This is a genomic window from Psychrobacter sp. Ps1, from assembly GCF_022129425.1.
GTDB lineage: Bacteria > Pseudomonadota > Gammaproteobacteria > Pseudomonadales > Moraxellaceae > Psychrobacter.
Map to the genome: position 1 here is coordinate 1 of NZ_JADQAN010000020.1, position 57,671 is coordinate 57,671.

The window sequence follows — 57,671 nt, forward strand, 5'->3', positions numbered from 1 at the left end:
CACATGGAAGCCGGTATGTTCCGAGAAGTTGCCGTCGTTTAACAAACCTTCAAATATGAGGCTTATTATGAAAATATTTAAGAAAAATCTGCCATTCATTGGTTTGTCATCGCTAGTCTTGCTCACATCACCTTTTGCAATAGCTGCTGAGATGTCGAGTATGGACCACAGCGGCATGGATATGTCAGGCGATATGTCTGATATGGACCACAGCGGCATGGATATGTCAGGTGGTATGTCTGATATGGATCACAGTGGCATGGATATGTCAGGTGGTATGTCTGATATGGATCACAGTGGCATGGATATGTCGGGTGATATGTCTGGTATGGATCACAGTGGCATGGATATGTCAGGGATGCAAGGTGGGCAGCCACCAGCCGATGCTCGCAGTCCAGACTATTCAAATGGGGTTCCATACGGGCAGTATGGTAAGCCCATGATGATGGGCAGCATGCCATTATGGGGAGTCTCAGTAGACGACTTGGGCTATCAGTTTGACGAAGATCAAATCAACTTCGAGGCGACGGGTTGGTACGGTACTGATAGCAATCGTATAAGACTACGCACGGAAGGTAGTGCTCATACTAAAGATGATAGAGAAATCGATAGCTTAAGCTCCCTTGCTTATTGGAAACCACTGAGCATTTTCTGGAATGGTGAAGCTGGTGTCGCTTACGATACTGAAAACGATAACGCTGCCATAATGGCAGGTATTGTCGGTACCGCGCCTTATTTTATCGAAACGGATGCGAGAGCCTACTTATATACCGATGGTCAGCTTCGTCTTGATTTGGGCGCAGAGTACGAATGGCGTTTGGATCAACATTGGGTTGTCATACCGGAGGTTGGACTGACAGCCTTTAGTAAAGATGACCATGATAATGGTATTACCAAGGGCTTTAATGAGATGGAAACTGAGGTCAGGCTGACTTACGAAACGTTCAATCGCCAGCTAGCCCCTTATGTGGGTGTTAGTTATGAGACAGCGCTTGGCAAGGCTCGTGGCCAACGACGTCAAGAAAATGAATCAGTTGATAGCAATAGTTTGACTGCGGGGGTTAAATTCTGGTTTTAACTGTCTACCCATTTTAATTTAACAAAACAATGGAGGTCATATCATGGAAGCTGCTAAGCAAAAAAATATGAACCCTTATGTAAAATTTACCTTAATGATTCTGACATCGACTGTCATCATGTATATCATGATGTACTTCAATACCTACCAGTGGGATCACATTTACTTTAGTGAAACCCGAGCTTATATGGCGCTATACATGGGTGCCGTTATGGCAGTGGTCATGTTGGCATTTATGACCAATATGTATAAGAAGACCAAGGTCAATTTGATGATCTATGGTCTAAGTGTATTGATGTTTGCAGTTGGTATCTGGGGCGTTAGATCTCAAGCGACTGTCGATCAAGTCGATTGGATGCAGGCGATGATACCGCATCACTCGATTGCCATTCTCACCAGTAGCCGCGCTGATATTGAAGATCCGCGTGTGCAACAGCTTGCTGATGATATTATAAAAGCACAAAAACGTGAAATCGCTGAGATGAAGCAGTTGATTGATGAGCTTGAATAAGAGAATGGTGTACCAGTGAACGCTGCGAAAAGCGATTACTTTTTTCTGTTCAGACGCTCAATGACCCAGCCTGCTAGTGGGAAAGACACCAACTGTGTCAGTGGAACAAGTATTATCGTTTCAATTAATACCACCACTGGCAGGCTTAATCCTTGGGTCACAGGCTTCAATAACGTCAATACGATTAGGAGCGTTGGATAAAGTCCGACATATCCTATCAATATGCGTATAAGTCTGTCTTTGGAATTCTGATTCATTGCCTACTACCTATTGATAAAACGATAAAAGAAAAACCTTTAAGCGACAAAAACAATAATTGTCGCTTAAAGATTGACTGTCTGTGAATATCCAACAAGTCACAAATTTATAAATGAAAATAAGGCCATTAGTATTAATGGCCTTATCTCAGTCACTGTTTATATACTTTGCTATTCTTGATAGTAAGGATAATCACTGTAGCCCACATCAGTACCACCATACATCGTGGTAGGATCTACTTCATTCAATGGCCAGTTATTGGCAATACGCTCTGGCAGATCAGGATTGGCGATAAAAGGACGACCAAACGCGAATAAATTACCGTAGCCTTTTTCTAAAATGTTCACAGCTTTTTGTACCGTGTATTTGCCAGCATAAATAATACGGCCTGAAAATTCTTCTCTGACTGCTTGATAAAAAGTGTCTGGTAAATCAGGCGCATTATCCCAATCAGCTTCTGCAATGGACAAATAAGCAATACCCGCTTGCTCAAGGACTTTAATCGCCTCAATATACGTATGATGGGGATCTGACTCTACCAAGCCTAAATACACACGCGTCTCATCCGTACTCGCAAATAATGGCGCAAAGCGTACGCCTAAACGATCAGCACCCACCACATCACTGACAGCAGCCACGATTTCTTTTAAGAAACGCAGACGATTGGTTAACGACCCACCATATTGGTCATCACGTGTGTTGCTATGTTCAGAGATAAACTGATTGACCAAATAACCGTTAGCACAATGCAGCTCTACCCCATCAAAACCCGCCTCCAATGCATTGCGCGCAGCGGCCGCATACATACTTACCAGTTCACCAACTTCATCGGTACTGAGTGCACGCGGCGCGCTTGGATCGGCCAATGCACCTTCACCCGGACCTGTTTCAATAAATACTTTGACATTATCAGCAGTAATATCAGACGGCCCTACCGGCTGAGCACCATTAGGCTGCAAGCTGGTGTGCGACACACGGCCTACGTGCCAAAGCTGAGCAAAAATAATACCGCCTTTGTCATGTACTGCTTGCGTGACTTTTTTCCAACCTTCAACTTGGGCTGGTGAATGAATACCTGGCGTCCAAGCATAACCTTGACCTCTTGGCTCAATCTGCGTACCTTCCGTCACCATAAAGCCTGCTGTCGCACGCTGTGCATAATAGCTGGCCATTAAGTCATTAGGGATATTGTCAGGTTGCGTGCTACGAGAGCGTGTCAATGGCGGCATGACAATACGGTTGTTGAGCGTATAAGGCCCAAGTGCTACAGAGGAAAATAATGTCTTTGTATCTGGAATAGTTTGTGTCATAAGTGTCTCTTTTAAAGCAGCTGATGGCTTATTATTGAATGTATTGAGCCTGTTTTAATGCTTAATAGCTCATTTAGTGGCTACTTAAGCAATGTTGGTCAGCATAGCGTTTTGCAGGTACAATTAGAAACAACCAGTTATTGTTTAAGATACAATTATTAATGGTATGAAATTATGAATGGTATGAATCGGCTCGATATCAAGCAACTTAGAGTATTGCAGGCGCTACTTGATCTAAAAAACTTGTCGCAAGTCGCACGCAAAATGGGGCTGACCCAACAAGCCATCAGTGAGCAGTTACGCAAGTTACGTGAGGTGTTTGATGATCGTTTGTTTATTCGTCAAGGCAATAGCATGGTGGCAACACCAAAAGCGCTATCGATGCAGCAACCTATTGACCATATATTAAAGCAGTTGGAAGATTTGTTAGAGCCAGAGATTTTTATGCCGCACACATACAAAGGCATATTTACGATTAGTGCGACTGACTATGCGACGCAGGCATTATTACCGCAATTGTTTAATATTACGCGACGCAACGCACCAGATTTGAAGTTAATCGTACGTGATTTTGCCTCAGACAATATCAATCAGCTGATTGCAGCAGGCGAGCTTGATTTGTTGATTACCTTCCCTGAATTTATCCCTGATAACTTATCATATGTGACTTTATTTGAAGAGCAACATTTATGCGTGACGGGTTGTGAAAACACCTTTGCCACAGAGCCATTGACGCTGTCGCAAGTGGCTGCACACGCGCAGCTAGTCGTGTCACCCTCGCGTGCTAATTTACGCGGCTCTCATGATCAATGGTTTGCAGAAAAAGGTCTAAAACGAAATATTGTGATGTCGGTTCCTAGCTTTTCGGCTGTACCAGATATTTTGCACACGACTGACATGATTGCGTTTTATCCTTCGCGATTATTGCCGAGCAGTAAGGTCAAAGAGCTTAAAGTTGAAGCATTGCCGCCTACTTTTAAGGTCATCGCAGCATGGCATCCACGTACTGCTGACAGTGGCATACATCGTTGGTTAATCGAGCAATTACGAAATCTATAATAATTGACTTAGCTATAGCCAACTTTGAAACGACATCGAACATTCTTAAACTTGAGCTTGACGGAAATAATGTAGTGGCAAAATATATCAAATAAGAGATAACATCTCTTATTTGATATATTGTTAATAACTGCTCTATCAACCTAAAACAACCTTTGATTCTGAGATTCAAAGGTTGTTTTATTTTTGACAATTACGCTGAAACACTGTGATCTATGCTTTTTAGAATACTTACCCAAACTGAAAAGCTGACAATTGCGTTTTTAGCACTTGCTGGGAGTAAGTCTTGTGGCCTTTATCACGTCCTGCTGCACCCACCGCTATCATAAGCGGTAACAAATGCTCTTCTGCCCCTAACGGATGTGAGTCAAGCGCATGAGGAGCATTTTTCCAATTAGCCAAGGCCGTGAGTCGTTTATTCGAATCTGCTGATTCTACAGTATTCGTTAGCCATTCATCAAAACGCTCTGACGGTTCAGTAAAACTGGTATCGCCATAACCGCGCATATTATGAAAGCTCATGCCGCTACCGATGATTAGCACACCCTCTGTACGCAATGACGCCAATGCCTGACCAGCAGCCAAATGCGCTTGTGGGTCTAAATCATGACGCAGGGATAGTTGGACCACTGGAATATCTGCCTCAGGGAACATTAGCTTGAGCGGTATAAATACCCCGTGATCAAACCCACGCTCCGCATCTTGTTTATTGCTTACCCCTGCCTCTGTCAGTAGACTACTGACTTTCTCCGCCAATGCTGGCGCGCCTGAGGCTGGATAAGTCAAACTATAAGTATGTTCAGGAAAGCCATAATAATCATAAATGAGATCAGGTTGCTTGCCAGCGGTGATACTAAATTCAGCTGTCTGCCAATGCGCACTAATGATTAAGATAGCCTTTGGTCGCTCAGGCAAACGAGCAGAAATGCTCTTTAAAAACGTTGCCATCTCATACCACGTATCCGCTGGTTGCCAATCCATGAAAAAGCACGGCCCTGCACCATGCGGTATAAACAGTACAGGCTGGCTAACTGACTCATTAGATAAAAGTGTTGTCATGGCTTTCTCCTTGTTGCTTGTCTTAAATGGCTATTTTCAAACAGCTTTATTCACGAAAATTGAATAAAGCTATTTACAACTATAAAACCTATCCTAATTTTTCTGATAATACTTTATCCATACTGAGGGAGCCGCCACCTTGAATAGCTAGGGCAAGCGTAGCTACCATCAATGTTAGCGCGTATTCATAACCGCCATTATCAGCAAATAGCCCATTACTGATATGGACAGAAAAAATAGCCACTAACATGGTAAAGGCTGCGGCTAAAGCAGCTGGTCTGGTTAACAAACCTAATACCAGAGCCAGACCACCGAAGAACTCAGCACCACCTGCTAGTATCGCCATTAAGTAACCCGGCTCCATACCCATACTGCTTAACCATTGAGCCGTACCTGCCAATCCATTGCCACCAAACCAGCCAAACAACTTTTGGGCGCCATGAGCAGCTAAAATTAAGCCAACGGGTACCCGAAGCACTAAGGCCGCCACTCCAGCTTTTGATGTCAAAATAGTATCTAATAGTGATGATTTCATTGATGCTTACTCCATAACGTATGATTAGAATAAATAGTGTCGAAAATGATATAGGCACACTTTACTATCAACGCTATAAAAGAGTAAGATCAGTTATATTGAATAATTATCAACATAATATTTATAATAGATTTGATATCGAGAGAATTATAGGGACAGATATGGATAGAATCGATGCCATGCGTGCTTTTGTCGCGGTAGTGACAGAAGGCAGCTTTAGTAAAGCGGCTATTACGATGCAGCTCTCGCCGCAGCTAGTAAGCAAATATGTGGCAAAGCTAGAGGAGGAACTACATACTCGCCTGCTCAACCGTACTACACGCAAAGTCAGCCTGACAGAAGCTGGCAGTCAATACTTTACGCACGCGCAGCAGATTTTATTGAGTATTGATGAGATGGCATCGCAGTTAGGCGGCTTACAGCAGCATCCCAAAGGCGTCCTGCGCATCAGTGCGCCCGTCTCCTTTGCCTTAAAACATATGGCAAAACTCATCACTGATTTTCAGGAGCGCTATCCGTCAGTTACCGTTGATCTGCAGTTGAGTGATCGAAAAGTAGATATCGTTGAAGAAGGGTTTGATATTGCCCTGCGTATCGGACAGCTCCAAAGCTCATCGCTTATCGCCAAGCAGATTGCTCCGATTCGCGTGGTATTATGCGCCTCGCCCGAGTACCTCAAAAATCATGGCACCCCTAAGCAACTTGAGGATCTAGAGTCGCATCGCTATTTGCATTATAGCTATATGAATGTAGAAACTAAGGGTCAAATCTACAAATACCTAAAGACCAAACAATTCAAAGAACGTAGCGTTTTCCATAGTAATAATGGCGATGTACTCGTTGAAGCAGCTATTGCAGGCGGAGGATTGATATTACAGCCGACTTTCATTGCTAGCGAAGCATTAAGTACTGGTAAGTTGGTTGTAGTGTTGCCAGAATATGAACCTAGCCCTTTGGGGTTGTATGCAGTCTATGCCCATAGAAAACTACTACCTCACAAAGTCAGATGCTTTATCGACTTTATGAACAACTACTATGGCACGCCGCCGTACTGGGATGAGAATATATAGCTCTAAACATAGAGACATAAAAAAACTACGATACATCATGTATCGTAGCTTTCGGTTCAAGCAAACTTAAGCAAGCGCTGATTTAATAATCAGATCCAACCTTCTTCTAACAGGTGCTCAGTATTGCTGATTTTAAAATTATTGCATAAGTCATAGAATGCCATTGGGTCTTCAACATTATCGAGCAATTCTCTTTTATGCAGTGCCACAAATAACGCTAACGCATACGCTGCACTATGGATAGATTTTTTAGGATTAAAGGTAATATCAGTGAAGCCCTGATATTGAATCACTTCTTCATGCAGCTGAGGGTTTTGCTTGAGCGCATTCACATACAACCAATCATAAAATGTTGTTAACGGCTCTACGCCCCATTCCATACCAAAGTAATTGTAGCCAATGAGCTCGCCCGAGGTCATCAATCGCTCATCCTTTCTGGCTTGTCTTGGTGGCGCGGTAAGCAAATCCGTATAAGGACCACCATCTTCAAAAACCATACTGGCTTGAAAAGCATTTTCGACACTATATGGACTGCTATCATGCTCATCAGTAATTTTTAAACTAAACGGACTTAGCGGAAAACTCAGTTTATTACCAGATTTACTAGACAGCTCTAGCACGTGCTTAAATCCATACTTTTTACGAATGACTTGTTGTAAGTCATTGATGGATTTTTTCTTTTGTTTGGTCGCAAATCCCACATGTCGCTCAAACATAACCATATCCGTTTTTACCAAATTGTCACTGTTGACTTTGGGCATGAATACGGGTCTTTGTTCTATCGTATTTGGTACTTCTTCCATAGTGATGTGCCTTAATATCAATGGTTTTGTATAAATATTTTGTGTTAACGGTGCTGATACCACCTGCTGTTGACGGTGTACTCTGTCATTGCTAGCAGCATTTCTTATTATTGTTGTTTTATTCGCTAGCAGCCAAATACAGTGAATTGATCGAAAGCTATCGAGAGTTATCGAACCCTATCAGCGCTCGCTGGGCAGTTTATCTTATTATCAGTCATTTATCCTGCCCTATTTTAGAATTAATGCCGCCACACCTTCAACAATAAACCATAATCGAGCTATTTTAAGCTTAACAACGAATATAGAACGCTACTATAAACGGGTTTAAAAGTATTTAAAGAAATACGCTTGACCTTACCATGATGTCAACCTATATGCTGTCGCTATAGATTTGAAAATAAGATTAAAAATATAGTTAAAAACGACAGAGGTTGTTATGAAAACAAAAAACATTAAAACTCCTACTTATCATGAAGTGCTGAGCATTGAAGGCATGAGTTGCGCCTCTTGTGTTGGACGTATCGAAAAACAATTAAAAAATATTGAGCACGTTGAAAACGCCGAGGTAAATCTTGCGACTGAAAAGGCGACTGTTTATTCATCGCAGCCTGTAGATGTAGCCCAGTTAAACAAAGCGGTAGAGCGTGCAGGCTATAAAGTGACTGAAACCAAGCCTATCGAGCTATCCATAGAAGGCATGAGCTGTGCCTCTTGCGTTGGACGAGTAGAAAAATCCTTAGCCAAAGTCGCTGGCGTGCAACAAGCCACGGTAAACCTTGCGACTGAACGCGCTTGGATTAAAGACGATGCACAAATACAAACAAGTGACTTAATTGAGGCCGTTAAAAAAGCGGGCTACGAGGCCAAACTGGTAGAACAAGATCAAAGTGATCGACAAGATAAAAAAGCCTCAGAGCAAAATCGGCTTAAACGAGATTTAGGGCTTTCTGCGCTGTTGTCATTTCCCGTATTCATTTTAGCAATGGGCTCGCATATGATTCCCGCCTTTCATATGTGGGTGGTGAATAACCTCGGCACTCAGCAAAGTTGGCTGATACAGTTTGTTTTGACCACATTGGTACTACTCTTTCCAGGCCGACGCTTTTATCAAAAAGGCGTGCCAGCCTTATTGCGTTTTGCGCCAGATATGAATTCGCTAGTGGCGATTGGTACTATCGCAGCATATGGCTTTTCTCTCATAGCGACCTTTATCCCGCAAGCGCTACCTGAAGACACGGTGCACGTCTATTACGAAGCCGCTGCCATGATTGTGAGCTTGATATTATTAGGTCGTTATTTTGAAGCAAAGGCCAAAGGACGTACTTCTGGGGCCATTCAGCATTTAGTGGGCATGCAGGCAAAAACCGCCCGTGTACAGCAAGATGGCAAGGTCATTGAAGTCCCTGTAGAAAATGTCACTGCAAAAATGATCGTTGAGATTCGTCCAGGCGAGCGTGTGCCCATCGATGGCGAAGTCGTTGACGGTCACAGTTATATTGACGAATCGATGATTACTGGTGAACCTGTCCCTATGAAAAAACAAGCCGGCGATCAAGTGGTCGGCGGTACTATCAATCAAAACGGTACCGTGAATATTCGAGCAACGGCCATTGGTGAAGATTCTGTATTAGCGCAAATCATTCGTATGGTAGAACAAGCCCAAGGCTCTAAATTACCGATTCAAGCATTGGTGGATAAAGTCACCATGTGGTTTGTACCAGCAGTGATGTTTTTATCAGCATTGACTTTTATCGTTTGGTTGATTTTTGGTCCTGACCCTGCCTTAACCTTTGGCTTAATCAATGCGGTTGCCGTGCTCATTGTGGCCTGCCCTTGTGCAATGGGATTGGCCACTCCCACCTCTATTATGGTCGGTACGGGACGTGGTGCAGAATTAGGTGTGCTATTCCGTAAAGGTGAAGCGCTACAAATGCTTCAGGATGTGAGCGTAGTGGCCGTTGATAAAACAGGCACATTGACTGAAGGCAAACCTACGTTGACAGATTTTCAAGTCCAACAAGGGTTTGAGAAAGAACAGGTCTTACGTGTGATGGCATCGGTTGAAGCAAAGTCTGAGCATCCCATTGCCTTAGCCATTGTACAAGCCGCAGAACAACAGAATATTCAACTGCTACCTATCACTGACTTTGAGGCGATGACAGGTTTGGGTATTCAAGCAAACGTGGCGGGCCAAGTGATTGACATTGGCGCAGATCGTTATATGCAGCAATTAGGGCTTGATGTTGCGCCTTTTGAACAAGATGCGCTACGTTTGGGGCAAGAAGGTAAAACCCCACTCTATGTCTCTATTGACCAGCAATTAGCTGCTATCATCGCCGTTGCAGATCCTATTAAAGAGACGACTCATGCCGCCATCGCCGCACTACATCAGTTAGGCTTAAAGGTAGCCATGATTACAGGTGATAATCGCCATACCGCCCAAGCGATTGCCGCAACATTAAATATCGATCAGGTAGTGGCAGAAGTATTACCTGAAGGAAAAGTGGATGCAGTACGCCAGTTGCAAGAACAATATGGCCGAGTGGCATTTGTTGGTGACGGTATCAATGATGCCCCTGCATTGGCTCAATCCGATGTTGGATTGGCCATAGGTACAGGCACAGATGTGGCGATTGAGGCGGCTGAAGTGGTGCTAATGTCAGGTAGTCTGCAAGGCGTGCCTACCGCGATTGCCTTGAGTAAAGCCACCATCAGTAATATCAGACAAAATCTGGCTTGGGCATTTATTTACAATGTTGCCTTGATTCCGATTGCCGCAGGTGTCTTGTATCCCGCCTTTGGTATCCTGCTCTCACCCATTTTTGCGGCAGGCGCAATGGCGCTATCTTCTGTTTTTGTCTTAGGTAATGCGTTACGTCTCAAGTATTTCAAAGCAACTGTCATTACAGAGTGAATATAGAATCGTAAAGGATATCCATATAGGGTTTAAACATTAATGCTTAAGCCCTTTCTAGGTTAGGAGGAAAAATATGAATATTGGTCAAGCATCAAAGCAATCAGGTATCTCTACCAAAATGATTCGTTACTATGAGCAGATTGGCTTGCTAGAAACCGTAAATCGCTCAAATTCAGGTTATCGCTTGTATTCTAAAGACGATATCGACGACTTATGCTTTTTAAGACATTCTCGTGACTTAGGATTCTCATCTAAGCAAATGAAAGAGTTACTGTATTTGCGCAAAAATGCCAACCGTCAGAGTGCAGATGTTAAGCAACTGACACAAGAGCATATCGAAACGTTAAACCAAAAAATTGCCCAATTGCAAGAGATGGTCAATTCGCTACAGAACTCTTTTGATCATTGTGCAGGCGATGATAATGCAGACTGCGCTATTCTGGATGATCTTGGGCAAGCTAAATAGAGCTCTTAACGAGCATCTCCTAATGTAGAAGGCGTTAAAATGTCAGGTCATGCTGTTTTGCACAACTAAAATAAAAGTAAATATTCATACTGTTCAAGTATTGACGGTCAGCTTAGTGCCCATAGTAGTCGGTGGTAACACAGTCATAAGTTGTGAGTATTATCTGGCTCAAATGTGTAGTGAAGCAGAACCGAGAAAACTGTTAGCAGTTCCGCTTCAAATGCTTGTTATATCCCGTCTTTAATAGACTCTACTTGTGTGTTTAATATATTCCGCATCATTATAAGCGAGAACTTTACGCCATCTTTTTCGGAAAGAATCTCGCTTAAATATATTTTTTTATCATCATATTGTTCTGGAAAATTGATACTTATATATGTCATTTTTTTCTTCTCAGCTTCCCAAAATCTATACTTTATTTCGGTATGACCAGCGTACTTTTGGAGAAAGCGATCAATGGTTAACCCTTCTTTTTGCCAATTTACTAAGCCTTTTGTTAACCAAACCTCATTCCAACTCTCAAACAAGGGAAAGTGAGCAAAAGTATTTCTAATAAATTTAAACAATGGGCCACCAATTTCAGATTCCATTGGAGGTCTTTGTTTCTTAATTGCCTCAAGAACATACTTAAAGGGCTCATAAGCTAGTAACTCTGCATAAACTGAAAATAGGTTAATCACTTTGCTAAAACGATACCAGTCTTCTTGTTCCCAAAATGAGTCTTCAATTATTTCATCGGCAAGATCATAAAACCTATTGTAAGCAAGGCTTAAAAAAACTTCTTCTTGTGATGTAGGTCGCAAATTCATGAAAGAGAACTCCTAGAAACATAACGCCGGGTTAAACTGCAAAAAACGTGTGTTAGCATTTTGAGCGAAGCCGAACCAACTTTTTTATTTCCGTTTAAACTGCTTGTTATATAAATGTATTAATCATCGATCTTCAGGTTTTGTGTGTTTAACTTTTGCTGAGAACTCTTTAAGTTCTTCAATGCTATATTTGGTATGTACTCTTTCAATTGAAGGAGGCTGATGGTTGATACTTAAACCTATACGTCTAGCCATTTTAGGTCGAATAGTTCGAGGAACAAAACCACCGCCACAATTTGGGCATACATTTTCTAGTATTTCATTTACACATGTGACGCAAAAAGTGCATTCGTATGTGCAAATCATTGCTTCGGTAGAATCTGGTACTAAGTCTTTATCACAACATTCACAATTAGGTCTAATTTCCAGCATATATCAACTCCATTTTAATTCACCTAGGGCTTAATTCTTGGGTTGCAGAGCGCAATTCGTGTTGCAGCCCATAGCAGTTACTTGTCATATTTTGATGCCTACCAATTAATGATTAATGGCAAAACTGGTCGTAAGTCTTCAGATAATCCACTACGCTTATTATCAGGAGATCTCAACTTTCTTGCTAGCCCATTATTCGATTCTTTACTATCACGTACGTATAGTATTTCGAGAATTTTAGCCCGCGCCTATGCGGATTAGACTAGCAGAAAATCTAACTAGTATGAATTGATTATAAAATGTCTGCTTAGGCTATTATTTTATACTTCCTACTTTTATCCTCTCAACCAAGAAATCGACGGCGGCTTTTACTTTTGGTACTAGATAGCGCTGCTTTTGATACAGCAAATATACAGCCATATCAGCATGCTGCGTGATTGCTAATGGATGCTCAAATTTAATCTCTTTTAATGCGCTTGACTCAAGATATGAGGATAGTGCCCATCGAGTGGACATCAAAACCCCTTCACCATCACAAGCCTTTTTGGCAAGCCATGGTCCATTGTTTGAAATTGCCACTGCAGGTCCTGAGACATCATGCCACTGATCGTCGACATAGCAGAGCCAAGGCGTTGGCCCGTTTGGGGCTTTAAAATACAGGCCTTTATGTTCCTTTAATTCCATCACATGACTAGGTGCGCCATGCATCTCTAAATAACTGGGCGACGCAACCGGTATAAACCCATTGTCCATTAGCCTAATGGCAAGCACGCGCTCATTTGGCACATAACCACCGCGAATCGCAATGTCGACATCGTCACGTCCTAATGCTGATAGCTCATCACTGAGACTGACATCTAGCACAATCTCTGGATACAACTCACCAAATTCATCCAACAGTGGTAGCAGTATTTTTTCACCAAAACCCACCATAGAGCTGATGCGTAAACGCCCCATTGGCGTCGTTTGATAACTGCGTACTGTTTCTTTGCTTTGCTCGAGCTGATCCAATACTTGCTGCATATCGTCGTAATAGACCTGTCCTACTTCGGTCAATTTAACGATTCGGGTCGAACGCTTTAATAATGTCGCGCCCAAGCTCTTTTCTAAATCAGATACTCGTCTTGACAGTGAGGATGGCGGCACTTTGAATGCACTTGCGGCTTTAGTAAAACTGCCCGTTTCTACGACTTTGCTGAAATACTTGATGGCACGTAATTGATCCAACTGACCTCTCCATTTAAATGAATATTTGAGCATTTTCGCTTTATTATTGTCTTAAAAGCAATAGTGATTCACGTTATTCCTTATATATAACCACATTAAAACCAGTAATAATGTGTTTAACTTAGGGCGTGCTTGATATTCGACCATGGCACTGACAGAGACTATTTTTTAGACAGTTCGACGTTAAAAATAGTAAGTTTAGTCATTCTAAGCGTCTATGTTTTAACAATGAAGTGGCAAAAAATAGTCCTGTCTCCTTCTGTTTATATTGGAGCTGATGCTAAAACTGCCCCATACTGTGTTGTAAATCTAGTTAAGGCACGAGCATTACCGTCGTTTTACGCCTTGTCTGGAACCGTTTTAGCAATCAGCAGTGCCTATTTGTGAATATCAAACACGCCCTAAACGTTGCAATGAAAACACGATTAAAAATAACTTTTACGTCAACAATGGAAGAATGACTTATGATTACTTTGCACGGCTTTGCTGCAAGCAACTATTACAACATCGTAAAACACGCTCTTTTATATAAGGGTATCCCGTTCCAAGAGGACCTTTTGTACGCTGGTAGTGATGATCTGCTGACCGTCAGTCCAGTGGGTAAAGTACCTGCAATCACCATGCCTGAGGGTTTTAATCTGTCAGAATCTAACGTGATTTGTGACTTTTTGGAAGAAACATATCCTGAAAAGCCGCTATATCCTACCGATGCAGCAGAACGCGCGACTGTACGTCAGATTATGAAAATAGCAGAGCTGTATTTTGAGCTACCAAGTCGTCGTCTGATTCCATATGTATTTTCTGGTACTCAAGCACCTAACGCAATCAAAGAGGAAGTTCGTCAAGTATTGGGCCGCGGTATTATTGCTATGAATCGCTTATGTAAATTTTCACCTTGGATTGCAGGCGAGCAATTTACCATGGCTGACATCTATGTGCATTACGTCAACACTATTGTCAACGCTTTTGGAGCGACTCAGCTTGAGTGGGATGTACTGGCAGAAGTGGACGGTATGAAAGAATGGAGCAAAGCCATGAGTGAAACCGACATTGCAAAAAGCGTTCAGGCAGACAGTCAAGCAAACATGCCTGAATTTATGCAACACGTTAAAGCTCAAATCCAAGCCGCAAACGCTAAATAACATATGACAATGTGAGCAATAAAAATTAGCCACATTAAGAAAATTCAATACCCTAAAGAACGGCCAATACCGTAAAGGGATTGGTCTAAAAATCCAACTATTTGCAGGAGCAAACCTTATGACTGACAAAAATATCCAACTGACCTCAACCATCAGCGAAGACAATAAACTAACCTTGGCTCTACAAGAAATTGATATGCCGCAGCCAGGTATCGACGAAGTTGTCGTTCGCATGGAAGCTATGCCATTGAACCCATCTGATTTAGCCGTTCTATTCAGCGTCGCTGATATGTCAACTGCTGCGCAATCAGGCACAGACGAGAACCCAGTTATCACCGCTGACGTGCCAGCTAAGTTCATGCCATCTGTCAAAACTCGCGTTGGCAAAGACACGCCTGTCGGCAATGAAGGTGCTGGTACAGTCGTCGCAGCAGGCTCATCAGAAGCCGCACAAGCACTCATGGGCAAAATGGTTGCAGTGATTGGTGGCGGTACATATCGTCAATACCACTGTGTCAATGTAAGAAGTTGCATAGAAATGCAAGACGGCACGACTGCTACCGAGACCGCATCATCTTTTGTAAACCCGCTCACCTCACTGGCAATGGTCGAAACCATGCGCGCTGAAGGCCACAAAGCCATCGTACATGCAGCAGCCGCTTCTAGCCTTGGTCAAATGCTAAACCGTATCTGTATGGCAGACGGTGTTGATTTGGTGAATATCGTCCGTAAAGACTCGCAAGAAAAGCTATTGCGCGATATGGGCGCAAAATATGTGGTGAACTCAAGCAGCGAGACATTCCTTGCTGATTTGACCGCCGCGATTACTGAAACAGGCGCTACGATTTCGTTTGACCCTATCGGTGGCGGTAAGCTCACCAGCGATATTCTAAACTGTATGGAAGCAGCTATTACTCGTGACGTAGAAGAATACAGCGTCTATGGCTCAAATACCTTTAAACAAGCTTATATTTATGGCGCCTTAGACCGTGGTCCGATCACCTTAAACCGTAACTTTGGTTTTGCGTGGGGTGTGAATGGTTTCTTATTATTCAATGCGCTGGGCAAACTTGGTAGTGAAACGGTTCAGTCCATGCGCAAACGCGTGGCAGAAGAAATCACCACCACCTTTGCGAGCAGCTATACGCATGAAGTGACCCTAGAAGAAGCACTACAGTTAAAATCAATCGCCGCTTATGGCAAACAGGCGACTGGTGAGAAATACTTGATCAAGCCTCAAGTCTAATTGCAAGTTAAAGAACAGTTAAAAAAAGCAGATATCTATGATGTCTGCTTTTTTATGTCTGACTAAAAGTCATCGCCACTTCGTATTTACTCACAATTTGCATAAACTTCATCAGAAAAACCATGCAATATCTATACTCAAACAAGGCAACCAGATGCCAAAAGTAATCAATTAACATTATTACTAAACTTTTGGTTGCATCTACTCCTTATTACGCCTAGTATTTCGTCCCTTTAAATAACTCTATTTCTCAAAATATAGCTGATTCAGTTTGAAAGAGAGACAAGGCAACCAAGCGCAGATGTAACTGTGATATTTCAAGTGAGGTTAACGCTGTCACTCTTTTATAGAGAATTGACTATAGAGTCTTAGTAGATGTACCTATTCACTATAAAGAGGGACTTATTATGTCAATTGACGCAATCACAATTATTGACGGCGGTTTGGGTCGAGAGCTAGCCAAACGTGGCGCACCATTTCGTCAGCCTGAGTGGTCGGCGCTGGCAATGATAGAAGCGCCTGAGATCGTCCGTGACGTGCATCGCGCCTTTATCCAAAGCGGCGCAGCGGTCATCACCACCAACAGCTATGCGCTCGTACCCTTTCATATTGGCGAAGAGCGTTTTGCCAATCAAGCGCAAGCGTTGGCTACCTCAGCAGGCGAGATGGCGCGCGCTGCAGTCGAGATGGAAGGCCGCGACACTAAGATTGCAGGTTCCATCCCGCCACTATTTGGCTCATATCGTGCCGATTTGTTTGACGCGGATCACGTGGAAGATATCGCCACGCCACTTATCAAAGGTTTGAGCGAATATGTGGATTTTTGGCTGGCAGAAACCCAAAGCCTAATCGCTGAATCTGTCGCTGTTCGCGAGCTACTGGACACGCTCGATGCTGACAATAAGCCGTTATGGGTTTCATTCACCCTAGAAGACAGCGAGCATCTCGATGTACCGCGTTTGCGCTCAGGTGAGACGGTAAAAGAAGCCGTTACCAAAATGGCAGATATCAATGTAGAAGCAATCTTATTTAACTGCTGTCAGCCAGAAGTGATTGATCAAGCGCTTGATGTAGCGCAAAGCGTGTTGCAAGACAAGAATGCCACGCACATCAAACTTGGCGCGTATGCCAACGCTTTTCCACCACAGCCAAAAGACGCCACCGCTAATGATGGCCTCGATGAAGTGCGCGATGACCTAACCCCGCCTGCATACTTGGTTTGGGCAAAAAAATGGCAAACCCAAGGCGCATCACTGATTGGCGGTTGCTGCGGTATTGGCCCAGAGCATATTCAGGCATTGAGCCAGCATTTCACAAGCACTTTGACAACAGGTACTTTAACAACAGATACTTTGACGACAGGCACCTCAACAAAATAGAGATCGCACGATGCAAAATGGACAAAAAATTGGGCTAACCATGCTCACTGCCATCGTGTTTAGCTCGATGGTCGGTGCGGGTATTTTTAGCCTACCGCAAAACATGGCCGAAGTGGCAGGCGTGAACGCCATCATTACCGCATGGATCATCACCGGCGTGGGTATTTTGTTCCTCGCAGGCTGCTTTTTGCATTTATCACGCCTCAAGCCTGAGCTGGATGGCGGCATTTATACCTATGCCAAAACAGGGTTTGGCGATTTGGCAGGCTTCTTTTCAGCATGGGGTTACTGGCTATGTGCGACGATTGGTGTGGTTGGCTACTTGGTCGTGGCGTTTGCCGCGCTGGGTAGCTTTATTGATACACCAACAAGTATTGTTTTTGGTGAAGGCAACACGCTGTGGGCGCTAGTCGGTGAGTCTATCATTTTATGGCTGGTGCATTATTTGGTACTGCGCGGCGTTAAGCAAGCGGCCTTTATCAACTTGCTGGCGACCTTGGCAAAAAGTTTACCGCTCATTGCTTTTATTGTGTTTGCCTATTATGCCTTTGATATGCAGACCTTTAATGCTGACCGCGCGGGAACGACGTTGGACGTGCCCTTTATGGAGCAGGTCAAAGGAACGATGCTGATCACCCTATGGGTATTTACGGGTATCGAGGGCGCGATTGTCTTATCGCAACGTGCGAAGAGGCGCGCTGATATCGGCCGAGCCACTTACATCGGTGTATTGTTTGCGTTGGTACTATATGTTGCCATTACCCTGCTCTCTCTCGGGGTCATGAGCCGTGTGGATGTGGCAGCGCTTAGCAACCCATCAATGGCTGGCATTATGGCGCAAATGACGGGCGATGTGGGTAAATGGGTTATCAGTATTGGTCTTATCATCTCGGTATTAGCATCTTACCTGAGCTGGATTCTCTACTCGGCTGAAGTGCCGTTTACCGCGGCGAAGTACAATGCGTTTCCACGTATATTTACCAAGCAAAACGCACAAGGCACGCCAACGGCATCATTACTACTAACCAGTTTGACCGTGCAGCTGTGCTTACTGATGATCTTTTTGACCGGTAAAGGCTATAACACCTTGGTGATTATCTCCACCTCGATGATTTTGATTCCTTACTTTTTGGTCGGGGCGTATTTGGTCAAAGTATCATTTGCACAATCAGAACGCTGGAGCATCAAAGCCATCGGTCTGGGCGCGAGTGTCTATGGTATCTGGCTAATTTATGCTGCTGGCGTGGATAACTTGCTGTTGTCCTTGCTGCTGTATATACCTGGTTTAGCGATTTTTTATTACAGCCGCTATCAGTCAAGAGCACTGCCGAAACAGACATATTAATTATTGTTTTTACGTTGAGCAAAGGAGCGGATATAGTTTTTAGTATATTTTTAAAATAACTGTGATACATAAAAACAAGTCCAAAAAACAACGGCTTTTTGGACTTGTTTATTCAGTTGTAAGGCATATCAGGAGTTATCATTCAGGTAGTTGCATAAATCTCAAGCACTGAGTATTGAGTAGGGAAAGCCACTACATAGTCGTCTTTATGCCATAGCTAAAACTTAGTCAATAACGCTTCAAAATCCTATAAAAAGATATATCTTATTGCCGAGACTCTAATTCGATCATCTCAGGGTAATCATTGGCGTACTGGTAACCATCTAATCTATTGCAGACTTTGACTTTGACCGAATAGATAAAGTTGATTTATTATGCGAGTCAACGCTAACAGTCGATCCAGATTATTATCTCGTTCGCAAAAAGAGTTCGTCATCAACACCAACTGTCGACGCTGTCTGGAACTGGTGTATCACTCATTTAGCACTGGCTTAGCACTGACTTGATTTAGTCAGGGCTAGCTAAGCATTAAGTTAAACGTCAATATAAATAATCTAGTCTCAAACTTATTAACGTAGTTAGCTTCTGAAACTAACTACGATTTCAGTCGTGTTTTTCTATCCTACTACAGTCGTACTTCAGCATAATGATGCAGACCTTCCTACTTTTTTATCCTCGTCTTCTTTCCTCGTTTTATCCTTTTACTAACTACCTAAATTCAAAAGTAAAATACAGTTACCTACCCCCTTCTCAATCAAAAAACGCCCTATTTTTACGCGATTAAAATACTAAGTTTTTATGTCACATTACGTACAACTTACACAGTTAATTTATCACAAACAATTATCGGCTAAATCATTACTTAATTCTGTATTAGTATGCATTGGTATTCATTAAATGACTGAAGATACAAGTACTTACATTACCCATAAGCATACTATTCTTTATATAAATTTTAACTTGTTGTATATGCCTAAGGACCAGACATGACTGCTAACATACAAGAAGCTTTAACTAGCGCAGCACTCAGTTTTCAATTGATGACGCGAGCTGAGCCTCCAGAGTTGGTTATTGCCACAATAAAGTCGTTATTAGCAGTAAAAGAAGCTCACGATGAGATATTGATTATCGATAATAATAATAAAGAGATGTCGTTGTATGAGCCGTTAACAGCATTTTGCCAAAGCTTAGACGCTGATTTAAATGTCCATTTTTATCACATTGATCGTGTCGAAGGTTTCAAAGCGGGCGCTTTAAACTTGGCACTTGGGTTAATGAGTCCAGACTGTAGTCACATTGTGGTTGTCGATAGTGATTACCAAGCATTACCACATGCTAGAGCCTCTATTACACAGGCTATCGCCCAGTATCCTGAGCATACCCTACTGCAGTTTTCGCAGTTTTATCGTAATGAAGGACAGCTCGATGCGCATAGCGAGTTGAATCACTATTTTAACCATCATCTGTACCGCTCTTTTAATCGCAATCGCGCCTTATCAACGGGTACTTATGCAGTCATTCGACGCTCGGATCTTTTGAGCATAGGAGGTTGGTCAGGCGCTTCTATCACTGAAGATGCTCAGATGGGCCTGCTTATGCATCGACAAGGTTTTCGCAGTCAATTTGTGCCAGAAGTCATTGCCACGGGTTTACTGCCCAACACGCTAGATGACCTAATATGTCAACGCCGACGCTGGATCTACGGCAATATGCAAGTGCTCACGGATTACTTGTCAGTCCCCTACAACGCTCCAAGTCAATATGTTTCACAGTCCAAAAGTATGAGTGAACGTCTAGCATATATACGTGCCCATCTGTCTCAATTAAGTGCTTGGGTAAACTTTACAGGGTTCTTTATCCTTTTGCATATCTGCTCATTATTGGTAATGGTTGATATGCTTTTAATAAATAACGCTGACGTGTCAATGCTTGCACCTTTATATCTGGTTTATGCAGGCTACATATTTTTTATCCTTAGACGGTTGTGGGCTTACTGCCGTGATCAATCGCCTCTCAATCAACAAGTAGATGACAGCCATCAGCCACGTTTTAGCAGAAAAATACGTGCATGGTTGATGCATTTAAACTTTTGGGAAATTGGTGCCTTGTCATGGCTTCCGGTGCTGTGGGGACGAGAAAAACCTTTTGTCTGTACGCCAAAACAAAACTATATCCAAAATCGTCATTCCTTATTCCTTAAGAATATAGCGGCGTTACCAAAACTGCTGTTGGTGCTAAATATCATTACAGCCATAGTTGTAGCGCCATTTTCACCGCTCTATTCGCCAGTACTATTTATATGTGCAGCGGCAGTTTGTATTCTTAAACTAAGCGCCGCCAAGGTCGCAATGGATAATTTCTCTGATGCTCGAGCAGATATATTAAGTATGAGTAAGGTTCTGAGACAGACTCTAAAAGTAGCCCATGAAAAGAAGACGACTATCACGACATCTTATGCAACGTCTTTATTTAAAGACAAAAAAAACCATTGATTCGTAAAAACTTGCGATTTATATAAGCCAATTTTGAACCAAGGTCATTCTATTGTCTTTTATCGTTTTTATACTAGGTTCCCTATACACCACTCTACTAACCAAAACGCTTATAGCCATAACGCTTATAACTATAAAGGTCTTAAAAACATGATTAGGTCTTCGAATTCACCGCTACGTATTGCCATTATTGCGCATTCACTGTATCCCATTGCCCAGCCATATGCAGGTGGTCTAGAAATGATTACCCAATTGATTTGTGATGAGCTAGTGGCGCAAGGTCATGAGGTATTGCTTTACGCTCATAAAGATAGCGATACAAAAGCAACGTTGGTGCCGTTATTAACTCGTCATGAGTTTAACAAGATGGTCTATGATAATGAGCATGAAACGGTCGCCATGGGCCGTGAAGAAATGTACCAATATCTCACTTATCAGATAGCCTTACGAGATATTATCGAACGTGATGATCGTGGTGAAATTGATATCGTACATAACCACAGTCTGCATCACATTCCGATGATGACAGGCCAAGCATTTGGCGAAAGGTTTTTTACCACTTTTCATACGCCGATTTTTCCACAGTTACGTTTGGCACTTTTGACGCTACGCTCTGGTACAACCACTCAGTTTACAGCGATTAGTAAGCACCAACAGCAGTTATTCGCTGAGTTTGTTCCCTCACAAGTGGTGTATAACGGTATCGATGTCGAATCCTTTACTGCCAATACAGAATCGCTTGGCAATACTAATGGTAGCGATGACGAGGTATATTTCTGGTATGGACGCATCTGCCCTGAGAAAGGCACTCATTTAGCCATGCGGTACTGTATGGAAGCTGGGAAGAAACTTATCATAGCAGGACCTAAAAGCAACGAAGACTACTTCAATCAAAAAGTAGCTCCTTTGTTATTTAAAGACAGTAAGAGTGGCGATGACAAACTATTCAGTTATGTAGGTCATGTCACCAAGGACGAGATTAACAATTACTTGTGCCAAGCAACTGCCATGCTATTTACCAGCACTTGGGACGAGCCATACGGACTGACCTTAGCTGAGAGTCTGGCATGTGGCACACCAGTCATTGGTTTCGATGCTGGAGCCAGTGCCGAAATTATTACACCAGAGACAGGAGTCATCGTACCTAAGAAAGACAAAGCCGCCTTTATCAATGGCTTTGCTACGATTAAAAACATATCACGTCAAGCTTGCCGTGACCGTGCTTTACAGTTTTGTTCAGTGTCAGCCATGGTAGACGGCTATCTGGCATTGTATAGAGCAGCGTTAAAAAATAGAACTGCGTTGATAAAAGATAATTCAGAAAGTTATATCAACAGTATCAACAGCTATGAGCTGTCTGATTTAACAAAAGACTCCCTGCAATTTTTTAATCAAGCCATTCAAGCGCCAGTTGAAACTGATAATGATCTTGTTAGCTTTTCTGAGGGGTCGTAATGATGCGTATCGGATATTATGCGCATCATCACGGCTCAGGACATTGCCGACAGGCAGACAAACTGGCTGCATTGCTACCTAATGATGCAAGAGCGCAATTAACGGTATTTACGAGCTTAGATATAAATAGCTATCGTTTTACCGCTATTGATGAACAACAAATTGTACGTTTGAATGCAGAAAATGAACGACCCGACGACATATTAGCAGGTCGTGCAGGACAGTACTGGCAACCAGCCAGCCTACACTACTCGCCCGTAGGCAATAGTGACATTCAAAAACGCAGTCATCAAATACTAGACACTACTTTTCAACGTAAGATCGATCTAATGATCATCGATGTCAGCGTCGAGGTGGCCATGCTCTGCCGTGCGGCAAGTATTCCTTACCTTTACGTTAGGCTTCCTGGTATTCGCGATGATGCGCCACATATAGGTGCTTTTGCTGGCGCGCTTGCCTTACTAGCACCTTATCCTAAAGCGTTAGAATCTGCACATACATCTGAGTGGGTCTGTGATAAGACGCTCTATCTTGACTTTATCTACTCTCAAAAATCTGAGTCATACACTTATAAAAACTTTATAGATATCTTGGCAAAATTAAGCGTGGATAATGAAACTTCTGATCTTAAATCTACAAACCTACCAGCTATCGAAACTCAATTAACAGACAAGTCCGGAGCTACAATACCTATTATTACCGTTATCAAAGGCTATGGTGGACACAAAGCGATTGACGAAAAACTACCGGAGTTGCGCTCACTGCTACCCGATGCATTAATTGTCTCTCTCGGGCCTATAGACGATGACAAACGATGTTATGTCGATATCTCAGCTGAGGTAGATGACGTTACACCATTCATTTGTCATAGCGATTATCTGATGATGGCCTGTGGCCTAAATGCTGTCGCGCAAGCGTATCATTACGATACGCCGCTCATAGTGGTGCCTGATGACAGGCCACATAATGAACAGGCCGTCATGGCTGAAGCGTTAGTCGCTCAAAACAAAGCGCTAAATTGGCAGCAGTTTAAAACCTTAATGAGCGTCGATGATGGTCAACATGAATCTATTGCCCAAACAATTCATGGTCGAAGCAAACCACACCCTACTACCTCGGTTGATAGCATTGAAAAAAATAACATTGAGGAAGATAGCGGTGAGGAAACCAATGCAGTTACGCCAACAGCTGCTCAAGCGTTTATGCATAGCACCACTGATTATCCTACTACTAAGCTTTGGTTTGAAAACTGGTTACTCCCTCGACTCAACTTAACACCTGAATCAACAATTAAAGACTGACTAATTAAATACTGATTTATTAAAAGTAACAGGCAACCTGATAGCGAGGTAAAGATAAACGATGACCATTCAGCCAACAAGTAACGCTAGTACGACTTCTGATTCTGTACCGATGACCGTCATTACGACTTGCTATGGTCGTAATCGTCATCTCTACAACCTACTGAGCAGTCTAGAAAATAGTAGTGTAAAGCCAGCCGAAGTCATTATCGTCAACGACGACGCTGACTGTAATCGGTTAGCTGAATTTTCATTAAACATTGTGAAATTACCAACTACGGTTAAATCAGCTGTGAATGACGGTGACGATACTACAACTACAGAGTTTGATATCGGACATAATCGCAATCTTGGAGCGTTGCAGGCAACTCACGATATGCTGATTTTTTTGGATGTTGATTGTATCGTAGCGCCTACGTTTATTGAGCAAATGTATAAGAAGCTTCTGCAATATCCTAATGCGCTTTTGATGGGTCAACCACGCTATCTAACGCGACCTTTATCAGTAGAAGAAAATGCACAATTAAAAATCAATCAGCTGCCTTTCTCTGTTTTAGACGAGCTGTCTGTCTATAACCCTTATCGTTATAATTTTGATGAATCTGACTCATATCCTACTGAAACAGAGCAAACCGCTATCAAACAAACTGATGATTACGGTGCATTTTGGAGCCTATGCTTCGCTATCAAGCGACAGACTTTTGATGAAATTGGCGGTTTCGACACCCAATATACAGGTTATGGTGCAGAGGATACCGATTTTGCTTTTACAGCACGCCGATTAGATATCGATTTTTACCTTACTGCTGATATCGCTTATCATCAGCAGCACAGTGTCTACCGGCCACCTCTTAATCATTTGGACAGTATCATTGTCAATGCCAATCGCTTCTATAAAAAATGGCACTGTTGGCCCATGGCAGGATGGTTGTCCCAATTTTCCGATATGGAACTGATTGATTGGACAGAGGAACAGTCGTTACCGATAGCCATACAACGAGAGCCTAATGACAAAGAGGTGGAGCTTTCTCATTGTCCAGACGCTCCTTATGTTTAACTACTTTTAGCTAAACATAACTTAGTTAATCAATATTCTAGTATCGATGAATAGTCACTCCTGTAGGTGGTCGACTCATTTCCTGACGTTCAAAATCCCAATTATGACCATGCCAAAAGTGAGCAGTTTTGTCATTGTCATTGAAGCCGATCATTACTATCTCTAACGGTAGTTTTGTCTTTTGAATATGGTGTAAGTATGCTCGAGCTGCCAGCATCAGCCGATACAATAGAAAACCTGATGAGGGTGCTGACGAATGAATATCGGTAAAGCATGGATAATCAGCAACAACTTTATGATGCTCTGATAGCACACTGTGATAGGTAGGGCTTGATAACAGTTTTTGCATGTTCGAAGGAATATCTAAGATGCGCTGAGCAGTAATAGGATCGTCATTAGGGCTTGGGTCATCAGCTAATGTTGGAAACTGATAAGGCTGGTTGCTCGTCAATATCCCTAATGACGTGGTCTCTGCCATTTGCTCCACCACTGATATATGATTGTTTCTAGGAGGTAGGCCAAAATGTAGCTTACTATCACCAATCTGCCGAAAAAATAGCAATTTAGGTAGTGAACTAGCTAACTGATGGCTGGCAAAAAAATCAGCGTGAATAAAGTGATTAAATAACACCAAGACATCATCGGGCTGTAATAGCATCTCAAGCTGAGCCGTGGTGACAGCAGGATTATTTGCAACTAAAACAACTCGTTTAGCTTGCTCTAGTGCAGTCTGTATAACAACTGGTAGTGTTAAGAAAGCAGACTGCGCTGTGCTTATATTATCAAATGTATATTTGCTATTCTCTGATAGCGAGATACTCTGTTTAAGTATTGGTTTTTCTGTATTAGACTCTGTATTAGACATAGCAACCTTAGTTAATGTAAACTTTTGATTGCTACTTTAGCATTATTAGCGATTGTTATAGAAAAATTGACGATGTTAGTATGCCTATTGCTTTTGCCTTAAATAAGTAAAGCCCTTAAAACTTATACTTGATCAAATTTTTTCACGCTTATATATGAAGCCTTCTTCGTCATAAATTTGATAAGTAACATCTAATAACGTTTCCAGTAATCCAGACTTATCAAAATGTCTAACACTCATCACGATTGGCGAAGTTAATATCCCCTCTTCAAATGGGATATAGGTTATCTCTTGATGACGTAAATGCTCAAGTGTCTTTGGTACGATAGTCAACCCTTCTCCTGCTGCTACTAACCCTAGGGCAATATGCAATTCACGTACTTCCATGAAATAATTCGCCTTCAAATTACGATTTTCAAATAGTTCTAATACGTAATCAATGAAACTGGGCCTCGGTGCTGTTGGATAAAGTAAGAGGTTTTCATTTGTTAAATCGATCAAGCTTAAACTGTCGCGTTTTTCTTTTGATAATAGGTGTTCGATAGGAACAGCAACTACTAAATCTTCCTCTCTAAGCACCATTCGCCTAATAGAAGCATCTTCAAATAATAACCTGCCAAAACCTACATCTATCTTACCTTCTGTCAATGCTTGCATTTGTTGCCAAGAGTTTAGCTCATACAATTTAACTTCGATATTCGGATGAACTTCTCTGAAACGGGATATTACTCTCGGCAATATGCCATACAATATAGATGATACAAAGCCTATTGAGAGCGAATTATCAAAATTTCCCTTACGAATAGTCATAGTACGCAGATCGTCTGATTTTTTTAAAATTTGAATAGCATGATCATAAAAAAATTCGCCAGCCTCAGTGAGTTTCAAGGGACGATTCTCCCTATCGATAAGCGTAACGCCAATCTCTTCTTCCAACTGTTTTATCTGCCGGCTAAGTGGTGGCTGCGAGATGTATAAACGAGCAGCTGCTTTATTGAAGCTTTTTTCTTCTGCCACGGCTATGAAATAGCGTAAATGCCTGAGTTCCATTATTCTTCCTTGATTGACTTCCTATTGTTTCTATCCTAAGTCGTTCTAATTTCTTCCCTTTTATCCATCACCTACTTCATATACAAAACATCCATATCTAAAGAACATAACATACCACCTACCTTTCGACAAAATACCTAAAAAGTATTAAAAAAAGACTAAATAGGTCTTAGACATGTCGTTATCTAATAACTATAGTTCTTATTAAGCATATGGAAGCATCATTTATTTAATAGGGACTGTCATGATTCGTTCAATTAATACTTTATTGGTACCGATACCGACTATTCGAGAGCACAAGCTCGCTTGTACAGTCATGAGAGAGCAAGTACTAGTCTTAGTGCACATTCAAACAAAAGACGGCTATGAAGGTTGGGGCGAAGCAACGACGATTGGCGGCTTAAGTTATGCTGAAGAAAGTCCTCATAGTATCAAAACTAATATCGATACTTACTTTACCCCTCTCTTGATGAAAGAAAAGCCTACAAGCACAGCAAAAGCAATGCAGCTATTGAATACCCACATCAGCGGCAATCGTTTTGCAAAATGCGCGATTGAAACTGCTCTACTCGACATCGAAGGCAAAAGACTCAATCTACCTATCAGCGAGCTCATCGGTGGTCGCGTCCGTGATCGTATCGAAGTGGCATGGACGCTTGCTAGCGGAAATACTGATACCGATATCGCTGAAGCTCATCAGATGATTGAACAGAGAAAGCATCGGATTTTTAAATTAAAAATAGGTAGCAACCCTATCCTTGATGATGTCGCCCATGTGTTAGCTATTAAACAAGCTTTACCTGATTGCCGCATCACCGTTGATGTTAATCAAGCATGGACAGAACTTAATGCAATGCAAGGTATTAGTCTATTGCAAGCTGGCGGCGTTGACTTAATAGAACAACCTATCTCAATGCGCAATAAAGCCGCACTAAAACGCCTAACAGAGCATTTTGATGTGGCCATTATGGCGGATGAAATTGTCCAAGACCCACAAAACGCCTTTCATTTAGCAACGGATCATTGTGCCGATGTCTTTGCTGTAAAAATCAATCAAGCTGGTGGATTAAAAGCGGCTTGTCTCATCGGACAAATGGCACATCTAGCAGGTATCGAGCTTTATGGCGGGACGATGCTTGAAGGACCTATCGGTACGGCAGCATCCGCCCATGTGTTCTCGACATATCCAAGTCTCAACTTCGACACTGAACTCTTTGGTCCTTTGTTATTAACTGACGACGTTTTAGCACAGCCTCTTGATTATCGAGATTTTGGCTTAAATGTCCCGACTGGTGCAGGTCTTGGTATCGAAGTAGATAGCGATAAGGTTTATCACTACGCCAAACAAGCACTCACAGCATCACCTAAATCCTCATTTGTTAATGAGGTTCAAACTGAATCGCTTTAAGGTTAAGCCAAATGACTCGTTATTAGTCATAAGAAATATTCAGTCATCAAAAATATAAGGAAATGATTATGTTATATCACGTCAGAATGGATGTCTTAATACCAACAGATATGGATGCCGACAAGGTCAATGAGCTTAAAGCTACCGAAAAGGCGCTATCTCAAAAACTGCAAGAGCAAGGCAAATGGCGTCATATTTGGCGTTTGGCTGGCGAGTACTCTAACTTCAGTATTTTTGATGTTGAGAGTAATGAAGAGCTGCACGACATCATGATGTCACTCCCGCTTTATCCATATATGAAAGTTCAAGTAACGCCACTATTGCGCCATCCATCATCCGTACACAGTGATGATAGTTAAAACAGCTCTATAAGACAATAAACCAAAACCAATCTTTAAATTTAAAACACTGAGTAAGGTTACTCGATTCAAAATCCTAAATTTTTAAACAGTCCTCAACAAGGAGAGAGACATGGAACGCAGCCAAATTGAAGCTTTAGCCACGCAGTTCATCAAAGGTAAAATCGATTACCCAGAGCAAGTTAATCCACGTGTGCAAGAAATCACCCTGCGCATTGTGACCGATTTGATGAAAACGATTAATGATCTAAATATCACTGCTGATGAATACTGGACTGGTGTGTCTTACATTGGCGATTTAGGCAAAGAAGCCGGCCTCTTATCACCAGGTTTAGGTTTTGATCATTTCATGGATTTAATGATTGAAGAACATATGAAAGCGGCTGGATTAGAAGGTGGCACAATACGTACCATTGAAGGGCCACTATATGTATCAGGTGCTCCTGAAGAAAAAGGCTTTGCGAGGCTTGATGATGGTAGCGAAGATGAAGAAGGCACAGTGCTATTTATGCAAGGATATGTTTATGACGAAGATGGCAATCCTATCCCTAATGCTAAAGTAGAGGCATGGCATGCCAACACTTTAGGTAACTACTCTTTCTTCGATGAATCGCAACCTGACTTTAATCTACGTCGTACTATCATTACTGATGGTGACGGCAAGTATGCTTTTCGTAGTATTGTGCCACTGGGTTACTCAGTACCACCAGGTGGTATGACGGATCAAGTATTAAGTGCTTTAGGACGTCATGGTAATCGCCCTGCTCACATTCACTTCTTCGTTAGTGCTGAAGGTATGCGCAAAATAACCACGCAGATCAATATTGATGGTGATGAATACCTTTGGGATGACTTTGCTTTTGCCAGTCGTGAAGGCTTAGTACCGGAAGTCACCATGGTTGACAACGCTGATAAGCTCAAAGAAAAAGGTCTTGATAAGCCTTATGCTTCAATCGATTTCGACTTCCATCTGTTAAAAAATAGTAAAGCTGATGTACATGGTAGTGAGGTAGCACGTCGCCGTGCACAAGGTTAATGAGCACTCATATTAAATAGCATTAATTAATTGATCACTACTAGCGACTTACGTTTGATATGCCCTCAGTTGCCGTATCAAACGTAAAATTCTAATCTCATTTAACACCGTTATTATACAAGGAAGGCAGCCATGAGCCAGCGTATCAATCTAGTACCTGAAGGATCAGACATCAGTATTGATGATTTTTTAGAAGAAAACAGCGAAAAAGGGATTTATCGTCTGCATCGTAGCGCCTTCACCAACGAAGAGCTATTTGAGCTTGAAATGAAATACATCTTTGAGAATAACTGGGTCTATTTGGCGCATGAGAATCAAGTGCCTAATAACAATGACTATTATACGTCATACATAGGCCGCCAGCCGGTGATTCTAGCTCGCAATAAAGAGGGTGAGCTGCATTGTATGATTAACTCTTGCTCCCACCGCGGTGCGCAATTATGCCGCCATAAAAAAGGCAGTAAAGCCACTTACACCTGTCCATTCCACGGTTGGACTTTTAACAACTCAGGTAAGCTGCTTAAAGTTAAAGACCCAAGACACGCCGGCTACCCAGAATGTTTCAATAAAGAAGGTTCACACGACCTAAAACAAGTAAAACTGGCCAATTATAAAGGCTTTATATTTGCCAGCCTAAATGATGATGTTCAGCCAATCGAAGACTGGCTTGGTGGCTCAACCAAAATCCTTGACATGATTGTCAACCAATCCCCAGAAGGCTTAGAAATTCTACGTGGCACTTCTACTTATACTTTTGATGGCAACTGGAAACTACAAGCCGAAAACGGCGCTGATGGCTATCACGTTTCAGCCGTCCATTGGAACTACGCTGCCACTACCGCACGTCGTAAAGAAGAAGCGGCTAAAGAAGACAATATCAAAGCCATGAACGCGGGTAAATGGGGTCGTCAAGGCGGTGGTTTTTACTCTTTTGAAAACGGTCATATGATGCTCTGGACCCAGTGGGAAAATCCACAAGATCGTCCAAACTATGCCTATCGCGACGAATATATCGCAAATTACGGTGAAGCCATGGCAGACTGGATGATCGGACGCTCACGTAATTTATGCTTATATCCAAACGTCTACATCATGGATCAGTTCGGCTCGCAGATTCGTATGCTGCGCCCTATTGCGGTTGATAAAACCGAAGTCAGTATTTGGTGTATTGCACCCAAAGGCGAAAGCGATGAGGCACGTGCGCGCCGTATCCGTCAGTACGAAGACTTTTTCAACGTCACTGGCATGGCCACACCTGATGATCTAGAAGAGTTCCGCTCATGCCAAGAAGGCTATAACGGCATCAAAATGGAATGGAATGATATGTGCCGAGGTTCTGAACACTGGATACAAGGGGCAGATGAAGGGGCAGCGGCTATCGACCTCAAACCTTTAATGAGTGGCATGAAAACTGAAGATGAAGGTCTCTATACCGTTCAGCATCACTACTGGCATGAAGAGATGAAAAAAGCTTTAGCACAAGAGCAGCAGCTACATGGCGGATGCTAATAGCTATCGATATATTTATACCGTTGACCTGCCAGTTATTATGGAACTGACAAAATATAAGGATATTAATAATGAAAAATGCAACCGTTCATATTGAAGACATTCGACAGTTTTTATACCGTGAAGCACGACTCCTTGATGAAAAAAAATGGGAAGAATGGCTCACCTATTATGATGAAGACTGCCCCTTTTGGATGCCAAGTTGGGATGACGATGGTCAGCTCATCAGCGACCCACAACGAGAAATTTCGCTGATTTATTATCCGGACCGCCGTGGTCTTGAAGATCGCATCTTCCGTATTGAGACTGAGCGCTCATCAGCGACCATTCCTGATACGCGTACCACGCACAATTTATCGAATATTGAACTGCTAGAAGACAATGACGGTATCGTGACAGTGCGCTTTAACTGGATCAACAAATCCTTTCGCTATCACGAAACCAATACTTATTGGGGCTACTCTCAGTACAAAATAGACATGACGCAAGACAGTCCAAAGATTCTAGATAAGTATGTGGTCTTAAAAGACGATTATGTCCATCAGATTATGGATGTTTATCACGTTTAATCCTTATTTATTCGTTATTTAGTCACTCATTATTTAGTAAATTGATCACTCAGTTATTGAGTTACCACGTGTTGAAAAGGGATATTTCTCATGGAATATAACATTGCTCTACAGTTCGAAGATGGCGTCACGGGCTTCATCAAATGTGAAGCCGACGAAACAGTTGCCGAAGCAGCGTATCGTCAAAAATTTAATATCCCTGTGGACTGCCTAGATGGTGCTTGCGGTACTTGCCGTTGCCATTGTGAATCTGGCAGCTATGACATGCACCCTGATATGTATATCGAAGATGCACTCACAGAAGCTGAAGCTGAAGAAGGTTATGTACTCACCTGTCAGATGATTCCTGAAAGCGACTGCGTGATCAAAGTACCAACCTCCTCTGAAGCTTGCAAAGTTGGCAAGTCTGTATTCAAAGGCAAACTACAGCAGCTGAATGTACTGTCTGAGTCTACCATTCACTTTGGTGTCGAAGTCGATAATCCAGATGCGCTAGTATTTTTGCCAGGCCAGTATGTCAATGTCAGTATTCCTGATTCTAACGAGACACGCTCCTATTCATTTAGCTCTATACCTAGTGTCAATCAGGCTGAATTTGTCGTCCGCAATATTCCTAACGGCAAAATGAGCACCTTTTTATCTGATACTGCAACTATAGGCCAAGAGATTAATTTTGAGGGTCCATTTGGTAGCTTTTACCTGCGCCCTCTAATCCGCCCGACCCTATTTCTAGCAGGCGGTACCGGTATCGCGCCTTTTTTATCGATGCTAAAAAGTTTAGAAGTGTCTGGTGCTCATCATCCTGTCAGGATGGTCTACGGCGTCACCAACGATTTTGATCTTATAGAAGTTGAGAAACTAGAAGAAGTAAAACAAAACCACCCTTGGTTTGACTACCGCACCTGTGTCGCCACAGAAGACAGTAGTCATGAGCGTAAAGGTTATGTTACCGGTCATGTTGATAATGAGTGGCTGAACGATGGTGACGTCGATGTGTACTTGTGTGGTCCGTTAGGGATGGTGGATGCGGTGAGTAACTGGTTAGATAGCAGCAATCTAAAACCGAGTAATTTTTACTATGAAAAATTCACGCCTAGTGAAAAGTAGGTTTATACCATAAATGTAATGATTACAGACTATAAGAAAGGTTTAAGAATTTACATAGGAATCACGTCATAAAGGACAACGTGAAGATGGAAAACATTGATAGTTATACAGGCCTAGACAGGCTTTTGCTCAAGCTTCTAAAAATACCAGGTGCATTAATGATTGTGCCTCTATTTCTTGGAGTAATGTTCAATACTTTTGCACCGCAAATATTAGATATTGGTAGTTTCACTACAGCTCTTTTTAAAAACGGGCTTGCAGTCTTAATCGGACTATTTTTCCTAGCTGTGGGCTCTCAAATTAGTTTTAAAACTGCCTTACCATCTGTAGAGAAAGGCCTTGTATTGCTAATCTCAAAATTTGGTATTGCTGTCATTTTTGGGCTTTCTGTTGCCTTTTTCACTCCAGAAGGTGTGCTTTTTGGACTGTTACCTATAGCTATTATTGCTGCAATGTCTAACTCAAACGGATCGCTTTATGTAGCTCTCACAAGTCAGTTTGGAAACCAAACAGACAAGGGTGCAATTTCAATACTTTCTATTAATGACGGACCTTTTCTTACTTTAGTTGCACTTGGTGTAGCAGGACTTGCAGCATTTCCTTTACTAGCTCTTTTTGCTGCAATTTTCCCAATGATATTCGGATTTATTCTTGGAAATAGCAGCACTATTGCTAGAAAATTTTTAGAGCCAGGTGAAAAATTAATCATTCCTTTCGCCGCATTTGCTATTGGAGCCGGAATTAATCTAGAAGTATTACTAGGACAAGGCTCCATTGGCATTCTATTAGGAGCTGCAACTGCCATACTTTCTGGGGGCACTGCACTGATTGCTCTGTATTTTTGGCACAGGGCTCGACGACATCCTAGATCATGTAGAAACCTAGTTGCTGCAGCTTCTGAAGCCAGTGTAGCAGGGAATGCTATTGCAACCCCTGCTATGGTTGCTGCCCTAGATCCAAGCTATCTTGCTGTACAGGGGGCCGCAACTGCACAAATTGCGGCTGCAGTAGTTACTACTGCCTTTATTTTGCCTTTCTTCGTTGCTTGGTTAGCCGCTTGGCAAAAACGACATGGCATTTCACCTGAAAACGAAGAAATGTTCTACGAAGGAAAGAATATAAAGCGTGAACATATTTTAACAAAAGAAGTAGATATAAAAATTTAAAGCTGACAGCCATTCAAGGTGACTTTGATGCATGATCTTATAAACTGATTTTAGTTCTTTAGGAGGTAGCAATGAGTAAAAGATTTGATAATAAAGTATGTATCGTCACCGGTGCCGCTCAAGGCATCGGACGCGGAGTCGCATTACGCTTAGCAAGTGAGGGCGGAAAAATCGTCATGGCAGACTTTTCTCCATTAGTAGAAGAGGTGCTGGCTGAAATCATTGCTGATGGCGGAGAAGCCGTTACCATTCAAGCTGACCTTGAAACCCATCAAGGTGCTAAAGAGGCTATTGATAAGGCACTTGATAGCTATGGGCGTATCGATATATTGGTCAACAATGTCGGCGGCGCAATATGGATGAAACCTTTTACCAGCTTCTCTGAAGCAGAAATCCAAAAGGAAATCAGTCGCTCATTATTTCCAACATTATGGTGTTGTCATGCGGTATTACCAACCATGGTCAAACAGCAGTCAGGCACTATTGTTAATGTGTCCTCTATCGCTACTCGTGGTATCAACCGCATACCCTACTCGACAGCGAAAGGCGGCGTGAACGCCATGACCGCATCGCTCGCTTTTGAGTATGCAAACGATGGCATCCGTGTGAATGCCGTGGCAACTGGCGGTACTGAAGCGCCGCCCAGAAAGATTCCACGTAACGCCAAACCATTAACTGATGATGAAAAATCATGGATGAATGCGGTGGTTGATCAGACCATTGATCGCACCTTTATGAAACGCTACGGCACGATTGATGAGCAAGTCAATGCCATCTTGTTTTTAGCATCCGATGAGTCTTCTTATATTACTGGTAGTACCATTCCTGTGGGCGGTGGCGACGAAGGCTAATAATAAATCTGTCAATCAGTAGCATGCATCTTAATTTGCAACCCCGTAACGAATGCTAATTTGCAAGGAAGCAATATGGCCTCTGTAATCCAAACCTTAAAAAACGACTGGTCGCTCTCTGCATCGGTTGCAGGGTTCTTAGCGGTTCTTATTTCCTATGCAGGTCCTTTGATTATTTTTTTTCAGGCCGCACAAGCCGCACAAGTATCGGATGCCATGATGGCGTCTTGGATTTGGGGTGTCTCCATTGGTGCTGCCATTCCTGGTATTTATTTATCTATTAAATATAAAACACCGGTTATTACAGCATGGTCCGCACCTGGTACCGCTTTACTGGTTACCCTATTTCCACAGATGAGTATTAATGAAGCTGTTGCCGGTTATATCATCTCAGCGATTGTCATATTTATTATTGGAGCGACAGGTTACTTCGACAAAATATTAAAATGGATTCCTAACGGTATTGCCGCTGGCATGATGGCAGGCATCCTATTTCAGTTCGGCTTAGAATTATTTAAAGCCACTGATAGCATGCCATTTATCGTCTTTAGCATGCTCGGTTGCTATTTATTAGCCAAACGCTTTTCGCCGCGCTATACGATGATTTGGGTACTGCTATGCGGTGTTATCTTAAGCGTCTTACTTGGCAAAATGAACCCTGTCGATATAGATTTGGCCATTACCATACCTACTGTGATATGGCCTGAGTGGACGTGGAATGCCGTATTCAACCTTGCGATTCCACTCATTCTTGTCAGCTTAACTGGACAGTTTTTACCTGGCATGGCGATTCTTAATCTGAATGGTTACGACACACCAGCCAAGCCTATCCTCAGTATTACAAGCCTCGCTTCGTTAGCAGTCGCCTGTGTAGGGGGTATTACGATTGTCCTAGCAGCAATCACTGCAGCACTTTGCACTGGCAAAGATGCTCATGAATTAAAAGAGAAACGCTACATAGCAGGTGTGGCAAACGGTATTTTTTATCTATTAGGGGGCCTACTTGCCGGTAGCATCGTGATGGTATTTAGCTTGCTGCCCAAAGAGCTAGTCGCAGCGTTAGCAGGTCTTGCACTTATCGGTGCTATTTCTACCAACATTACTATAGCAATGAAAGATGACTCTCAAAGAGACGCAGCGCTTATCACTTTTTTGGCAACAGCATCTGGTATGAGTTTTCTGGGACTAAGCTCTGTTTTTTGGGGCATTCTTATCGGCATGGTCGCTTACTATGTTTTAAGCAAAAAACGATTATTACCTTTGTTTTCATAAGCAAAAACATACGTCATTTTTATCAATAGAACAGCCCAAATGACAAGACAGTCTCGAAGATGCATAAAACTTAAGTCTCGCAATACCTAATATTCTTTTTGTATAGGACATAAGCATGATTAATAAAGCTGAAAAAAATATCACGGATGTACTTAATCAAATTAAAGATGGCGCCACTATTATGATTGGTGGTTTTGGAACCGCAGGGCAGCCAGCTGAACTCATTGATGGCCTTATCAATTTAGGTGTTAAAGACCTTGTCATTATTAATAATAATGCTGGAAACGGTGATCATGGTCTTGCCAGATTATTAAAAACGGGCGCGGTACGCAAAATTATTTGCTCTTTTCCTCGTCAGTCAGACTCATGGGTATTCGATGAGCTTTATCATGCTGGCAAGATTGAACTGGAGCTCGTACCACAAGGTAATTTGGCTTGTCGTATTCAAGCAGCAGGTATGGGACTCGGCGCAGTATATACGCCAACAGGCTTTGGCACTTTACTCGCAGAAGGTAAAGAGACTCGTCATATCGATGGTAAAGACTATGTTCTTGAATATCCGATAAAGGCTGATTTTGCCTTAATTAAAGCCAATAAAGGCGATCGCTGGGGCAACTTGGTGTACCGCAAGTCTGCACGCAACTTTGGTCCAATCATGGCAATGGCAGCTGAAGTAACTATCGCCCAAGTCTCTGAAACGGTGGATCTTGGTGAACTTGATCCTGAGTATGTTATTACATCGGGTATCTTTGTGCAGCATGTGGTGCAAATCCAGCCTACTAGTACTGAACCTGCTAGTGATGAATATGCTAGCACAGCAACGACAGCCACCGCTTAATACTGCCAATTATAAGGATCGTCATCATGAGCCATACTTCCTACACCGTTTTGACCCGCGATCAAATTGCCGAGCGCGCTGCACAAGATATTCCAGATGGTGCTTATGTCAATTTAGGCATCGGACTACCGACCAAAATTGCCCAATACCTACCGGATGATAAAGATGTATTTTTACATTCAGAAAATGGCTTACTAGCTTTTGGACCACCACCTGCTAAAGGTGAAGAGGATCCCGAGCTGATTAATGCCGGCAAAGAATACGTCACCATGCTCGATGGCGGTAGCTTCTTCCATCATGGCGACTCTTTTGCGATGATGCGTGGTGGTCATATCGACATTTGCGTATTGGGCGCGTTTCAAGTGGCAGCCAATGGCGACTTAGCCAACTGGAGTACCGGTGCAGAGGATGCAATACCTGCCGTTGGCGGCGCAATGGACTTAGCCGTCGGTGCCAAAAAAGTCTTTGTCATGACCAATCATACCACCAAGACGGGCGACCCTAAAATCGTCAGCGAGCTTACTTATCCTGTGACTGGCAAAAACTGCGTTGATCGCATTTATACTGATTTATGTGTCATTAATGTCACCGATAAAGGCTTAGTAGTCACCGAAATGGTCGATGGCATTAGCTTCGAAGACTTACAGGCCTTGACGGGTGCCACACTGACTGACGCTACTACAGTAAAATAATAAAAAGGATAATATCTACAATGGATAACTTAACAAACGCTTATATCATTGACGCCATTCGCACCCCTTTTGGACGCTACGGCGGCGGTCTAGCACCCGTACGTGCGGATGATTTAGGTGCTATCCCTATCAAGGCGCTAATCGAACGTAATACTAATGTCGATTGGGTACAAGTAGATGACGTCATCTACGGCTGTGCTAATCAAAGCGGTGAAGACAACCGTAACGTCGGACGTATGTCGTCATTGCTAGCTGGCCTACCTTATCAAGTGCCTGCGACAACTGTTAACCGCTTGTGCGGCTCGTCGATGGATGCGTTAGCGATAGCGGCGCGTGCGATTAAAGCTGGTGAAGCCAATTTAATTATCGCAGGTGGTGTTGAGAGTATGAGCCGTGCGCCATTTGTGATGGGCAAATCAGGTCAGGCATTTGGTCGTAGTCAAAAGCTGGAAGATACTACTATGGGCTGGCGCTTTATCAATCCAAAGCTTGATGAGCTATATGGCACAGAGACTATGCCGCAAACCGCTGAAAATGTCGCAGAGCAATTCAATGTCAATCGAGCTGACCAAGATGCATTTGCGCTACGTAGCCAACAACGTACCGCAGCGGCGCAAAAGTCAGGATTTTTTAAAGATGAGATGACCCCTGTCGTCATTCCGCAGCGTAAAGGCGAGCCTGTCACCGTCGATACTGATGAGCATCCTCGTGCTGACACCACCCTTGAGAAGTTGACTAAACTGCGTCCTATCGTCACCGCAGATGGTACGGTGACTGCTGGTAATGCCTCTGGAATTAATGATGGTGCAGCAGCCTTCCTAGTAGCGTCAGAGCAAGCGGTTAGAGAATTTAATCTAAAGCCACGGGCACGTATTGTGGCCTCAACTACGGTAGGCATTGAGCCACGTATTATGGGTTTCGCCCCAGCACCCGCAATGAAAAAGCTGCTTAAGCAAACCGGACTGTCTCTCGATGAGATGGATGTCATTGAATTAAACGAAGCCTTTGCTGCACAAGCTCTAGCTTGCACACGTGACTTAGGGTTAGCTGATGATAGCGAGCGCGTCAATCCTAACGGCGGTGCGATTGCCCTTGGTCATCCACTCGGCGCCTCAGGTGCACGTTTGATCTTAACCGCCCTTAATCAACTGGAAAAAACAGGTAAGCGTTATGCTATCTGCTCAATGTGTATCGGAGTTGGACAAGGTATCGCGATGATTATTGAGCGTGTTGAGAGTTAAGCGTGTTGAGAATATATAGATAGCTCAAAAAATAGATGCACTCATTGATAGGCAAAAACCAATACCTTACTCACATGACAATCACAAACAAGGACGTTCATCATGCCTGAATTTGACAATAAAGATATAACGCTAAACTATGCCACTTTTGGTGATAGCAGTAACCCTGCTCTGATATTCTCTAACTCTTTAGGTACCAGCTATCATATGTGGCAGCCACAAATCGATGCTTTGCAAAACGATTATTTTATCATCTGCTATGACACTCGTGGCCATGGTAATTCTTCTGCACCAAGAGGTCCTTATAGTTTCGATCAGCTTGGACAAGACGTCATTGATTTGCTTGATTATCTGAACATAGATAAAGCATTTTTTTGTGGCATTTCTATGGGTGGTATGACTGGTCAATGGTTAGCTATTCATCATCCTGAGCGCTTTGATCATTTAATGCTATGCAATACCGCCGCGAAGATTGGCAATGAGGCAGCATGGGTAGATCGCGCGCACTTGGTACGTGAGCAAGGTCTAGATCCTATTGCCGCTACAGCCGCTCCGCGTTGGTTCACAGCAAGTTTTATCGATAATCATCCTGATGTAGTTAAAGCACTATCTGACGCTCTCGCAGCTGGCAGTAGCGAGGGTTATGCCAGCTGCTGCGATGCACTATCTGTCGCTGATACTCGCGAGCAGTTACAAAATATTCGTGTACCAGTCACAGTAGTTGCAGGTATCGAGGATCCAGTGACAACGGTTGCCGATGGTCAATATATAGTCGATCATATTCCTAGTGCTAAGCTCGCCACTATCAATGCCTCGCATATCTCAAATATTGAACAACCTGAAGCACTTAATGAGTATATTAAATATTACCTGCAATAACGCCAATAAATGCTTTTAAAAAACACATTCATTAGCGTTGATTAATTAGGCTAATTTTATCTATTTATCTTATATTTTTAATCATCTATATATTTTTTTAGTATATGGATGATTTTCTGCGTATTCAGTATTTTCATAATAGAAATTAATGAAACTTCTTGGCGTTAGTTGTCTTACACACACTCACTGCAAGCATCATTCTTCGTATCTAATACTTTATAAGAGTACCGAATACTCTAATAAAGATAAAAGTCAACATTGTTTCAATAGAATGTTATATAGAAAACCATACCTTTTAGGTATAAATTTATACTTAGATGGTTTTTGACTTAGTACCAGTAAAACCCTAACTTGTAAAGCACGTATAAGGATATTACCCACGGAGAAAAACGAATGGAATCTAAACCCCTAAACATCAATAAAGTCATTGATGACGCCAAATTTTCCCCTTTTCATTGGAAAGTGTTGTTTTGGTGCTTACTGATTATTATCTTTGACGGCTACGACCTCATTATTTACGGCGTGGCCCTGCCATTACTTATGGAGGAGTGGTCATTGACTTCGGTACAAGCAGGTTTTCTTGCTAGCGCAGCACTATTCGGTATGATGTTTGGTGCCATGATTTTTGGCACTTTATCTGACAAAATCGGTCGTAAAAAAACAATTATGATTTGTGTCGCTCTATTCAGTAGCTTTACTTTTTTTGGTGCTTTCGCTAGCGGGCCTATGCAGTTTGCGGCTTTGCGCTTCATTGCAGGTCTAGGTATTGGCGGCGTGATGCCAATCTGCGTGGCACTAACATCTGAATACGCACCGAAACGTATGCGTAGTACTTTAGTCGCTATTATGTTCAGCGGTTATGCAATTGGTGGTATGACGTCAGCATTATTAGGATCTTTTTTGGTGCTAGATTTTGGCTGGGAAATTATGTTTTATATTGCGGGCATCCCTACTTTGCTATTGCCAATTATCTGGAAGATGCTACCTGAATCCTTGATGTATTTGGTCAAAGAAAAGCGAGAAGACGAAGCTAAAAATATCGTTCAAAAATTGGCTCCTCAAGAAAAAGTTACACCCTCTACTACGTTAGTACTAGACGAACCCACCAAAGGTGATGATGCCCCAATTAAAGCGTTATTTCTGAACAGACGTGGATTCACTACTATTATGTTTTGGGTAGCATTTTTTATGTGTTTGCTGATGGTTTACGCTTTAGCAAGCTGGTTACCAAAGCTAATGATTCAAGCCGGTTACTCATTAGGTGCTAGTATGTTATTTCTATTTGCACTTAATATTGGTGGGATGATTGGGGCTATTGGCGGTGGCGTACTGGCCGATAAGTTTCATTTAAAACCTGTACTAACTATTATGTTTGTCGCTGGGGCAGTAGCATTAATTTTGCTTGGCTACAACAGTCCTCAGATTGTACTATATACGCTCATTGCGATTGCTGGCGCTACCACTATCGGCTCACAAATTCTGCTCTATACTTTTGTGGCTCAATATTATCCTACCGCTGTACGCACGACTGCCATGGGCTGGGCATCAGGTATTGGGCGTATTGGTGCTATTGTAGGTCCAATCCTAACTGGTGCGCTTCTCACCTTAGAGCTGACCCATCAGATGAACTTCCTATTTATCGCTATACCAGGTATTATCGCAGCCATCGCTATCTTCTTAGTAAATCTGAGCGCAGCAGTGGACAGTAAAGAAAGCAAACTGCAACCAACAAGATTAGATACTTCAGCAGCGTAAAAGTAATATTGTTTTTAAAATTGTATTACTGTTACTGTAGCAAACACATAGTACACTATCTTTTTATAAGCTAATATAACTGGCGTTTCGACTCTTACAATTGCAACGTCAGTTATATTTATAAAAAAGTTCCTAGTATATATTCTAATACCTGAATAACATGATAAGTATTGATAAAAAATCATTAATCAAGATAATACATCTCCACTATAACTATGGAGATGCCCCATCGTATCGCTTACTCCTCTCAACACTTCAACTCAAAAATCATATTTTGCCATTATTTCAATTTGCTGACCTGCTGGCATCCATGGGAATGTCGTTACGTCCTGATTTCTCCACTCAATACCCAAATCTAGATCTGGTAGATACTCATAGATAAGGTTTGCGCTTTTTACATTAGCAGAAGTGTCTGCCGCATCGTCTACATTTACCTCACCATAGCGCAAGTTACCGCGCAGCTTTTGGGTAAACTGATGCTTATATCCTACGCTATAGCCAGTTTGCGAAATAAGCTTCCCATCCTCGGCATCACAGTCTACGCCGCCATTCATAATTAGTGGCCCGCCAACACAGATGGCAGAATAGGCACCCATGCCTTTACCATTGTATATACTGGCATGGAGTGAATCTTTACCCAATGTCAGCTTGCCCGCTAAAGAAACACCGATACCCACATCTGAACCATCTCCGTTCTCAGCATCACGAGCTGTGACAGCCACGTTATAGTCAAAGTTAGATATCTTATCTTTATAGCTTACTACCATATCAGGTAAGCTCGCATTATCATAAACAGGATCTTGCGCCGTAAAACGCAGCCCCTTATAAGTATAGTGCAACGTCAAATCTGGACGAATATAAGAACCACCACCAGAGGCCGTGCCCAAGCCAGTACCCCAGAAGTCAAGCTGCTCCGTAGACAGAGGCGCCACTGCCAAAAACTGACCGTTCCAAGTCTTACCAACTGTCAAATCATCAACCTGCACATAAGCATGACGCAAGCGCAGATTTGAGCCGCCCTTGGCGTAATCGCCATAAAAATCACCTTCGATAAACCCCGTGAGTTTTCTATCATCTACCGACTTGGTCGTCTTAACATTGATACGAGACTGGCGTAAATTACCCTTAAATTCCGACTCGCCTTCATCAGGAGAGTTAAAAGCACCTTCTGCTTTGATATAACCACCAATACTCAAAGTCGTGTCGCCTGTCGTCACAAGATCGATTGCTTGTGCAGATACGCATGTTATAACCGTAGCAAAACCTACAGATAGCCTTTTTATATAAAGCATCATTCATCTATTCCCTGTTTTATGTTGATATCCTTATCAATCCCAATTGTTACTACGTTTTCTTTAATCCATAAAAATAAATAATCCTTTTAGATGAAAATTAACCTCTACTTAATAAGTACTTCCTAATTAAAAACCCAAACCATAATTTGACCGATATATTGGGTGTTACGCTTCTTGGTCAATATTCTCTAACGCAGCAATCGCTTCTTTTTGCGACTCATCGATCGGCTTTTTTTGCCCACTCAATTTATCGAGATATACCAACACTGACTCACCGATTGCAACGACTGTTTGCTGCACCGTACTGTAATAGGTATATTCATGAATCAGACTTGAATTACCGATTTTTTTGACCTTGACGCCAATCCATAATTCATCAGGATAGGCAACCGATTTGAGGTATCGACATGAAGAGGCTGCCATCACCGAAGACGTCTGTTCGTTAAATAAACCAAGCCGCCTGTTGTAGTAGATACGAGCGTTTTGAGAGTATTCGTAATAGACAACGTTGTTAACGTGACCAAAAGTATCCATATCACCCCACTCCACTTGCTGAGGATAAATAACGGTAAAGTCATGCAATGGGTGATTGTCATCGCTTGTGACAATCTCTTGTATTTCTGGGAACGTAGGCGCAGCTTCCATAGTTTCTCTCTTTTTGTTAGACAGGTTTTGTTATAGAGATAATGAGTGTGACTCAGGGTACTCGTGACTCACACACCTTCCCCATTCCTAGCATTTAGTCAAAAGCTAGGGTTTATACAAGTTCTCACTTTTGTCAGAGTCGATTTGATGGTGACCGGATTGTTTGACTAGATGAGATTTTCTGAGTACATCGAACGCATGCGTTTTTTATCGAGTTTACCAACGCTGGTTTTTGGCATGTCTGATAGAAATCTCACTTCGCTTGGGACGCCATATTTTGGCAAATGACCTCTCTCAACTGCTTGATGACCTAATGCCAAAATATCTTCCATTTTTGTGTCGACATGGTCTGGTTTTAGTACGATCAATGCCAAGGGACGCTCACCCCATCGCTCATCTGGCACACCAATCACCGCGATATCAGCCACACTCGGATGAAAAGACAAAATGGTTTCGACCTCAAGCGAGGACACCCATTCGCCGCCAGATTTAATGACATCTTTGAGCCTGTCTGTGATGCTTAGCGTGCCATCAGCGGTCATGCAGGCGATGTCTTGAGTATGCATCCAGCCGCCTTTCCATAACTCATTACCTGCATCAGGATTTTTAAAATAGCTTTGGGTCAACCACGGCGCGCGTATCACAAGCTCGCCTGTAGATTTGCCATCCATGGGTTGTGGTTTACCATTTTCATCCCAAATTTCCATCGACACTAACATAATGGGTGAACCTGATAGACAACGATAGTTAAGGTTATCCTCTAGCGTCATTGACTCTGTTTTGTCATCGAATACTGCTCGAGACAGTACAGGGCAAGACTCTGACATACCAAACCCTGACATAAACTCTATGCCACATTCGATTGCCGCTTTGGCCAAGCCTTCGTTAAGCTTTGAGCCACCTAGTAACAGTTTAAGATCTTCGAATTTTCGGCCACGCTCTGCCATTTCTTTGAGGAGCATTTGCAATATTGCTGGGACACCATGTGACAGCGTGACTTTGTGCTGCTCAATCAAATCGACCAGTTTTGGTGCCAGATATCTCCCGGGATATACTTGCTTGAGCCCTATCATGGTTGCGCCATACGGCCAGCACCACGCATGTACATGAAACAAAGGCGTCATCGGCATATATACATCGTTGTAGCGCGCGCCTTGACCTTCGGCATTGAGCGCTGATGCCAGTGTGCTTGCCATCGTCTGTAGTACGATCTGACGATGAGTAAAGAAAACTCCTTTCGGATCACCTGTCGTGCCACTGGTATAGAATGTTGTAGCAATAGTGTTTTCATCAAAATCTGGGAAGACAAACTCGTCACTAGCAGCTGCTAATAGTGCCTCATATTCGCCATCGACATAGTCTGGCAGCTCTTTTTTATCACCCTCTGCTTTATCATTCTCTGCATCATCAGCCCACATTACGTGCTCAATAGAAGGCGCATCGTCACGATAGTCTTTAATCATCGGCGCAAATTCAGCATTCAACAATAAGGCTTTTGGCGCAGCATGATTGACGGTGTACAGCACTTTTTCTTCTGACAGACGGACATTAACGGTTTGCAAAATCATGCCCGACATTGGTACTGCAAAGTATGCCTCAAGGTAACGATGACTGTCCCAGTCCATGACCGCGACCACATCACCTGCCTGCAAGCCCATATTTTTTAATACATTAGCCAAGCGATTAATACGTTTAAAAAACTCAGCATAGGTATAAGTGACTTTGTCGGCATAGCTAATGGTTTGGTTGGTAGAGGCGATTTTGGCGCGGTTTAGTAACTGTTTAATAATTAACGGAAACCCATACGCTTCTTCGGCTTGATGGTAATTATCGTGTTCGTTGAGTATGGTTGTCATGGTATCTTCCTTGATAATAAATTGTCCTTGATATAGTCAATTCTCTATAAAAGAGTGACAGCGTTAACCTATCTTGAAGTATCACAGTTAAATCTGCGCTCGGTTGCCCTGTGTCTCTTCTAAACTGAATCAACTATAACCAGTAATGGGGCGAGCGTGCTTTTGAGTCTTAGACGCGTTCTATCACCATGGCAAGCCCTTGCCCAATACCAATACACAAGCTGACCACGGCATATTTGCCACCTGTGCGCTGTAGCTCTCGGGCGGTACTCAAGGCGATTCTTGCACCAGATGCGCCAAGCGGATGGCCGACAGCGATGGCTCCACCATTGGGATTGACACGCTTATCATCAAAATCAATATTCAACCCTTTTAGGCAGCCAAGCACTTGAGAAGCAAAAGCTTCATTGATCTCAATGACAGACATGTCCTCGAGGCTCAAACCAGCACGCTTTAGTGCTAGCTTAATTGCTTCAACAGGACCCACACCCATGATATTGGGTTCAACACCCATTGCACCTGATGATAAGATCTTGGCAATCGGTTTAAAGCCTAGCTTTTCCTCTGCTTGCTTTGAGCCAATGATAAGCGCGGCAGCACCATCATTGATACCAGACGCATTACCTGCGGTGACGATTCCATCTTTGTTTAACGGTTTGAGCTTTTGTAGTGCTTGAATATTAGAGCTGGCACGCGGATGCTCATCCTCTATGACTACTTTTGCAGGCAATTTCTTACCTTGGGGTACGGTGATAGGTGTTATTTCATCGTTAAAAAACCCTGCTTGCTTAGCAGCTTGGTACTTGGCTTGTGATGCGGCTGCAAACTTATCGGCTTCCTCGCGCGTAATACCATACTTCTGCGCGACATTATCGCCCGTCTGCGGCATGGTATCACTGCCGAACTGCTCAATAATTTTTGGGTTGGGGAAACGGCTACCAATGGTCGTATCAAATACTTTGAAGTCACGGCTAAAAGGCTGTTCTGTCTTGGCAAATACAAACGGTGCACGCGTCATCGACTCGACCCCACCTGCTAAAATAATATCCCCTTCATTGCACGTAATACTGCGAGCAGCATCGACAACAGTGGACAGACCTGACGCACATAAACGGTTTACTGTCTGACCTGGGGTATTGACATCCAACCCTGCTAACAAAGCCGCGTTACGCGCGATGTTACGAGAGTCTTCACCTGCTTGGTTGGCACTGCCTAGCAACACTTCATCAAAGATATCAGCAGATAGTTGGTGCTTTTCGACCAACGCTTTCATCACGGTAGCAACCAAATCATCAGCACGTACGGTTGCTAATGCGCCAACATAGCGACCAAAAGGACTTCTTAACCCATCATAAATATAGGCATCTAACATAACGTTTCCTTGTCGTATTTTTAACTCTGAATAATAGTTTTATGGTTTGGCAATATTGCTGTGTCGTCAATATTAGTATTTGGTCTGCTGAGTAAACAATGACACATCAAGCTTGGCACGGCGTTGTAGCCAAGGGCTTGGACGATAACGTGGGTCACCTGTCAGCCCGTAGATACGCTCTAAAATAAGCAGCACACGCGAGGCCCCAAGACGGTCGCCCCAAGAGATAGGACCGTACGGATAACCTAGCCCAAGCTTGACGGCATTATCAATGTCTTCTGGCGTGGCAATCCCTTGCATAGCAATGTCACAACCAAGATTGATCACCATAGCGACCACACGTTGTGCCACAAAGCCGATGCTTTCGGAAATCAGCGTGGCACCGACCATAGGCTGTGTGGTTGCTTCACTGTCATCCAAGCTTTTACCAAATAACGTATAAGCTTGTGCGATAAATGCCTCCTGCGTGACGAGACTTGGCATCAAAGTACGATGCTTTGCTAGTCCAGTGAGCATATCAATGGCAACGGCTTGCTTAGGATTAACTTGATAACGAATGGCAGCATTAGTCGTATCTTCGCCATAAGGTGCGAGCAGCACCAAACTATCAAGGTTTGGCTTATCGTTGTCGTCGATAGTGATACCTTGAGACTTTAGGTAATCGACTAGCTGATTTTGGTCTTCTGCCAGATCAGCGCCAACCCAAACTGAGGTAATAACGGCATCAGATATGAGTACTTCGGACGACTGATCTAGAGCAGTAGCTGCTGACAACTTCTGACCGTTTTCATAGTGATAAAACCCTTCACCAACCTTACGACCGAGCTTTTTACCTACCAGCATTTGACGGGTCAGTGGATGCGGGCGATAACGCGCTTCGTGATAGAACTGATTGTAAATAGACTCCATCACGGGGTGCGATACATCGATACCAGTGAGGTCTAACAGCTCAAACGGCCCCATGCGAAATCCTGCGCCTTCACGCAAAATTTGATCAATATTCTCAAACGTTGTTACCCCTTCACCCAATATTTTTAACGCTTCTGTACCGTACGCTCTACCGCCATGATTGACGATAAAACCCGGTGTGTCTTTTGCTACCACACCTAGGTGACCCATACGTTTGGCCAAATCGGAGAGAACGTCAATCACTGATTGCTGAGTAGACAGACCTGGAATGACCTCTACAATTTTCATTAAAGGGACTGGATTAAAGAAGTGAAATCCTGCCACGCGCTCCGGATGCTCGCAGTCAGCAGCAATGGCGGTCACTGATAAGGAAGAGGTATTGGTCGCCAAAATAGTATCGGCGGTGACCACACCTTCTAACTGGGCAAAAAGCTGTTTTTTGATGTCTAGATTTTCGATAATGGCTTCAACCACTATCTCAGCAGTCGCAATTTGGCTAAGCTCTTGTAGTACCGTCAAATTATTTAAAGTATCCTGTAGCTGCTCATCGGTAAACTTGCCTTTAGCAGTTAGTTTTTCTAGGGTACTTTGCAAGGATTGTCGTCCTTGTTCAGCAGCGCCTGACTTGGCGTCATACAAGAGTACTTGGATACCAGCTTGAGCAGCAATTTGAGCAATACCCATGCCCATAATACCAGTGCCGATAATGGCAATTGTGTTCACAGTCATAATAACTCTCTACATAGTTTGCTATGAAATTTTGGTTCAAAGGTGATAACTTGCTTCAAAAGCGATCACAATGTGGCTCTGAATTAACGTGCCTATGAATTCACATGCTTATGAATTAACGCAGCTATGGATTAATGCCCTTTGTACTCTGCAGGACGCTTTTCTAGGAAGGCTTTAGCACCTTCTTTTTGGTCGTGAGTATTGAACAAAATCTGGAAAGCCTTGCGCTCTAGAGCCAATGCACCTTCTAAAGGCATATCAACGCCTAGATTTGCGACTTCCTTGATTTGCGCTAAGGCAATGGGAGAGTAATGTGATAGCTGCTCAGCAATCTCGATGGCACGTGTGATGGTAGCCTCGTCTTCAACGACTTCAGATACCAGCCCCATTGTGTCCGCCTCATCTGCACTGATCATATCGCCCGTTAGCACCATCTTCATGGCCTTATGTTTGCCAACCGCGCGAAACAAACGCTGCGTTCCGCCAGCACCTGGCATGAGTCCTATCTTGATTTCGGGTTGACCAAATTTGGCAGACTTGCCTGCGATGATGATGTCAGCATGCATCGCTAGCTCACAGCCACCGCCCAGCGCATAACCATTGACGGCAGCAATAATGGGTTTTTGGCAGTTAGTAATGGCATCCCAATAGCGTTCACTATGACGTAGGTACATATCCACTGTACTAGTAGTCAAAAAATCGTTTATATCCGCACCAGCGGCAAACACCTTGTCACCACCAGTAAGGACGATCGCCTTGGTTTGTGGGTCATCGTTTAGTTGAATGAACAGATCTGCCATTTGTTGACGTAGCTCACTGTTTAGTGCATTGCGCACTTTGGGGCGATTAAGTCTAACGACACTCACGCCCTCTCCTTTTTTCTCACAAATAATGAGCGGCTCTTCCATGATCGACTCCTTAAACATCATTCTTGCATAAAGTATAAACACCCTAACAAAGCATTTATTTTAAATATTAAATATCGCTGTGCGGTATTTAATATCAATATATACTGTTTATTTTGGTTTGTGAAGCATAAAAGTTTGATAAATTAGAATAAATTTGAAATAAAAAGCTATATTCAATTATATAAATACCGCAATGCGGTTTTTTAAACCAAAACTATTGTAATTTAATAATTCATCGATTATGCTGTTTATCCAAGGACGTCACATTATTTAATACAGTCACAGAGCCGATACTGATATCAGGCATCAATCAAACAAGGAAGATTCATATGATTAGAGATAAAGAGACCCTCGACCACATCACCCAAACCATTCGTAACTTCGTTAACAATCAACTTATCCCTATGGAACATTGGGTTGCAGAAAATGATCGCCTTCCAGAAGAGATCATTGAGCAAATGCGAGAATTAGGGCTTTTTGGACTGACCATACCCGAAGAGTACGGCGGACTTGGTGTCACTATGGAAGAGGAAGTCACGCTGGCATTTGAGTTAGGACGTACCTCCCCTGCGTTTCGCTCATTAATAGGGACAAATAATGGTATTGGCTCATCTGGCCTAGTAATTGATGGCACTGAAGCACAAAAGCAGAAGTATCTACCTCGGTTGGCCAGTGGTGAAATCATCGGTTCGTTCTGTTTGACTGAGCCGGAGTCAGGCTCAGATGCTGCCTCATTGAAAACGACCGCTATTAAAGATGGTGATACTTATATCATCAATGGCACCAAGCGCTATATCACCAATGCCCCGCAGGCTGGCGTATTCACTGTCATGGCACGCACCGATCCACAAAACAAACGCTCTGGCGGTATTTCAGCATTTATTGTGGAGAGTGACACGCCGGGTATTACTTTGGGCAAAATTGACAAAAAAATGGGCCAAAAAGGCGCGCATACCTGTGATGTGATCTTTGATAATTGCGTCGTACCGGCGGATGCACTCATCGGCGGTGTTGAGGGGGTTGGCTTTAAAACGGCCATGAAAGTTCTTGATAAAGGGCGCTTGCATATTGCGGCAGCCAGTACTGGAGCCGCCACTCGCATGCTGAATGATGCGCTCAATTATGCTGTCGAGCGTAAGCAATTTGGTCAACCAATTGCTAGCTTTCAGCTGATTCAAGGCATGCTCGCTGATTCAAAAGCAGAAATCTATGCTGCCAAATCCATGGTACTAGACGCTGCACGTTTGCGTGACGAAGGCAAAGACGTCGTTACTGAATCCTCATGCGCTAAAATGTTTGCCACTGAGATGTGTGGCCGTGTTGCTGATAGAGCGGTACAAATCCATGGCGGTGCCGGTTATATCGCAGACTACGGTATTGAGCGTTTTTATCGTGATGTACGTCTATATCGTTTGTATGAAGGTACCACACAAATTCAGCAAGTCATCATTGCCCGCAATATGATTAAAGAAGCCAGCGAGTAATCCCTACCACTTTTTTACCCACCAGAATGCACGGCGGTATTTGCTAGGATGCTGATACCGTTCCCCTCTATTTTTACCACTACGCATCAAATTAGTTTTTCATTCTCACAACGTTAAGGATATAAATTGTGAAAAGTGTCGCTATAACTGCAGATCCAAGTATGAGCTCCACCCAAAAACAACCTTGGAAACTGGCCTTTGTTTTTTGTTTTTTAGTTTTACTATGTGATGGGGCTGATATCGGTATTCTTGCCTTTACCTTATCCAGCCTAAAACTAGAGTTTGCACTGACCAATGTACAAGCTGGCGCTCTAGGCAGTTGGTCGTTATTTGGGATGGCAATCGGTGGGTTTTTTGGTGGTTGGGCTTGCGATCGCTTTGGCCGAGTACGTGTCATCGTTCTTGCGACTGGCATGTTCTCTATATTGTCTGGTTTTAGTGGATTGGTGCAGAGCTATGAGCAGTTTGTCACGCTACGGGTTATTGCCTGCTTGGGGCTTGGTAGTCTTTATATCGCTACCAATACGCTTATGTCAGAGATGGTACCTACCAAGCATCGAACCACCGTCCTTGCTGCATTAATGACTGGATTTACTTTAGGCTCATTGGTTATCACCAGTGTATCCGCTTGGATCATCCCTAGCTATGGTTGGCGTACACTATATCTACTGACTTTTTTGCCGATACTTTTGGCAGTATCAATGTACTTTTTAGTCCCTGAACCCCAGTCTTGGAAAGACGCTCGAGCACTAAAACTGAGCGGCGCACTAGATACTCTCAAAAAAGCAGAGAACCCATACAAAGCGATAATGGAAAATCCGAAACACCGTATCATGTTTATCCTATGGTCAATGAGCTCAGGACTTTTGTTATTCGGCTATTTTGGTGTCAGCAACTGGCTACCTTCTTATCTAGAAACTGAATTGGGTATCAAGTTCAAAGAAATGGCACTGTATATGGCGGGAACATACCTGACAATGATGTTTGCCAAAGTTGTGGCTGGATTCATGGCTGATAAAATCGGACGTAAGATAGTATTTGCCTTTGGTACGATGGGCACTGCATTGTTTATTCCTATTCTAGTGTATATGCATACTCCAGAAAATATCGGTTGGTTAATGATCACCTTTGGTTTCTTATATGGTATCCCCTATGCCATTAATGCCACCTATCTAACCGAAAGTTTCCCTACTGCTATCCGAGGTACTGCGATTGGTGGTGCATTTAATATCGGACGGCTTGGCTCTGTGATTGCTCCTGTTGCCATCGGTTATATGGCCATGCATAACTCTATCGGCGCAGGTTTATTACTTATGGCAGGTGCATATTTCTTATGTGGTCTTATCCCTACTTTGTTCATTAAAGAAAAGCAATATGATCCACAACAAGCCTAACCATACCTCTTATAATGACTATTGCTACCGTTCATACCGCATAGCGAAACAATAGTTTCTCGTTATGCTATGCTGAGAATGAGAATGTGAAAGTAAATTGATATAATATAATCAAAGAGACAGTGGGTAACTGTGGGCTGATATTAGCTCACAGAATGCTATGAATAATAAAGTTTTGTGATTTTATAACGCTTGTATGAATTTGATTGGGGATAATAGACGACATATGACTAATGATACCCTTACCGATGAAGACGCTAACAACGAGATGCATATTGAACTGTTAGAACCCATTGCAGAGATGAGAGATAAAAATGACCGACAGTTTGTCACAGCGTTGGCTCGAGGGTTAGAGCTGCTGCGTTGTTTTACCCCGCAGAGACCTTATCTAGGCAACCAAGACCTAAGTCAACTGACAGGCCTTCCTAAAGGCACCATTACTCGTCTGACCTATACGTTGGTCAAATTGGGATATTTAAAACAATCGACCAATAGTAGTAAGTACCAGCTTTCGACAGGGGTACTAAGTTTTGGTTATACCATGATGACTAATATCTCTATCAATAACCTTGCGACTCCTTATATGGAAGAGTTGGCAGACTATGCCAATAGTGCCGTTGCCATGGCTACTCGTGATCGACTGATGATGGTGTATCTAAACGTCGTACAAGGTGCCGGTAGTACTACCATGCAACGCAATGTCGGCTCTTATCTACCGATTCATTTGAGTTCGATGGGGAGAGCCTGCTTGGCAAGTATGCCACCTGCTGAGCAAGAGTTTATCCTTAATGCGATTCGTAGTAAGTACAAGGATGATTGGCTAAAGATCAGACGAGGGCTAGACAAAGCCTTTCAAGATTATGAAGATTACGGCTATTGTTTTTCTATCAGTGAATGGCAAAAAGATGTCAATGCGGTCGCCATTGCGCTGATGCACCCGACGGAAGGTTTGCTCACGTTTAACTGCGGCGCACCAAGTTTTATCCTGAGTCGCACCAAGCTAGAAGAAGACATCGCCCCTCGCCTGCTGCATATGAAAAACATGATTGAGAGTAATCTATATATCAGCTAGCGTCACTTAAATGTAACCTATAAAAACAACCATTCATCCCCATCATGTATTCAAGCGCTAATCGTATAAGTCATTTATATTGTTTTTGTATTTTATTTTCCATGCCTTTAGGCACGTTTTTAAGGATTTACCATGAGCCAGCTTTTTTCGCCTTTGAAACTTGGGCAACTCACATTAGATAACCGTATTATCATCGCACCCATGTGTCAGTACTCTGCCAATGATGGCGCGGCAAGTAATTGGCATACGATCCATTTGGGCCAAATGAGTTTGAGCGGCGCAGGACTACTTATTTTAGAAGCAACAGCGGTCAATCCACAAGGACGTATCAGCTATGCTGATTTGGGATTATGGGATGACAGGACGCAAGCGGCACTGGATAAAACACTAACGGCAATCAGACAGTACAGCCCGATGCCGATAGGCGTCCAGTTGGCCCATGCTGGGCGTAAAGCGTCAACCAAAAAACCATGGGACGGCGACGGCTCGATTGCCCCTGATGAGGTAAATGGCTGGCAAACGGTGGCACCATCAGCGCTGGCGTATGACGAAAACTCTACTGTACCCACAGCCATGGATCAAAATGACATTGATACACTCATCAGTGATTTTGTCGATGCGGCAAGACGTGCCGATGCGCTGGGTCTTGACTTAATTGAGCTTCATGGTGCGCACGGCTATCTATTGCATCAGTTTTTATCGCCGCTTTCTAATCAACGTGATGATCAATACGGCGGCAGTCTTGAAAACAGAATGCGCTTGTTACTTGACGTGTTTACAGCGGTTCGGGCTGAGTTTTCAAGTGACAAGCCAGTGGGCGTGCGGGTTTCTGCAACCGATTGGGTCGAAGGCGGCTGGGACCTTACCCAAACGATCGAGCTGGCTAAAGCATTGGAGGCGTTAGGCTGTGATTATATCCATGTGAGCACCGCAGGACTGAGCCCAGAGCAGCAAATCCCTGTGGAAGCGAGCTATCAAGTGCCTTTTGCTGCCGCGATAAAAGAAGCGGTCAATATACCTGTCATTGCCGTGGGCCTAATCACCGAGGCCGAGCAGGCAGAAAGCATCATCACCGAGCAGCAAGCGGACGCGGTTGCATTGGCACGCGGCATACTTTACGACCCGCACTGGCCGTGGCACGCGGCGGCCGAGCTTGGCGCAACCGTCAAAGCGCCCAAACAATATCTGCGCTCAAGCCCGCACGGTAAGCCGTCTCCGATAGAATAAGTGTAATCGAACTACGAACATAGACTGAAGACATTACTTGCTTCAGTCTATGCATTAACTCACTTTAATTCAAACTAAAGTAATTATGGCTTAAAAGTTAGATAGTCATCAGTGTATTCAACTTGACAAGTGGTAGTGATATCAACGCTGCCATAATTTACCGGCTGAAGTGTAGCGCAGGGAGGTCAACTTATGGTCTTGTTAGGCCTGCTAAATGTTCCATAAGCGGAATTACCTCATTGTAAATACCCCATTCTTAACACAACATCATCGTAGAATAATTAAGCCACCTGCCTGTACTCAGCAGGTGTCATTGTAGTGGCATAATGAAATAGGACAGTAGATAAGAGGTTATACTATCACCAAGACTGGAGAGAAGATATGACCACTACACACCGCACAAACAAAAGTATTAAGCTATTATTCTAGTAAGTAATGAAACAAAATTATATATGGTTTTCCGTTCACCCTGAGCCTGTTGAAGAGTAGGAAAACCGTTATGGTTCGACAAGCTCACCACGAACGGTTTTTTATAATTTAAATTTGTTCAGTTACTTAAATCAGAATAGTATGATGAAGAAAGCCTTTCCTAAATTAGATACGCATAATATTCTACTGCTTTTCACAATATCACCATCTACAGTTTAACCTATCAAACGTTGTGCTAAAAAATTCACCAACACGCCAATTTTTACCACATTACGGCTAGTGGGCGGATACACCAAATAAATCCCGTCATCTGTCGCCAAAGACGGGGTCACTTGCCAATCAGACAACACCTGTACCAACGCCCCAGACTGCAACGCTTTCTCAATCAGCCAATTAGGTAAATGGCTAATCCCTTGTCCATCAAGCGTGGCTTGTTTCAGCATTTCTATATTATTACCCATCAAATTCCCTGTCACCCGCAAACTTTGCGTTTTACCCGTTTGATGGAAATACCACTTTGACGCATAGCCTTGATACATAAACGGCAAACAATTATGCTCGGCTAATTGTGACGGTATTTGTGGTGTTCCATGCAATCGTAGATAATCGGGACTGGCACATAACAGCCGTTGCTGAGAGGCAATAAATTTTGCTACCAAGCGGTCATCCTCCACACGCCCTAACCGCACCCCTACATCATATTTCTCATTAAATAAATCTACAAATTCATCACTGGCAAATAGCTCCAATTCAATTTTTGGGTATAAATGGGCAAATTCGGCAAGCAATGGGGCGATTTTTTCAATCCCATAGGCACTGGGAAAAGTAAGGCACAATCGCCCTTGTGGCTCAATTTGCTCCTCTTTAATCGCTTCATTTACCTGTTGTAATTCAGCTAATATCGGCTCGGTCTGTTGTAAATAACGCATCCCTGCATGGGTCAAATCCAAATGTCTGGTTGAGCGATTCAATAGCTTAACTTGCAAGGATTGTTCTAAGTTATCAATTTGCCGAGTGACAGACGACACCGCCAGCCCAAGCTGACTTGCCGTGGCAGTAAAGCTATTAGTATTCGCCACATGGTGAAAAATAGTGAGGGCATAGAAGTAATTGATGGTCATGGGTTTGTTAGCAGTTAAGTGTATTTTTGAATAAACATATTTTTGCAAAAAAAGCAAAACTGTTTCTAATTTTACCCCAATTATCATTAAAAATAAAAGCATTATACTAGGGCTATATTTTTTAATGCTTAATTTAACGGAGTGACTCCCATGACCACAAGCTCACAAACTGCTGTACCAAACCTCTCTGTTCTTGGACAAGACAATAGCCAATTATTTCACACCGCTCAGACGAATGAAAATATAACCCCGCAACAAAAACAACTACCCCCTCATCTTGCCAATCACCCTGCATTTAGTGAGGTGTTTCAAGCGGATAAACTCACCTTGGGATTGATTGCCCCGTTTAAAGGCTATCCCAATAGTCCGATTCCGAGCTTAGAAGACTTTGGGGAAACCGCTGTCTTAGCAGAACAGCTTGGATTTTCTGCACTATGGTTGCGAGATGTGCCATTTTATGACCCAAGTTTTGGCGATGTTGGACAAGCATTTGACCCCATGGTTGCCATGGGCTATTTGACTGCGAAAACCCAACGAATTGCGATAGGTTCAGCAGGCATCGTTGCACCTTTGCGGAGTCCCATTCATATCGCCAAAGCCTCAGCAAGTACGGCAGTATTAAGCAATAATCGCTTTATTTTGGGGATGTCGAGTGGCGATAGACCTGTGGAATACCCTGTGTTTCAGCAAAACTTTGACAATCGTGCCGAGCGTTTTCGAGAAAGTTGGGACATGATTCGTGCCTTAACCACCCAAAAATTTCCGCAGTTTAAAGGGCAACATTATGGGGATTTAACAGGCAATATTGGCTTTATCCCTATCCTTGAACAACGCTTACCGATGGTTGCTATTGGTCGTGCCAGACAGGAACTAGATTGGCTTGCTAATACTGCCGATGCGTGGATTTGGCATGGGGTAAACCCAAAAGATACCAAAAATATCGTGCAAACCTTGGCGGATTTAAATCAAGATGACGCTTGGCATCCTTTTGGTTATGCCAATTTTGTCGAACTTAGTGAGAATCCGAATGAGCCTGCTCAATTATCTCGCAATATTTATCTACGAGGCGGGTCACATAGTTTGCTGGAATTTTGGCAAGAGCAGAAAGAACAAGGCTTATCTCATGTCACCATTAATTTAAAGCCTACCAAACGCCCTGTCAAAGAAACGTTGCAAGACTTAGCAGAAAATGTGTTAGCCAAATTAAACCAATAAAAATGGGGTATAAAACCATGAAAACGCTTGTCATTGATACCACAATCAATGCCCATACTGAGTCATTTTCGGCTCAGTTACTACAACAAATCAAACAGCAATTTGCTGAAAGCACAACCTATTTGCCATTAAATGACATGGATTTACCTACCTTGGATGAGGCAACCCTAACGGTCATTTATAAACAAAAAGCAGGGGAGGCTTTGAGTGTGGCGGAGCAAGCTATCGCCGACACTCGGCAATCGATGTTACAGCAGTTTAAAGCGCATCAAAAAATCGTTATTATCTATCCGATGTATAACTACAATATCCCTGCTCGACTCAAAGATTATATGGATATGGTGTTGGTGCCACGAGAGACTTTCCAGTACAGCGAGGCAGGTAAAATTGAACCCTTATTGACCGATAATAGAGCCGTGTTGTTTCTACAAATTAGTGGGTCGATGTTCTCATTGGATAAAGAATGC

51 protein-coding genes (1 of these 51 running past the window's edge) are annotated in these 57,671 nt (G+C 42.9%); 34 read left to right on the forward strand and 17 right to left on the reverse strand.

Features of this window, described 5'->3' with window-relative positions:
• The first annotated feature begins 67 nt into the window (after nucleotides 1-67).
• Together I3249_RS10390 and I3249_RS10395 are read left to right on the forward strand one after the other, a co-directional pair.
• Nucleotides 68-1,078: a copper resistance protein B gene (locus I3249_RS10390; RefSeq protein WP_238069897.1), complete on the forward strand. Its 1,011-nt coding sequence runs from the start codon at nucleotides 68-70 to the stop codon at nucleotides 1,076-1,078.
• Nucleotides 1,079-1,121: 43 nt separating this feature from the next.
• A complete protein-coding gene (locus tag I3249_RS10395) occupies nucleotides 1,122-1,589 on the forward strand; it encodes a DUF305 domain-containing protein (RefSeq protein ID WP_238069898.1) in 468 nt (155 codons plus the stop codon).
• A 35-nt stretch (nucleotides 1,590-1,624) separates the two neighbouring features.
• On the opposite strand, the gene I3249_RS10400 is transcribed toward I3249_RS10395, so the two are convergent.
• Both I3249_RS10400 and I3249_RS10405 read right to left on the reverse strand, forming a co-directional pair.
• Nucleotides 1,625-1,846, reverse strand: a complete 222-nt coding sequence (locus tag I3249_RS10400) for a hypothetical protein (protein WP_238069899.1) — start codon at nucleotides 1,844-1,846, stop codon at nucleotides 1,625-1,627.
• A gap of 171 nt (nucleotides 1,847-2,017) precedes the next feature.
• Nucleotides 2,018-3,145, reverse strand: coding sequence for an alkene reductase (locus tag I3249_RS10405; protein WP_238069934.1), 1,128 nt, complete (start codon nucleotides 3,143-3,145; stop codon nucleotides 2,018-2,020).
• A 186-nt stretch (nucleotides 3,146-3,331) separates the two neighbouring features.
• Here I3249_RS10405 and I3249_RS10410 point away from each other — a divergent pair, with 186 nt between their 5' ends.
• Nucleotides 3,332-4,216 (forward strand): LysR family transcriptional regulator, encoded by an 885-nt coding sequence (locus I3249_RS10410; RefSeq protein WP_238069900.1) that lies wholly within the window; start codon nucleotides 3,332-3,334, stop codon nucleotides 4,214-4,216.
• Nucleotides 4,217-4,447: 231 nt separating this feature from the next.
• Here the strand turns inward: I3249_RS10410 and I3249_RS10415 are convergent, their stop codons facing one another.
• Nucleotides 4,448-5,275: a class III extradiol ring-cleavage dioxygenase gene (locus tag I3249_RS10415; protein WP_238069901.1), complete on the reverse strand. Its 828-nt coding sequence runs from the start codon at nucleotides 5,273-5,275 to the stop codon at nucleotides 4,448-4,450.
• An 88-nt stretch (nucleotides 5,276-5,363) separates the two neighbouring features.
• Nucleotides 5,364-5,810 carry a DoxX family protein gene (locus tag I3249_RS10420; protein WP_238069902.1) on the reverse strand — a complete coding sequence of 149 codons (447 nt, stop codon included), beginning with the start codon at nucleotides 5,808-5,810 and terminating at the stop codon, nucleotides 5,364-5,366.
• A 161-nt stretch (nucleotides 5,811-5,971) separates the two neighbouring features.
• Here I3249_RS10420 and I3249_RS10425 point away from each other — a divergent pair, with 161 nt between their 5' ends.
• The gene (locus I3249_RS10425) at nucleotides 5,972-6,880 is read left to right on the forward strand and encodes a LysR family transcriptional regulator (RefSeq protein WP_238069903.1); all 909 of its coding nucleotides are present in this window, start codon (nucleotides 5,972-5,974) and stop codon (nucleotides 6,878-6,880) included.
• An 89-nt stretch (nucleotides 6,881-6,969) separates the two neighbouring features.
• Here I3249_RS10425 and I3249_RS10430 read toward each other — a convergent pair whose 3' ends face one another.
• Nucleotides 6,970-7,683, reverse strand: a complete 714-nt coding sequence (locus I3249_RS10430; RefSeq protein ID WP_238069904.1) for a hypothetical protein — start codon at nucleotides 7,681-7,683, stop codon at nucleotides 6,970-6,972.
• Nucleotides 7,684-8,119: 436 nt separating this feature from the next.
• Here I3249_RS10430 and I3249_RS10435 point away from each other — a divergent pair, with 436 nt between their 5' ends.
• Together I3249_RS10435 and cueR are read left to right on the forward strand one after the other, a co-directional pair.
• Nucleotides 8,120-10,597 (forward strand): heavy metal translocating P-type ATPase, encoded by a 2,478-nt coding sequence (locus tag I3249_RS10435; protein ID WP_238069905.1) that lies wholly within the window; start codon nucleotides 8,120-8,122, stop codon nucleotides 10,595-10,597.
• A gap of 76 nt (nucleotides 10,598-10,673) precedes the next feature.
• Nucleotides 10,674-11,066, forward strand: coding sequence for a Cu(I)-responsive transcriptional regulator (cueR, locus tag I3249_RS10440; RefSeq protein WP_197101096.1), 393 nt, complete (start codon nucleotides 10,674-10,676; stop codon nucleotides 11,064-11,066).
• 227 nt (nucleotides 11,067-11,293) lie between these two features.
• On the opposite strand, the gene I3249_RS10445 is transcribed toward cueR, so the two are convergent.
• From I3249_RS10445 to I3249_RS10455, 3 genes are all read right to left on the reverse strand, one after another.
• Entirely contained in the window at nucleotides 11,294-11,875 is a 582-nt protein-coding gene (locus I3249_RS10445) for a hypothetical protein (RefSeq protein ID WP_238069906.1), read from the reverse strand.
• A gap of 123 nt (nucleotides 11,876-11,998) precedes the next feature.
• Nucleotides 11,999-12,307 (reverse strand): DUF1272 domain-containing protein, encoded by a 309-nt coding sequence (locus tag I3249_RS10450; RefSeq protein ID WP_238069907.1) that lies wholly within the window; start codon nucleotides 12,305-12,307, stop codon nucleotides 11,999-12,001.
• Nucleotides 12,308-12,622: 315 nt separating this feature from the next.
• On the reverse strand, nucleotides 12,623-13,534 hold the full coding sequence (locus I3249_RS10455) for a LysR family transcriptional regulator (RefSeq protein WP_238069908.1): 912 nt from the start codon (nucleotides 13,532-13,534) through the stop codon (nucleotides 12,623-12,625).
• Between the two features lie 464 nt (nucleotides 13,535-13,998).
• Between I3249_RS10455 and I3249_RS10460 the strand changes: the two genes are divergently transcribed.
• From I3249_RS10460 to I3249_RS10495, 8 genes are all read left to right on the forward strand, one after another.
• Nucleotides 13,999-14,676, forward strand: coding sequence for a glutathione S-transferase family protein (locus tag I3249_RS10460; RefSeq protein WP_238069909.1), 678 nt, complete (start codon nucleotides 13,999-14,001; stop codon nucleotides 14,674-14,676).
• A gap of 118 nt (nucleotides 14,677-14,794) precedes the next feature.
• Nucleotides 14,795-15,922, forward strand: coding sequence for a zinc-binding dehydrogenase (locus tag I3249_RS10465; protein ID WP_238069910.1), 1,128 nt, complete (start codon nucleotides 14,795-14,797; stop codon nucleotides 15,920-15,922).
• A gap of 422 nt (nucleotides 15,923-16,344) precedes the next feature.
• Nucleotides 16,345-17,301, forward strand: coding sequence for a homocysteine S-methyltransferase family protein (locus I3249_RS10470; RefSeq protein WP_238069935.1), 957 nt, complete (start codon nucleotides 16,345-16,347; stop codon nucleotides 17,299-17,301).
• Between the two features lie 10 nt (nucleotides 17,302-17,311).
• Nucleotides 17,312-18,646, forward strand: coding sequence for a basic amino acid/polyamine antiporter (locus I3249_RS10475; RefSeq protein ID WP_102090631.1), 1,335 nt, complete (start codon nucleotides 17,312-17,314; stop codon nucleotides 18,644-18,646).
• Nucleotides 18,647-19,632: 986 nt separating this feature from the next.
• Nucleotides 19,633-21,138: a glycosyltransferase family 2 protein gene (locus I3249_RS10480; protein WP_238069911.1), complete on the forward strand. Its 1,506-nt coding sequence runs from the start codon at nucleotides 19,633-19,635 to the stop codon at nucleotides 21,136-21,138.
• Between the two features lie 150 nt (nucleotides 21,139-21,288).
• Nucleotides 21,289-22,593 carry a glycosyltransferase gene (locus I3249_RS10485; RefSeq protein WP_238069912.1) on the forward strand — a complete coding sequence of 435 codons (1,305 nt, stop codon included), beginning with the start codon at nucleotides 21,289-21,291 and terminating at the stop codon, nucleotides 22,591-22,593.
• Nucleotides 22,593-23,894, forward strand: coding sequence for a hypothetical protein (locus I3249_RS10490; RefSeq protein ID WP_238069913.1), 1,302 nt, complete (start codon nucleotides 22,593-22,595; stop codon nucleotides 23,892-23,894). The genes I3249_RS10485 and I3249_RS10490 overlap by 1 nt, the downstream gene beginning before the upstream one ends.
• 61 nt (nucleotides 23,895-23,955) lie before the next feature.
• Nucleotides 23,956-24,951, forward strand: coding sequence for a glycosyltransferase (locus tag I3249_RS10495; protein ID WP_238069914.1), 996 nt, complete (start codon nucleotides 23,956-23,958; stop codon nucleotides 24,949-24,951).
• Between the two features lie 37 nt (nucleotides 24,952-24,988).
• Here the strand turns inward: I3249_RS10495 and I3249_RS10500 are convergent, their stop codons facing one another.
• Together I3249_RS10500 and I3249_RS10505 are read right to left on the reverse strand one after the other, a co-directional pair.
• On the reverse strand, nucleotides 24,989-25,816 hold the full coding sequence (locus tag I3249_RS10500; protein ID WP_238069915.1) for a hypothetical protein: 828 nt from the start codon (nucleotides 25,814-25,816) through the stop codon (nucleotides 24,989-24,991).
• 132 nt (nucleotides 25,817-25,948) lie between these two features.
• A complete protein-coding gene (locus I3249_RS10505; RefSeq protein ID WP_238069916.1) occupies nucleotides 25,949-26,866 on the reverse strand; it encodes a LysR family transcriptional regulator in 918 nt (305 codons plus the stop codon).
• Nucleotides 26,867-27,110: 244 nt separating this feature from the next.
• Here I3249_RS10505 and I3249_RS10510 point away from each other — a divergent pair, with 244 nt between their 5' ends.
• The 14 genes from I3249_RS10510 to I3249_RS10575 all read left to right on the forward strand — a co-directional run bounded on the left by I3249_RS10510 (nucleotide 27,111) and on the right by I3249_RS10575 (nucleotide 41,548).
• On the forward strand, nucleotides 27,111-28,274 hold the full coding sequence (locus I3249_RS10510) for a muconate/chloromuconate family cycloisomerase (protein ID WP_238069917.1): 1,164 nt from the start codon (nucleotides 27,111-27,113) through the stop codon (nucleotides 28,272-28,274).
• Between the two features lie 68 nt (nucleotides 28,275-28,342).
• Nucleotides 28,343-28,633 (forward strand): muconolactone Delta-isomerase, encoded by a 291-nt coding sequence (gene catC, locus I3249_RS10515; RefSeq protein ID WP_238069918.1) that lies wholly within the window; start codon nucleotides 28,343-28,345, stop codon nucleotides 28,631-28,633.
• A 112-nt stretch (nucleotides 28,634-28,745) separates the two neighbouring features.
• Nucleotides 28,746-29,669 carry a catechol 1,2-dioxygenase gene (gene catA / locus I3249_RS10520; RefSeq protein ID WP_238069919.1) on the forward strand — a complete coding sequence of 308 codons (924 nt, stop codon included), beginning with the start codon at nucleotides 28,746-28,748 and terminating at the stop codon, nucleotides 29,667-29,669.
• Between the two features lie 132 nt (nucleotides 29,670-29,801).
• Nucleotides 29,802-31,178 carry a benzoate 1,2-dioxygenase large subunit gene (gene benA, locus I3249_RS10525; protein ID WP_238052627.1) on the forward strand — a complete coding sequence of 459 codons (1,377 nt, stop codon included), beginning with the start codon at nucleotides 29,802-29,804 and terminating at the stop codon, nucleotides 31,176-31,178.
• 71 nt (nucleotides 31,179-31,249) lie between these two features.
• Nucleotides 31,250-31,747, forward strand: coding sequence for a benzoate 1,2-dioxygenase small subunit (gene benB, locus I3249_RS10530; protein WP_238052628.1), 498 nt, complete (start codon nucleotides 31,250-31,252; stop codon nucleotides 31,745-31,747).
• A 90-nt stretch (nucleotides 31,748-31,837) separates the two neighbouring features.
• Nucleotides 31,838-32,854: a benzoate 1,2-dioxygenase electron transfer component BenC gene (gene benC / locus I3249_RS10535; RefSeq protein WP_238069920.1), complete on the forward strand. Its 1,017-nt coding sequence runs from the start codon at nucleotides 31,838-31,840 to the stop codon at nucleotides 32,852-32,854.
• Between the two features lie 86 nt (nucleotides 32,855-32,940).
• Nucleotides 32,941-34,020 (forward strand): 2-keto-3-deoxygluconate permease, encoded by a 1,080-nt coding sequence (locus I3249_RS10540; RefSeq protein WP_238069921.1) that lies wholly within the window; start codon nucleotides 32,941-32,943, stop codon nucleotides 34,018-34,020.
• 71 nt (nucleotides 34,021-34,091) lie between these two features.
• Nucleotides 34,092-34,871 (forward strand): 1,6-dihydroxycyclohexa-2,4-diene-1-carboxylate dehydrogenase, encoded by a 780-nt coding sequence (locus tag I3249_RS10545; RefSeq protein WP_201571628.1) that lies wholly within the window; start codon nucleotides 34,092-34,094, stop codon nucleotides 34,869-34,871.
• 75 nt (nucleotides 34,872-34,946) lie between these two features.
• Nucleotides 34,947-36,143: a benzoate/H(+) symporter BenE gene (gene benE / locus I3249_RS10550; protein ID WP_238069922.1), complete on the forward strand. Its 1,197-nt coding sequence runs from the start codon at nucleotides 34,947-34,949 to the stop codon at nucleotides 36,141-36,143.
• A 115-nt stretch (nucleotides 36,144-36,258) separates the two neighbouring features.
• Nucleotides 36,259-36,981: a 3-oxoacid CoA-transferase subunit A gene (locus I3249_RS10555; RefSeq protein WP_238069923.1), complete on the forward strand. Its 723-nt coding sequence runs from the start codon at nucleotides 36,259-36,261 to the stop codon at nucleotides 36,979-36,981.
• A gap of 26 nt (nucleotides 36,982-37,007) precedes the next feature.
• Nucleotides 37,008-37,673, forward strand: coding sequence for a 3-oxoacid CoA-transferase subunit B (locus tag I3249_RS10560; protein WP_101204510.1), 666 nt, complete (start codon nucleotides 37,008-37,010; stop codon nucleotides 37,671-37,673).
• A 20-nt stretch (nucleotides 37,674-37,693) separates the two neighbouring features.
• A complete protein-coding gene (gene pcaF / locus I3249_RS10565; RefSeq protein ID WP_238069924.1) occupies nucleotides 37,694-38,914 on the forward strand; it encodes a 3-oxoadipyl-CoA thiolase in 1,221 nt (406 codons plus the stop codon).
• Nucleotides 38,915-39,016: 102 nt separating this feature from the next.
• A complete protein-coding gene (gene pcaD, locus I3249_RS10570) occupies nucleotides 39,017-39,793 on the forward strand; it encodes a 3-oxoadipate enol-lactonase (RefSeq protein WP_101204508.1) in 777 nt (258 codons plus the stop codon).
• Nucleotides 39,794-40,186: 393 nt separating this feature from the next.
• Nucleotides 40,187-41,548 (forward strand): MFS transporter, encoded by a 1,362-nt coding sequence (locus I3249_RS10575; protein WP_238069925.1) that lies wholly within the window; start codon nucleotides 40,187-40,189, stop codon nucleotides 41,546-41,548.
• A 260-nt stretch (nucleotides 41,549-41,808) separates the two neighbouring features.
• Here the strand turns inward: I3249_RS10575 and I3249_RS10580 are convergent, their stop codons facing one another.
• The 6 genes from I3249_RS10580 to I3249_RS10605 all read right to left on the reverse strand — a co-directional run bounded on the left by I3249_RS10580 (nucleotide 41,809) and on the right by I3249_RS10605 (nucleotide 49,262).
• On the reverse strand, nucleotides 41,809-42,843 hold the full coding sequence (locus I3249_RS10580) for a hypothetical protein (RefSeq protein ID WP_238069926.1): 1,035 nt from the start codon (nucleotides 42,841-42,843) through the stop codon (nucleotides 41,809-41,811).
• A 165-nt stretch (nucleotides 42,844-43,008) separates the two neighbouring features.
• On the reverse strand, nucleotides 43,009-43,488 hold the full coding sequence (locus tag I3249_RS10585) for a thioesterase family protein (protein WP_179799443.1): 480 nt from the start codon (nucleotides 43,486-43,488) through the stop codon (nucleotides 43,009-43,011).
• 167 nt (nucleotides 43,489-43,655) lie between these two features.
• Entirely contained in the window at nucleotides 43,656-45,344 is a 1,689-nt protein-coding gene (locus tag I3249_RS10590) for a fatty acid--CoA ligase (RefSeq protein ID WP_238069927.1), read from the reverse strand.
• 169 nt (nucleotides 45,345-45,513) lie between these two features.
• Nucleotides 45,514-46,716, reverse strand: a complete 1,203-nt coding sequence (locus I3249_RS10595) for a 3-oxoadipyl-CoA thiolase (RefSeq protein WP_238069928.1) — start codon at nucleotides 46,714-46,716, stop codon at nucleotides 45,514-45,516.
• A 72-nt stretch (nucleotides 46,717-46,788) separates the two neighbouring features.
• Nucleotides 46,789-48,354 (reverse strand): 3-hydroxyacyl-CoA dehydrogenase, encoded by a 1,566-nt coding sequence (locus I3249_RS10600; protein ID WP_238069929.1) that lies wholly within the window; start codon nucleotides 48,352-48,354, stop codon nucleotides 46,789-46,791.
• A 131-nt stretch (nucleotides 48,355-48,485) separates the two neighbouring features.
• Nucleotides 48,486-49,262 carry an enoyl-CoA hydratase gene (locus I3249_RS10605; RefSeq protein ID WP_238069930.1) on the reverse strand — a complete coding sequence of 259 codons (777 nt, stop codon included), beginning with the start codon at nucleotides 49,260-49,262 and terminating at the stop codon, nucleotides 48,486-48,488.
• A gap of 329 nt (nucleotides 49,263-49,591) precedes the next feature.
• Here I3249_RS10605 and I3249_RS10610 point away from each other — a divergent pair, with 329 nt between their 5' ends.
• The 4 genes from I3249_RS10610 (at nucleotide 49,592) to I3249_RS10625 (ending at nucleotide 54,439) form a co-directional block, all read left to right on the forward strand.
• Nucleotides 49,592-50,746 (forward strand): acyl-CoA dehydrogenase family protein, encoded by a 1,155-nt coding sequence (locus I3249_RS10610; RefSeq protein WP_238069931.1) that lies wholly within the window; start codon nucleotides 49,592-49,594, stop codon nucleotides 50,744-50,746.
• A 161-nt stretch (nucleotides 50,747-50,907) separates the two neighbouring features.
• On the forward strand, nucleotides 50,908-52,140 hold the full coding sequence (locus I3249_RS10615) for an MFS transporter (protein ID WP_220455972.1): 1,233 nt from the start codon (nucleotides 50,908-50,910) through the stop codon (nucleotides 52,138-52,140).
• A 226-nt stretch (nucleotides 52,141-52,366) separates the two neighbouring features.
• On the forward strand, nucleotides 52,367-53,212 hold the full coding sequence (locus tag I3249_RS10620; protein WP_238069932.1) for an IclR family transcriptional regulator: 846 nt from the start codon (nucleotides 52,367-52,369) through the stop codon (nucleotides 53,210-53,212).
• A 132-nt stretch (nucleotides 53,213-53,344) separates the two neighbouring features.
• Nucleotides 53,345-54,439 carry an NADH:flavin oxidoreductase/NADH oxidase gene (locus I3249_RS10625; RefSeq protein WP_238069933.1) on the forward strand — a complete coding sequence of 365 codons (1,095 nt, stop codon included), beginning with the start codon at nucleotides 53,345-53,347 and terminating at the stop codon, nucleotides 54,437-54,439.
• A 644-nt stretch (nucleotides 54,440-55,083) separates the two neighbouring features.
• Here the strand turns inward: I3249_RS10625 and I3249_RS10630 are convergent.
• Nucleotides 55,084-55,989 carry a LysR family transcriptional regulator gene (locus tag I3249_RS10630; RefSeq protein ID WP_197707684.1) on the reverse strand — a complete coding sequence of 302 codons (906 nt, stop codon included), beginning with the start codon at nucleotides 55,987-55,989 and terminating at the stop codon, nucleotides 55,084-55,086.
• A gap of 150 nt (nucleotides 55,990-56,139) precedes the next feature.
• Between I3249_RS10630 and I3249_RS10635 the strand changes: the two genes are divergently transcribed.
• Nucleotides 56,140-57,204: a TIGR03571 family LLM class oxidoreductase gene (locus tag I3249_RS10635; RefSeq protein WP_102090616.1), complete on the forward strand. Its 1,065-nt coding sequence runs from the start codon at nucleotides 56,140-56,142 to the stop codon at nucleotides 57,202-57,204.
• A gap of 17 nt (nucleotides 57,205-57,221) precedes the next feature.
• Nucleotides 57,222-57,671, forward strand: the 5' portion of a protein-coding gene (locus I3249_RS10640; protein WP_157822722.1) for an NAD(P)H-dependent oxidoreductase. The gene runs 159 nt beyond the window's last position; only the first 450 of its 609 coding nucleotides appear in the window; the start codon lies at nucleotides 57,222-57,224; the stop codon falls past the right edge of the window.

Coding starts and splice junctions, on each gene's coding strand:
- I3249_RS10390 (WP_238069897.1), top strand. CDS start 68: ATGAAAATATTTAAGAAAAATCTGCCATTCATTGGTTTGTCATCGCTA.
- I3249_RS10395 (WP_238069898.1), top strand. CDS start 1,122: ATGGAAGCTGCTAAGCAAAAAAATATGAACCCTTATGTAAAATTTACC.
- I3249_RS10400 (WP_238069899.1), bottom strand. CDS start 1,846: ATGAATCAGAATTCCAAAGACAGACTTATACGCATATTGATAGGATAT.
- I3249_RS10410 (WP_238069900.1), top strand. CDS start 3,332: ATGAATGGTATGAATCGGCTCGATATCAAGCAACTTAGAGTATTGCAG.
- I3249_RS10415 (WP_238069901.1), bottom strand. CDS start 5,275: ATGACAACACTTTTATCTAATGAGTCAGTTAGCCAGCCTGTACTGTTT.
- I3249_RS10420 (WP_238069902.1), bottom strand. CDS start 5,810: ATGAAATCATCACTATTAGATACTATTTTGACATCAAAAGCTGGAGTG.
- I3249_RS10425 (WP_238069903.1), top strand. CDS start 5,972: ATGGATAGAATCGATGCCATGCGTGCTTTTGTCGCGGTAGTGACAGAA.
- I3249_RS10430 (WP_238069904.1), bottom strand. CDS start 7,683: ATGGAAGAAGTACCAAATACGATAGAACAAAGACCCGTATTCATGCCC.
- I3249_RS10435 (WP_238069905.1), top strand. CDS start 8,120: ATGAAAACAAAAAACATTAAAACTCCTACTTATCATGAAGTGCTGAGC.
- cueR (WP_197101096.1), top strand. CDS start 10,674: ATGAATATTGGTCAAGCATCAAAGCAATCAGGTATCTCTACCAAAATG.
- I3249_RS10445 (WP_238069906.1), bottom strand. CDS start 11,875: ATGAATTTGCGACCTACATCACAAGAAGAAGTTTTTTTAAGCCTTGCT.
- I3249_RS10450 (WP_238069907.1), bottom strand. CDS start 12,307: ATGCTGGAAATTAGACCTAATTGTGAATGTTGTGATAAAGACTTAGTA.
- I3249_RS10460 (WP_238069909.1), top strand. CDS start 13,999: ATGATTACTTTGCACGGCTTTGCTGCAAGCAACTATTACAACATCGTA.
- I3249_RS10465 (WP_238069910.1), top strand. CDS start 14,795: ATGACTGACAAAAATATCCAACTGACCTCAACCATCAGCGAAGACAAT.
- I3249_RS10475 (WP_102090631.1), top strand. CDS start 17,312: ATGCAAAATGGACAAAAAATTGGGCTAACCATGCTCACTGCCATCGTG.
- I3249_RS10480 (WP_238069911.1), top strand. CDS start 19,633: ATGACTGCTAACATACAAGAAGCTTTAACTAGCGCAGCACTCAGTTTT.
- I3249_RS10485 (WP_238069912.1), top strand. CDS start 21,289: ATGATTAGGTCTTCGAATTCACCGCTACGTATTGCCATTATTGCGCAT.
- I3249_RS10490 (WP_238069913.1), top strand. CDS start 22,593: ATGATGCGTATCGGATATTATGCGCATCATCACGGCTCAGGACATTGC.
- I3249_RS10495 (WP_238069914.1), top strand. CDS start 23,956: ATGACCATTCAGCCAACAAGTAACGCTAGTACGACTTCTGATTCTGTA.
- I3249_RS10500 (WP_238069915.1), bottom strand. CDS start 25,816: ATGTCTAATACAGAGTCTAATACAGAAAAACCAATACTTAAACAGAGT.
- I3249_RS10505 (WP_238069916.1), bottom strand. CDS start 26,866: ATGGAACTCAGGCATTTACGCTATTTCATAGCCGTGGCAGAAGAAAAA.
- I3249_RS10510 (WP_238069917.1), top strand. CDS start 27,111: ATGATTCGTTCAATTAATACTTTATTGGTACCGATACCGACTATTCGA.
- catC (WP_238069918.1), top strand. CDS start 28,343: ATGTTATATCACGTCAGAATGGATGTCTTAATACCAACAGATATGGAT.
- catA (WP_238069919.1), top strand. CDS start 28,746: ATGGAACGCAGCCAAATTGAAGCTTTAGCCACGCAGTTCATCAAAGGT.
- benA (WP_238052627.1), top strand. CDS start 29,802: ATGAGCCAGCGTATCAATCTAGTACCTGAAGGATCAGACATCAGTATT.
- benB (WP_238052628.1), top strand. CDS start 31,250: ATGAAAAATGCAACCGTTCATATTGAAGACATTCGACAGTTTTTATAC.
- benC (WP_238069920.1), top strand. CDS start 31,838: ATGGAATATAACATTGCTCTACAGTTCGAAGATGGCGTCACGGGCTTC.
- I3249_RS10540 (WP_238069921.1), top strand. CDS start 32,941: ATGGAAAACATTGATAGTTATACAGGCCTAGACAGGCTTTTGCTCAAG.
- I3249_RS10545 (WP_201571628.1), top strand. CDS start 34,092: ATGAGTAAAAGATTTGATAATAAAGTATGTATCGTCACCGGTGCCGCT.
- benE (WP_238069922.1), top strand. CDS start 34,947: ATGGCCTCTGTAATCCAAACCTTAAAAAACGACTGGTCGCTCTCTGCA.
- I3249_RS10555 (WP_238069923.1), top strand. CDS start 36,259: ATGATTAATAAAGCTGAAAAAAATATCACGGATGTACTTAATCAAATT.
- I3249_RS10560 (WP_101204510.1), top strand. CDS start 37,008: ATGAGCCATACTTCCTACACCGTTTTGACCCGCGATCAAATTGCCGAG.
- pcaF (WP_238069924.1), top strand. CDS start 37,694: ATGGATAACTTAACAAACGCTTATATCATTGACGCCATTCGCACCCCT.
- pcaD (WP_101204508.1), top strand. CDS start 39,017: ATGCCTGAATTTGACAATAAAGATATAACGCTAAACTATGCCACTTTT.
- I3249_RS10575 (WP_238069925.1), top strand. CDS start 40,187: ATGGAATCTAAACCCCTAAACATCAATAAAGTCATTGATGACGCCAAA.
- I3249_RS10580 (WP_238069926.1), bottom strand. CDS start 42,843: ATGATGCTTTATATAAAAAGGCTATCTGTAGGTTTTGCTACGGTTATA.
- I3249_RS10585 (WP_179799443.1), bottom strand. CDS start 43,488: ATGGAAGCTGCGCCTACGTTCCCAGAAATACAAGAGATTGTCACAAGC.
- I3249_RS10590 (WP_238069927.1), bottom strand. CDS start 45,344: ATGACAACCATACTCAACGAACACGATAATTACCATCAAGCCGAAGAA.
- I3249_RS10595 (WP_238069928.1), bottom strand. CDS start 46,716: ATGTTAGATGCCTATATTTATGATGGGTTAAGAAGTCCTTTTGGTCGC.
- I3249_RS10600 (WP_238069929.1), bottom strand. CDS start 48,354: ATGACTGTGAACACAATTGCCATTATCGGCACTGGTATTATGGGCATG.
- I3249_RS10605 (WP_238069930.1), bottom strand. CDS start 49,262: ATGGAAGAGCCGCTCATTATTTGTGAGAAAAAAGGAGAGGGCGTGAGT.
- I3249_RS10610 (WP_238069931.1), top strand. CDS start 49,592: ATGATTAGAGATAAAGAGACCCTCGACCACATCACCCAAACCATTCGT.
- I3249_RS10615 (WP_220455972.1), top strand. CDS start 50,908: ATGAGCTCCACCCAAAAACAACCTTGGAAACTGGCCTTTGTTTTTTGT.
- I3249_RS10620 (WP_238069932.1), top strand. CDS start 52,367: ATGACTAATGATACCCTTACCGATGAAGACGCTAACAACGAGATGCAT.
- I3249_RS10625 (WP_238069933.1), top strand. CDS start 53,345: ATGAGCCAGCTTTTTTCGCCTTTGAAACTTGGGCAACTCACATTAGAT.
- I3249_RS10630 (WP_197707684.1), bottom strand. CDS start 55,989: ATGACCATCAATTACTTCTATGCCCTCACTATTTTTCACCATGTGGCG.
- I3249_RS10635 (WP_102090616.1), top strand. CDS start 56,140: ATGACCACAAGCTCACAAACTGCTGTACCAAACCTCTCTGTTCTTGGA.